Origin of the sequence: Neobacillus paridis (assembly GCF_016765675.1) — a bacterium.
Taxonomy (GTDB): domain Bacteria; phylum Bacillota; class Bacilli; order Bacillales; family Cytobacillaceae; genus Neobacillus; species Neobacillus paridis.
This window is the reverse complement of the sequence record NZ_JAESWB010000045.1, coordinates 115,343-173,013: the sequence shown is the minus strand read 5'-3', so window position 1 is coordinate 173,013 and position 57,671 is coordinate 115,343. Positions and strand designations below refer to the sequence as shown.

Here is a 57,671-nt window from a genome sequence, read left to right as displayed (position 1 = left end):
CCTATGACGCCGTCGTCAAACAGATGCTTATGATCGTCGCTGTGTTTATTTCGATTTCCACAGCACTTGTCGGCCCGATTACTTTCTTTGGCTTAATCGTCGCCAATCTGTCCTATCAATTTTTCAAAACTTATAAGCATCGGACGCTGATTAGCGGTGCGGTGGTGATGAGCATCATTGCGCTGGTTGGCGGGCAGTGGGTGGTTGAACGGGTATTTTCTTTTTCTACCACATTAAGTGTCATTATCAACTTTGTCGGCGGTGTGTATTTCATCTACCTACTATTGAAAGCGAGGAATGCTTAATGATTCAAGTCGTTTCACTGTCAAAGTTTTACGGGAAAAAGGCAGTTGTAGAGGATGTGTCGGTGACGATTCAGCCGGGAAAAATAACCTCTTTCATTGGACCGAACGGGGCAGGGAAGTCGACGTTACTTTCAATGGTGAGCCGGCTGCTCGATGCTGATACGGGAGAGGTGCTGATTGATAAGGCCGATGCCCGAAAGATGAAATCAAATGAGTTTGCTAAAAAGGTGTCGATTTTAAAACAGTCCAATTATATGAACGTTAGACTGACGATCCGTGAGCTTGTTTCCTTTGGCCGCTTTCCTTATTCCAAAGGGCGGCTGACGGATGAGGATGAACAGATTGTCGACCAGTCGCTTGAATATATGCACTTAACCGAGTTGCAGGAGCGCTATTTGGATGAATTGTCAGGAGGTCAGCGGCAGCGGGCGTTTATTGCGATGGTCATTGCCCAGGATACTGATTATATTTTGCTTGATGAACCGCTAAATAACTTGGATATGAAACATTCCGTTCAGATTATGAAGATTTTACGGAGGCTTGTTGATGAACTGGGAAAAACGGTGGTCATTGTCCTGCATGATATAAATTTTGCATCCGTTTATTCGGACTGGATTGTCGCAATGAAGGATGGCCGAGTGGTCAAAAATGGACCAACTGAGGAAATTATTCAATCTGAAGCATTGAAGGAAATTTACGATATGGACATTCCCATTCAAAAAATGGATGGCTGCCGTATCTGTGTTTATTTTAATTCATAATTTTTAGGGGAGATAATCGATGAAAAAGTGGAGTTTAGTAAGTATTATTTTTTCAATTGTCCTTGTGCTTGCGGCTTGTGGCGGTGCATCGAAGGAGGAAGGCAAGACGGAAAAGGCATCAGGAAATGGAGAATCTGCCGGGAAAATGACAGTGGAACATAAATACGGTGAGGCCGTTGTGGAAAAAAATCCAAAGAAGGTAGTTGTTTTTGATTTTGGAATTTTAGATACTCTTGATGAATTGGGAGTTGAAGTTACAGGTGTTCCTCAGACAACTGTTCCTAAGTATTTAGAAAAATATAGTGATAAGAAGTATACGAATGTTGGCAGCCTGAAGGAGCCTGATTTTGAGGCAATCCATTCATTGAAACCGGATGTTATATTTATTTCAAATCGGCAGGCAGAATTATATGACCAATTTGCCGAGATTGCTCCGACAGTATATATCGACTTTGATTACAGCCATTACATGGATTCTTTTGAAAAAAATATGAAACTGATTGGCAAAATCTTTGATAAAGAAGACCAGGTTGCAGCAAAATTGAAAGATATTGAGGGAACCGTTGATAAAGTGAATAAAGAAGCTTCTGAAGCTAATAAAAAGGCTTTAATTGTGATGGCGAATGAAGGAAAAGTCAGCGCTTATGGACCAAGTTCCCGCTTTGGGTTAATCCATGATGTATTTGGGTTTGGAGCAGCTGATAAAAATATTGAAGTTTCCACACATGGTCAGAGTATTACCTTTGAATACATTATGGAAAAAAATCCCGATGTCTTGTTTGTGATTGACCGTAACGTCGCAATCGGGGGCGATTCCAGCGCCAAACAAACGATTGAGAACGACCTGGTCAAGAAAACAAACGCCTATAAAAACGGCAAAATCATCTACCTAAACGCCGACACCTGGTACCTCAGCGGCGGCGGCCTAAAATCCGTCAAACTCATGGCAGACGAAATCGAAGCTGCTCTTTAAAAATATAATGGTGCCTGACACCCTAAAAATACAAAAAGGTCAAAATGTCCACCCCACGTGGACATTTTTCCGTTTTTTGGAGAATTTGCTGCACTTTTTGAATACCTGCTTTAGGTTATTTTGTGTAGCGGTTGGCGTAGCTTGAAGCGACAAAGGCGTCCGGTTTAATTTTCGGCGCAACACCCATGGATTCCATTCGGGTGACCATTTCTTTGACGAATTCGCTCGTTTTGTTTCTTTTCCCGGCACCAATGTCGATGTGTCCCTCTATCGTGAAGGTAGCCCCTTGGTAAATGTGAGGCAAGACGATTTCAATAAGCTCTTGTTTTCTCTCCTCGGTAAACAATGCCACGATTTCCTCGGTAAATGATAATTCAAGGGAAATCCGCTCGTGCAGCTGGGTCATTTTACGGGGGACAATCACCTTTTTAATGCATGCCCACACTCCATTACCTTCATTTTGAATGACAATTCCTGTAATGAATACCGTATGCAGTTTATGGACTTGGGAGTCGGTTCCCACCATAAGGCGGAAATTACCACACGGGTCTGCCTTCATAAACTCAGTAATCCGTGTAAACACTAGTTCAAATGGCATCCCGTTCTCTTGAAGATTTTTAAAAACATGACGGCGAGGCTCGGGATTTTTCATCATCAAAACACCACATCTTTCCCTTCACGCGGAAGACTTCTTCTAAATTTTATTCTATTTTATGGGAAATGATGAATTGGCGTGCAATCGGAAATGAGTGCATGAACTTGAAGCACTTGCTTATTGATTTTATAGGGTGATGGGGTGATAACAACCCACACTGAGTTGAAGTCTCAATTTATTTGTAACGTTTACCAGATAATCCCCCCGCGGGCCGGTTTTACCAAATCCATTTTGATCTTTTGTTTAAAGTTAACGGTACAGATATGAGTTGACAGGCAGGCTTTTAGGGGGTAAAATTTAAACATAAGTTTATAAAATAAACAATAGTTTAATTTTGAGGGAGGTGAAAGTTTGTCTGAACGAATGACTGAGAAAGAACAGTTGATTTATGATTTAATTCGTAAGAACCCCTATATTTCACAGCAGGAGCTCGCTGAAGCAGTCGGGTTATCCCGTCCATCCGTCGCCAATTTGATCTCAGGACTAACGAAAAAAGGTCATATTTTAGGCAGAGCCTATATTTTAAATGAATCGCAGCAAATTGTTTGTATCGGCGGCGCGAATTTGGACCGGAAATTCCAAGTGAAAAATAAGGCGAAACTGGGTACATCCAATCCAATCCGCTCAGTCAAAAGCGTGGGCGGCGTTGCCCGAAACATTGCTGAAAATCTGGGACGGCTCGGGCAGGAAGTATCATTAATAACTGCTTGTGGTGCAGACAGTGACTGGTTCTTCATTGAGGAATCATCGAAATTATATATGAATCTCGACCAAGTGGCGAAACTTCCAGGGATGGCGACAGGCTCCTATACCGCGGTTTTAGATACTGACGGGGAAATGATCATTGCCTTAGCAGATATGGAAGTGTACGAGTCATTGACCCCGGAACTGCTGTTAAAACAAGTCGCATTGTTAGACCGGGCAAAATGCATTGTTGCCGACTTGAACTGTCCAAAAGAAACGCTTCAATTTTTATCTTATTTTGCGAAAAAACATGAAAGACCACTTGTGTTAATCCCGGTTTCTTCCCCGAAAATGGAGCGGCTGCCTGATGATTTAAACGGCGTCACCTGGTTAATTACAAACCGGGATGAATCGGAAACCTATTTCAATAGGACTATTTCCAATCAAGCAGAGTGGCAGCAGGCAGTTGAAAAATGGCTTTCACAAGGGATTGACAATGTCGTGATTACGAATGGCAAAAACGGTGCCATGATTGGCAATATAAAGGAAGGGATTTTTCATGTTCCCGCTATTCAAACTGAAGTCGTGGATGTGACAGGTGCGGGTGATGCCTTCTCTGCGGCAGTGATCTTCTCATGGCTTGAGGGGAAAAATTTAATCGAGATTGCTAAAGCCGGGACGATAAATGCCACAAAAACACTTGAATCAACTTTTACCGTACGTCAAGATTTATCAGCAGCACAATTACAACTAGACATGGAGGAATTATCATGAAGGAATATATTGCATTATCCGAAGAAGTCAAAAAAGCAAAAGAGCAAGGGCAACCTATTGTAGCACTGGAGTCCACGATCATTTCGCATGGTATGCCATATCCGCAAAATGTCCAGACAGCCCGTGAAGTGGAACAAATTATTCGTGACAACGGAGCAGTTCCAGCAACCATCGCGATTGTTGATGGGAAGATTAAGATTGGTTTATCTGACGAGGAACTTGAAATGTTCGGTAAGAGCAGCGGTGTTGCGAAAGCATCCCGCCGTGATTTAGCCTATTTATTGGCAACGAAAAAATTAGGGGCAACAACGGTCGCGGCAACAATGATTTGTGCGGCACTGGCCGACATTCATATTTTTGTTACTGGCGGCATTGGTGGTGTCCATCGCGGAGCCGAAACAACCATGGATATCTCCGCCGATTTAGAAGAATTGGCCCAAACAAATGTAGCGGTTATTTGTGCCGGGGCAAAATCGATTTTAGATTTGGGCTTAACGCTGGAATACCTTGAAACAAAAGGCGTACCAGTGATTGGTTACCAAACGGATGTCCTACCGGCGTTCTATACCCGTTCAAGTAAATTTGCAGTTAACTTCCGGGCGGATGATGTTGAGACCATTTCCAACACGTTGAAAACGAAATGGGATTTACACCTTAAAGGCGGTGCAGTCATTGCCAATCCAATCCCGGAAGAACACGCAATGGATGAAAAAACGATCACGGACGTCATCGAAACAGCCCTTAAAGAAGCAGAAGAACAGCATATTTCCGGAAAAGAAGTAACGCCATTCCTCTTAGCTAAAGTAAAAGAACTAACCGGCGGCAAAAGCCTGGAATCGAACATTGCCCTCGTAAAAAATAACGCTGTTCTAGGAGCGAAAATCGCCGTAAACCTAGCATCATTAAAATGAAAAATGGATTAGAACTAAATGACAGAAGAATAAAAAAGTCTTAAAGAAAGGTCTGGCTCCGGTTTGAGGGCCGGATCTTTTTAGAGAAAAAGGTTGACCCTAGATGGACCAACCTTTTTTGCATGTTCATTTACTTAATCGAAATTTTAGATTTGAACTCTTGATCTTTTTTCAATAAAAGAAGAAACCTTTTCCAGCAAGCTGCATCCTCAGGGAAGTAAATTGCCTGGGATAAGTTTTTTTAAAATGGGAAGAAGGCCTCCTTTTAAATGGGATTGAACAAACAGCCTTCGTTCCAGCATGCCAAAAAACTGTCCATATTCTGAAAGATACATTTCAGAGGAAAACTTATTATTCAGGGGGATGTTCTTCAGTTTCGTTTGGAAAGTTTGCAGCATTTCGAATACAATAGAAATAGGATATTACTTCCATCCTTTACCCAATTAGGCTTTTCTGGATCAAAATAGAAAGGAGGACATATTCATGCGTGTTGTTCGGGAGACGGAGCTGAAGTTTTTAAAAAGGGAGCTGGATTACTTAGCTGCAGCTGAAATCATTACTCATGAAAAGGCTGAACAAATTGAATCGCTGTATGAAGTCAGAGGCAAACCATCTTTTACAAGAACATTGCTGTATGTTGGCTCGATTTTAATCGGTGCCGGAATTCTTAGCTTTATTGCCAGCAACTGGGCCGAGATTGCCAAGCCAATTAAATTTCTTCTGATTGTTGGTATCTTTATCGCATGTCAATTTGCCGGGTATAAGCTTGAAGGTAATTACCCGAAGACCTCGAAAAGCTTTTATTACCTTGGGGTGATCGTGTTCGGGGCCGGGATCTTCTTGGTGGAGCAAATGTTTCACATTGGTGGCAGTACTCAGGATGCATTTTTGTGGTGGGCGATTGGAATTATCCCCTTAGCCTGGGTGCTTCGAGATAAATGGATTTTGCTCGCGGCTGCTTTTTTCTCACTTTTTCATCTCATGGACGCTATCTATTTGCAAGGGAAGGTCATTCCGATCTGGATTGTGGTTCTGATTGTTGCATTGCATTTTTTAAATGGAAAAATTGCCTTCTCAAGAGGAACAGCATTTGTAAATGGTGTTGTGCAGCTTGTCTTTCTTGTTACAGTTATTAATTTTTTCCTCTTCAGGTATGGATCTTTCGATGAGCCCTTTATTCAAGGTCTCATACTTTTAGTAATTGGGATTGTTCTAGTTTTACGCAAAGGAAAAATTCATGACATTTACGTGAATTTAGGCTATATCACTCATGGATGTGCCGCACTGCTATTATCCTTTAATGAAACCTGGCCAGCGCAAGTGGAGTGGTTGTACATTCCTTTTTCACTGTTGTATCTTCTCTTCCTGCTGTACCTAATTAAACGCGGCAGCTTGTTTAGTATTATTATCTTATGTGTCATGATTTTCCGTTTTTACCTTGATATCTCCTTTGAGTTCCTGCCCAAATCATTCGTCTTTATCATAGGCGGTGTACTTTTACTCGGCTTTGGGTTTTATTTTGAAAAACAAAGACGGAAGGGAGAGGGCAAGCATGCATAAACGGACGAAACAGTTGATAGTAGCTTGTGCGGTACCGGTGCTCATTCTTCTTGGCATGTGCTTTCAGCCCCTTCTTACATTGCTTACCGGGCAGGAAATTACTTTACAAACCAAGCCGGTTGACCCAACAGATTTGTTCCGCGGGGATTATGTGATCCTTCGTTATGAGGCGGAGGAAGTTCCGAAAGAGTTGGTCGAAACGGAGGTGATCAAGCAGCTGGAAAGGAACGGGAGTTGGGGCGTTGGTGAACAGAATGTATATGTTGTTTTGAAAAAGAAAGACGGTATCGATCATCCTGTGAAAGTGACGCTGAACAAGCCGAAAAACGGTGTGTTTTTAAAAGGCAAGCTGGATTATATCGGTACCAATGGCGAAGGAATGGAAGTGGCCTTCATCCAATACAGCCTTGACAAATACTACGTCGAAGACAACACCGGAACCAAATGGGAAGAAGCCTCCACAAAAGGTCAAATCCTCGCCAAAGTCAAAGTTAACAACGGCTACGCAATCCTAACCAATATTGAAATTGGTGTCAGGCACCGTCCGTGGACAAAATAGGCGAATTGTCCATCTGGGGTGGACAGTTTGTGATAATTTTCCATCAAATAAGGTATTATTAACTAACTATAACACAAGCATCAGTTAACTAAAACAAAGGATTGTTGTTTTATAATTTGGTAAATCCCAAGAGTGATTTTTTTGTTAACCTAAATTAAAAATAGGTTGACAATGTTCTCTCTTACCCTTTATCTTAAAACTATGGAAATTTTTTAATAGGGTGGGAGAATAGATGAAATTAAAAGCACTGGATATTACCCTTGTTGGGATGTTTGTTGCTCTCATGGGGATTGGAGCTAACATTACTTCAATTGCTCCATTTTTGACAGTAGGTGGAGTGCCGATCACCTTACAAACTTTTTTTGCAATTCTGGCGGGGTTGGTATTGGGCAGCCGCTTAGGTTCTATTGCAATGGTTAGTTATATGCTTGTTGGTTTAGTAGGTGTTCCGGTATTTTCCAAATTTGGCGCCGGTCCTTCAACAATACTCAGCCCGACCTTTGGTTTCATTGTCTCGTTTATTTTCCTTGCATTTATTGCTGGGAAAATTGTCGAAAAGAAAAAGTCGCTGCCTGCTTTTATCCTTGCGGCTTTAATAGGGATGAGCGTAAATTACCTGTTCGGAACGAACTGGATGTACTATGCTTATAAGCTATGGTTTACAGCCCCAGAGGGATTTACCTACAAAATGGCCTGGTTGTGGATGATTCCACCGCTGCCAAAAGACATCATCCTCGCAGTATTCGCTGGAGTTTTGGCCCATCGGCTGGAAAAATCAGTATTATCAAAGGGACAATTCAAGAGATTAAAAAAAGCTTCCTAAGCCATGGATATGGATGTAAGCACTACGTGTTATCTTCACCTAGCGTTGATACCAAATAAAGAAGTGGTATAACCAGTTCTCGGTTATACCACTTCTTTTGGTTATCGGGGCAATTATCAAAGATGTAGTAATAGATTATTCTTTTTTTCTTTGATTCTTTTTCCTTATATTGGATAATACATTAGTAAAAAAGAAAGATGTTACCGATATTAGGGGGGAGTTATGCGGGAGTTTATGTTTATGAAGATTGCCGTGGATGTTGCGCTCGAAAATGTACTAACGAATGGTGGTGGTCCATTTGGGGCTATAGTCGTAAAAGAGGGACGGATTATTAGTGTAGGCCGAAATCAGGTGGCAGTGAAAAAAGACCCGACAGCACATGCAGAAATGGAGGCGATTCGAGAAGCTTGCAAGTATTTGAATAGCTTTCAGCTGACCGGCTGCGAACTCTATACAAGCTGTGAGCCGTGTCCGATGTGTTTAGGTGCAATTTATTGGGCAAGACTCAAATCAATATTCTACGCCTGTACCAATGAAGATGCAGCCCGAATTGGTTTTGATGATCATTTTATTTACCGACAAATTGCCTTGCCTCCGAATCAACGCAGCATCCCCATGGTTCGTATTCTTCCGGAAAACACCTATCTACCCTTTAATGCCTGGGTCAGCCTTCCACAAAAGCAGCAATATTAATGGTGTCAGGCACCACTCGTGGACATTTGTCCGTCACAGGAGGACAGAAAAAAGGCACGATCCAAAGTATGGAGGGTGCCTTTTGGTTGATTCGCTTAATGTCAGCCGTTGCTTAATCATTTAGATGGTTGGGTAGACATCATCAGGGTCGGATCCGGTTCGCTGGTTTCTATTTAATTTGTCAATTTTTTTCATGTCCTCAGCGGATAGTTCAAAATCATAGATATCGCTATTTTCTGCTATACGGCTAGGGGTGACGGATTTCGGGATAAAAATCAACTCATGCTGCAGGTGCCAGCGAAGAATGATCTGTGCCGTGGTTTTATGATAGTTCCGTGCCAATTCTTCAAGGACTGGATCATTAAGGATCCTCCCTCTTGCCAGCGGACTCCATGCTTCAACTGCAATATTTTGCTCCTTCAGATAGTTTCTTAATGCTTCTTGTGTCAAATAGGGATGAAGCTCAACTTGGTTTACCATCGGCATGACATTCGCTTTTGTTTTTAATTTTTCAAGATGGTGTTGATGAAAATTACAAACACCAATTGCCCGTACCATTTTTTCATCATATAAACGTTCAAACGCGCGCCAAGTATCGAAAAAATACTTTTCGCTTGGCCAGTGGACAAGCAGGAGATCCAACTGGCTAAGCTGTAAGTCGGCTAAAGACTCCTCAAACGTAAATAATGTTTGATCATACCCCTGGTTTCCGTTATTGATTTTGGTTGTAATAAACAGGTCCTTTCTCGGAACTGAACTATTATATAATAGCTCTCCAAGCATGGCTTCATTTTGATACATTTGCGCCGTATCAAAAGAACGATAGCCTACTTCCAGTGCCTTAGGGATTGCAATTTCCATTTCGGCCGGGTCAGTGATTTTATATACTCCAAAACCGTGCTGAGGGATGGTGACACCATTATGTAATGTAATTTGATCCTCAAAGGTTTCCTTCATGCGTGCTCCTCCTCTATCAGTATCTTCCTCTAGTATAGCGTTAGTCATAAGCTTATGAAAGTTACCCCGGGAGTCTTTATATAACAATTTTCGAAGTAAAAAGATTGAAGTTTTATCCAAAAATGGTTGCAGATTAATGCGGGTTATAATATACTACATTACAACAGTAATGTACTATGTCAGAGAGGAGGCGGGAGTGAAAATGGCTCTAAATCTCGACGGAACAAAGCCGATATATCTACAGATTTCGGAATGGCTTGAGAATGAAATTCTGAATGGAAATTTTGAAAGTGATCAGAAAATCTACTCCCAGTATCAGCTGGCGGACCTTTTTAATATTAACCCGGCAACGGCGGCAAAGGGGTTGAACCTATTGGCGGATGAACAAATTCTTTATAAAAAGCGCGGACTGGGCATGTTTGTTACGCACGATGCGAAAGCCATAATTGTCAACAAGCGGAAAAATCAAACCTTAAAACGACTAGTCCAGGAGATTGTCCAAGAAGCGGAACGATTGAATGTTAGCAAACAAGAGCTGATTGAAATGATCAAAACGGCAAATATGGAGGAGGAGCGGCAATGAGTATAATTGAATGTAACGGATTGACAAAGGTTTTTGGCAGCACGAAGGCGCTGAATCATTTTTCCTGCAAAATTGAAGAAAACACGATTACCGGGTTAATTGGCCGCAATGGAGCAGGGAAATCAACATTGCTGAAAATTATTGCCGGTTATATGAGACAGACGTCTGGAGAGATCCAAGTTTTTTCCGAAAATCCGTTTAATAATTTATTCGTTTCGGCAAACCTTATTTTTGTTCATGAACAATTGACCCTGCCGACAGCCTTGAATCTCCAAGAAATTCTTGAGGCAATGGGAAAGTTTTATAAAAATTGGGACCGGGAGCTAGCCCAGCGCCTGTTTGAATACTTTTCTTTCCATCCATCGCAATATTATAATGGGCTCTCGAAAGGGATGAGGAGCACCTTCAATTCAATCTTAGGTTTAGCGGCCCGTACGCCATTAACGTTGTTTGATGAGCCAACAACAGGGATGGATGCGGCGGTTCGCAAGGATTTTTACCGGGCTTTACTTAAGGACTACATGCGAATCCCCGGACAATTATTCTCTCGAGTCATCATTTAGAAGAAATTGAGGATTTATTAGAGGATATTTTACTGATGAAACAGGGCGGGAACCTGCTTCATATGTCAATGGCTGATTTTCGCGAATGGGCCATTGGGCTGGAAGGGAAGGCTGCTCTTGTGAACGAATGGACGAAGGACCGGGACGTTATTTTTTCGAAAAGCGGTGCCTTTGATCAATCTTATGTGGTGGTAAGAAATGATTTCTCGGAGGTAGAAGTGCAGAAGGCAAAGCAGGCCGGGATGAATGTTCTGCCTGTGAGCTCTACGGATCTCTGTGTCTATTTAACTGGTAAAACGAAGGGAGGCATTGATGATGTCTTTAACGAAGGTTAGTCTGTGGGAGATTGTCAAGCGCCAATATGCTTACAAGCTGAAGGCCTATATTCAGGTGTTTATGTCAATGGTTATCGTTCAACTAATCGCCATTTTGTTTTCGCAAGGCAGCTCTGGCATGATGGCGAGCAGCGGTGGCTTGATAGACTTGGAGCTCCGTTATTATTCGGCAGATACGGTGGTTGGATTTACAATCCTGTGGGGGTTCATCACCGCCATTCTGATTACCACGAAGGCGTACCGAAATGATGATTTCATATTGGTTACCAATCGTCTCAGTAGTAATTTATCCAATGCCTTGTTCCTGCTGACCGCGAGTATAGTCGGAGGGATCACCTCGATGTTGACTACCTTTTTGGTAAAAATCATTGTCTTCATTTTTAAAAGCAGTTTTTTAATCATCAGTCCTGTGAATTTAGCCGGAGTAATGGATTTGTTAATCGGTACTGGCGTGACGACTCTCTATATTCTTCTGTTTTGTGCAATAGGGTACATGGTGGGGACACTTGTTCAGTTAAGCCGGGCCTTCGCAGTTGTGCTGCCGGTTATCTTTGTTGGTGGGTTAATACTTGATGGGTTACGCGGGCAGGATGGGGTCATTGCTGCTTTGGTTAAGTTTTTCTCTATGGAAACATCGCTTGTTCTTTTTATCGTTAAAGTTTTGGTTGTGGCAGTCCTAATGTTTTGTGGTGCATTTATCCTGTCTAACAAAATGGAGGTGAAACCATAATGGTGGCGATCATTCCTATTTTCATTATGTTAATAGTCATAGGTTGTGTTGTTGGCTTGGCTTTCAAACTGGCGAAAACGGTAAATAGAAGCGGGTGGCTGCCTTATAGTATGCGGGTCCGCTGGGCTATTGGTGCATATTTAGCCATTCTTATCATTTCCATGGTAATAAGTAATGTATTACCGGTTAAGGGCTTGACTGAATTGAAAAAGGCAAACAGTAATGTGCTTGATCAGGAAAGCACGAGTTTGTATGATGCGGCAATAGCGGGGAATATCAACCAGTATGACCAGAAGTTTTTGTTGAAAAGTTGGGATTTCAAATTTAAGCAACAGCAGCTTGAAATTACCACTAATAATGATACTTCCTATAACATTACCTTTATAGTGGAAAGAAAGGGACAAAATGATGGTCACATTGAGATTGGTTTCTATATGACCAGATCTGAAGTGAATGGAATGGATATCTCAAAATTGGTTCATCCTCCTGGACTTGAAATAACAGGTAACCGTCTGCGTCTCGCCAATTCGTCAAAAAACCAACTAAGATTATCACAATTCTCAAACGTATTTACCGTCAAGCAATTTAACGGTGAAAACTTTTTCGGTCACGAATCCTATTCCAGCGAAGGACAGGCGATCTTATATCTCAAAGTCCCACAAAATCTAAAAATAATCAAAAACTCCGACCTCAACCTCGAATACGTAAAGTGAACAGTGGATGGTGCCCTTGTTGGTGCCTGACACCACTCGTGGACATTTGTACGCCTGGGGTGGACAGTTGTGTTTCAGACAATAATTTAAACCGGATAGTCCCTGTGGCGGTCCGGTTTTTTGAGGTTGTAAGGTTAGTAGGTTTTGATTAGATCATATCATTTACTATAATTCCTACTTGACTTATTGGAATTATAGTATTAAGATTTTCGTATAAGAAAATGTTCTATTAACTTACTATATGAAGGGGAGACATCATGAACACCATTCTTATCATCGTGAATATTGCTGTGTTATTTTTGCTCATGGCTGGTTTATTTTTTATGCAAAAGAAGCACGTGTCATTTTCAAAACGCGTGTTTACGGCGCTAGGTTTAGGGATCGTATTTGGGTTAGTACTTCATTTGATTTATGGGGTAACTTCAAAAGTAACCACTGGGTCAATCGACTGGTTTAGCATCGTTGCTGACGGGTATGTGAAACTGCTGCAAATGATTGTTATGCCACTCGTATTTATTTCAATTGTCGGTGCCTTTACAAAATTAAAGTTAACCAAAAACATCGGGAAAATCAGCTTCCTTGTCATTGGAATCCTGCTTGGGACGACTGCTATTTCAGCTGCCATTGGCATCGGCTCAGCGTTGGGATTTGGACTTGACGGGATTCACCTGACTGCAGGGGAAGCCGAAAATGCCCGCAATGCCCTGTTGCAGGAAAAAGTAGTCACGGTTAAAGACATGACAATTCCTCAACAAATTTTGGAATTATTGCCAAGCAATCCGTTTCAGGATTTAACCGGTGCACGGCCAACATCGACTATTGCTGTCGTCATTTTTGCCGCTTTTATCGGAATGGCCTATCTGGGAGTAAAGCGAAAAAATCCGGAATCGGCGGATTTCTTTGCGAAAATAATTGATACCTTGTACACGATTATTATGAGGGTTGTTACTTTGATTCTTCGTTTGACTCCGTATGGGATTTTGGCGATCATCACCAGGGTAACAGCGACAAGTGATTATGAAGCTATTGTCAAGTTAGGAAAATTCGTCGTTGCATCATATGTAGGACTTATTCTCATATTTATCGTCCATTTATTGCTATTAACATTTGCAAAATTAAATCCGCTAAATTATGTGAAAAAAGCATTACCAACATTGACTTTTGCATTTACCTCACGGACAAGTGCAGGGACATTACCATTAAATATTAAATCGCAGACGAAGGATTTTGGGGTTTCAGAAGGGATTGCCAACTTTGCTGCTTCATTTGGACTTTCAATCGGACAAAATGGTTGTGCCGGTATGTATCCAGCGATGTTAGCGATCATGGTAGCACCTGCTGCCGGGATTGACCCAACGAGTCTATCATTCATTTTAACCCTAATTTTGGTTGTCGCGATCAGTTCCTTCGGAGTTGCCGGAGTGGGCGGTGGAGCAACCTTTGCGGCCCTGATTGTATTATCCGTGATGAACCTGCCAATCGCCATAGTCGGTTTGCTCATTTCAGTAGAGCCACTGATTGACATGGGACGTACCGCTCTTAATGTCAGCGGCAGCATGACGGCAGGAATCTTAACCGCAAGAGCAACAGGTGAGTTGGAAAAAGATGTCTATCAACAAACAACTATAGCTGAAGCTTAATAAAAAAGCATAAATAAGGTGTCAAGCACCAAAACAGCGGGACAGTCCTATTGAAACTTCGACTGTCCACCTGGGGTGGACAAATGAAGTCATTTGTCCACGAATGGTGCCTGACACCTTTTTCTTTTACGCAATAAAATAAGCAATGACTGAAAGCAGTACGGATGTAATTAACATCGCAATCAGCGGACGCAGTGCTTTTGTGCGTAGGTCGTGGAGGCTGACGTTTAAGCCAAGGCCGACCATTGCAGAGGTTAAAATAAAGGTAGTGGCTGTGGAAATTTCGTCCATGGCCGCTTTTGAAACCGGAATGGATTTGCCAAGGACATAGCTTCCAAATACACTCATTAAAATAAAGCCAATCAGGAACCATGGAAATTCAATTTTTGTCCCCTCAGTCCCGGTCTTCCCGGCGCTTCGCATTTTCATCCAATACATGAGAATGAAACATAAGGGAATCAGCAAGAGCACTCGGCCAAGCTTGGCCAGCAGGGCAATTGCTAAGCCATCCGGCCCTGCTGGCGCGCCAGCCAAGGCAACATGGGCGATTTCGTGCAGGCTGATCCCGCTCCAAATGCCGTATTCAATCGCAGATAGCGGCAAGATAGGCCGTAATATCGTATAGGTAATCGAGAAAATTGTTCCCACCAATGCAATAATACCAACCCCAATTGCGGTATCTTCGTCCTTCGCTTTAATAATCGGGGAAACCGCGGCAATCGCGGCTGCTCCGCATACGCCAGTACCGATTCCAACGAGCATTGTAAGTGTCGACTCTGCCTTCAACCATTTACCAAGCCAAACGGTTAACAGAATGGCAAACGTAATCACACCAGCATCGCGGGCAAGCAGACCCAGCCCCTGATGTAGGACGATATCAATATTTAGCTTTAACCCATATAAAATAATGGCGAATCGCAGAAATCGTTTTGCTGAAAATTGAATCCCCGCACGAATTTTTTCAGGATAGCCAAAAACCTGCCGGTAAATGATGGCAATCACAATTGCACTGGCCAGCGGTCCGACTCGGTCAAATCCGGGCACTTTTGCTAAGGCAAAGCCACAAAAGGCAGTAATAAATGTAAAGGCAATACCCCCGAGCCAGAGACCAACAGATGGCTTCGGCGCAGGCTTTTTAGACTGCTTTTCGAATTCCTCATCTAAAGATAATGCTTGAGCTGTTTCGTTCCCCACCAAGATCACCTCAATTTAAAATCTAAACTTAGAGTACAACTATTTGATTGATAAGAAAAATAAATATATATAATAGGTATAATAAGTAAGCAGTTATAAACGTAGGAGGCTTCTAGGATAATGGATCAATATTTACAGATTTTTGTAAAGGTGGTTGAAAAGGGGAATTTTTCAAAGGCCGCAGAGGAATTACACATGACTCAGCCGGCCGTCAGCCAGTACATCAAATCGTTGGAGGAGCAGATTGGTGCCAGATTGTTGGAACGAACCAACAAGTTTGTCCGTCTCAATCAGGCCGGAGAAATCGTTTATTATCATGCTCAGGAAATTTTGGCGCTGATGACAAAAATGCAATCTTTGGTCGATGATCTCACCAATAACGCGAGTGGACCGATTACTATTGGAGCAAGTTACACATTTGGCGAATATTTATTGCCGCATATTATTGCAAGAATGCAACATAATTATCCGCATATTCAGCCATCAATTAAAATTCACAACTCAAAGGAAATCATTGAGCTGGTAAGTTCCCATCTATTAGATATTGGTATTATTGAAGGATTTTTACATAATGACCAGCTTAATTCAGAAGTCGTTTCTGAAGATAAGATGGTTATCGTCGCTTCCCCGGACCATTCCTTAACTAATAAACCAGGTACACTCAGTTTGGCCGAATTAGCAGAAGAAACGTGGATCTTAAGGGAGGAGGGCTCTGGAACAAGAGAGGCGGCGGAAAACCTTTTTAGCAGTCATCAGTTTACTCCGAAAAAAATAATGGAATTTGGCAGCACACAGCTGATTAAGGAATCGGTGCAAGCTGGCCTGGGAATTTCTTTATTATCCCACTGGGCAATTGAAAAAGAACTGCGAAACGGCTACCTCGGGGTGATTGATGTAGAGGGACTTCCTTTTATCCGAAATTTTTCGATTATCACGCATACCACGTTTCAGACTAAAGCGGTTAAAACGTTTATTGAAACCTTAAGGGAATACTTGTCTGACTTTGAGTAATCAGTGAATCATACAAACTATAAAACAAGTTAGCGTAAAGATGTTATGTTTTGTCTAATGACAACTTTTGGGAAGGATTTATAATTTATAATTGACGAAATATTTTAACATATCGTCTTTTTGAAAGGAAAACGATGCTCCATTTGTGGAAACAGACATTTTGACACACTTAAATTATGGGTAAAGGGGAGTGTTACAGAATGCAGCGACAAAAGGTTTTAATTAATGGCAAAAGATTGAAACAGGAGTTGGAAAAGTTTGCAGAGTTTGGCCGGACCGAAAATAATGGGGTTACCCGCTTGTCGTTATCAAAGGAAGATATTCAAGCTAGAGACTATTTTCGTACCTGCTGCGAGGAACTGGGAATGACCGTCAAGGTAGACGATATGGGCTGCATGTACGCAACGCTCGCGGGTCTTGAGGATAAACCGCCAATCGTGATCGGTTCCCATATCGACTCCGTCAAAAAAGGAGGCCGGTTTGACGGCATTTTAGGAGTACTAACCGGTTTAGAAGTTGTAAGGACACTGGTTGAAAATCAAATTGAACCCAGCATTCCGATTACGCTTGTCAATTTTACCAATGAAGAAGGGGCCAGATTTGAACCGTCAATGATGGCTTCAGGTGTCCTTTCGGGGAAATTTGATAAAAACGTCATGTTCGGGAGTCAGGATTCAGAAGGAATTACTTTTGGTGAAGCTTTGGCAGCCAGCGGCTATGCGGGTGACATTGAGAATCGGCTGAAGGAAGCGACGGCCTTTTTAGAGATGCATATTGAACAAGGGCCGGTTTTGGAAAAAGAAGCATTGACGATCGGGGTAGTGGAATGCGTTGTAGGCATGGCCTGCTATGAAATTGAAGTGACAGGCGAATCCAACCATGCCGGGACAACGCCAATGTCCATGCGAAGGGATGCCTTGTTTGCCGCGAATAACCTGATCAATGAAATACGCAAGCGTTTAAGTGTACTGGATCAGGAGTTGGTCTATACGATTGGCAGGGTAAATGTTTATCCAAGTATCCACACGGTTATTCCCAATAAAGTGGTCTTTACACTGGAAGCAAGGCATAAAAACATGGAGATCATCACGACAGTAAAAGATATCATTCAAGGCCTGCCGTCTCTAGGGGTAAATGAGGGCTGTGAAGTGAAGACAACGAAATTATGGGAGCGTGATACCGTTTGGTTTGCACCTGAACTGTGTCAACTATTAGAGCAATCCGCCGCTTCGCTGGGATATTCAAACCGAAGAATGGTCAGCGGCGCGGGACATGATGCCCAGTTTATTGCCAGTTATGTTCCGACAGCGATGTTATTTGTTCCAAGCATCAATGGAAAAAGCCACTGTGAGGAAGAATTGACCACATGGGAAGACTGTGAAAAAGGGGTCAATGTTATTTTGGATACTGTTCTCGCTTTATTATCTAAATAGGAAATTTGAACTACAAAACTAGAAGAGTGGTGCCTCTAAACATAAAGGCGGCCACTCTTTTTCATTTTCGAAAAGTAGGGCACAGGAATAGGAATTCCAAGTGTCATTCATTTTGAAATGACATACTTTATGTTAGAGTATTTTTTATTAAATTTGTAATACTGGGGATGAGTGGTTCGTATGCAGACAATTGTTTTTATTGGTAGTAATAAATCTGGAACAAGCAGAGAAGCCCTATTTGTATCCACTAATATGGGATACTATACTGTTTTATTAACTAATCGAAAAAGTTTTATCAGGCAAAGAAAAGAATTTTCGGAAGTGCAACAAATGATCTATGTAGAGGATTTATTGGATAAAAACATAGTTCTTTCGATTATTCAGGAGTTACAGCAGAAAAATAAACAGATTGAGGCAGTTATCAGTTTCATTGACCCCTTTGTTGCTTTAGCCGCAGAACTGTCACAACAATTAGGAATTGTGCAGTTATCAACCAAGGCCTTATCGTTGATTGAGAATAAATCACTTGTGCGTAAACATATAACAGAGCTCCCTGTTTCTCCAAAACATATCATTTATCATATCGATAAACCAATTGACGAAGCGCTTCAGCAACTAGAGAATTCCTTTCCTCTAGTGTTAAAGTCCCCCGTATCAAATGGCTCAAAGGATGTACTCCCTGTTAACTCAGTCGCGGAATTAATGAAAGGATTACAATACTTAAAAAAAAGAATCCCCAATGATGTGATTTTAATCGAAGAATATCTAGATGGACCACAATATTTAATCGAAGTGATGGTAGTTAATGGTGAAATTTCAATTATTGCCGTGATTGAACAGGAGATTTTAAACGGTGCGCGCTTTATTGTCACTGGTTACAATTATCCAGCCCTATTAAATATAGATGAAAGTGAAAAATTAGAAACAGCCGTTTTTAAGATTATAAGACACCTTCAATTAACCAATGGAACCTGTCATCTGGAAATGCGGAACGTAAGAGGAGAATGGAAGCTGATTGAGATCAATCCTAGAATGTCCGGTGGAGCAATGAATCGAATTATTGAAGAGGGTACAGGAATTAATTTGGTCAAGGAGACCATCAAATTATTCTTAGGATTGAAACCTAATTTGAAAAAAACAGTAATGAACTATGTTTATGCAAAATATATTACAATTCATTCACTAGGAAAATTAATCAAAATAACCGGTAAGAATCGAGCGTTAAAGCATGATGAAGTTAAAATGGTTTACGTGAAACCGCGAAAAGGAGCAATCTTAAGGAAACCGCAGTCGATGGGTGACCGCTATGCCTATGTGATTGCCGTCGCGGACAGCGCTGAAAAGGCAAAAAAGACAGCGAATAAAGCTGCTGCCGAGATAAAATTTTATTTAGAACCGCTTTAAAGAAGAAACATATGGTTCTTGATGGAATGCTACATCATCGGAAGCATCCTGCAGATTGCAGATGTTAAGAAAGCTTATTTATATGCAGCTGCCGCCAAAATGGAGGGACTAGGGTTATTTATTTTTCTTCAATGGTGTGGATTTTGGGAGAAAGATGGTGAAGGGTTGGGTTTATGAAGCGGGGAAAGGAGTTGAACAACAAAAGAAATTTCCCGATGTAATTATTAACAGCTATATTCCAAAAACTATAAGCAATTTTGATTCTAGAAAGATTGAAAACATACGCTATTTAGCAGCTTAATTTATTAAAAGTATATAGGATATTAAATTGAATATTAAGTACTAAAGACAAAAAAAGCTAATAGAATTTTAAGTAAAGAGTTTATAAAAAATTTTACTAAAATATGTTATATATTAATAATAAATTTTAGTAAAAGAAAGTAATTGACAAAAAGCGCCTTCAGGATTATTATTAATTTGTATAATTAATTAATTAAATTAATTTACTTTGAGGAAATGTAAGATTTAAGATTCAAAAAATGAAAACGTTTCCTCTATCTAAGTAAAGCTTTTAATTTTCACCTAAGGGGGAGAAAAAGTTGAAAAAAAAGAAATGGCTTGGGATTGCTTTGTCAGCTGCTCTTGTACTTGGTTCTTTGGCAGCCTGTTCAGGCAGTAAGGAAACAAGTAAATCTGATGGGGGAAAAACACAAAAGATTACTTACTGGGCCCCTTTCTCTGGTGCTGATGGCCCCAGAATGAAGAATATTGTAGAAAACTACAATAAGTCTCAATCAAAATACAACGTAGACTTTCAGATTATTCCACAAAATGATTATTATAAAACCGTTGACTTAGCTTTTTCTGGTCAAAAAAACAGCCCGGATGTACTAATAATGCATACAGATCAATTGAAAAACTATGCTGATAAAAATCTATTAAAAGATCTTGGCGATACTATTGCTAAAACAGGTGTAAAAGAGGGCGATTACTCAGAAACTGCTTGGAAAGCAGGTGACATTAACGGTAAGCACTATTCCATACCATTAGATATCCATCCTCTGATTTTGTATTATAATAAAGATTTATTTAAAGCAGCCGGTTTAGATCCGGAAAAGGCGCCTGCCAATCGGGAAGAATTTCTGTCATATGCACAAAAACTTACTGTTCCTTCTAAAAAGCAGTATGGCTTTGTTGTGCCGACTTTATGGCCAAACCAATTTATTTTCCCTACGATTCTATTTCAAAATGGCGGGGGGTTAATGAAGGACGGAAAGCCTAATTATAACAGTCCTGAAGCCGTAGAGGCGCTGACATTCTATCAGGATTTAATTCAAAAATATAAAGTTTCCCCGGCAAATGTACAACAAGATGGAGAAGTAACTTTATTCCTTCAAGGAAAAAATGCGATGCATTTAAATGGTCCCTGGATGATGGAACAATGGGATAAAGCAGGAATTAACTACGGTGTTGCTGCTGTTCCACAGCTTGGTACAAAGCAGCAGGCAGTTTATGCTAACGGACATAATTTCGTTATACCTGCTTCGGTAACAGATACGAAAAAGTTAGATGGTATTACTGACTTCTTAAAGTTTGTTGCTAAAAACACAATGGAATGGGCTAAATCAGGTCAGGCTCCTGCTTCAAAGGCGATTTATGAAAATAGTGAAGAATTCAAAAAGATGAAACAACAGCCAATCGTTGCAAGCGAATTTGAATATTCTAAGTTTGCTCCTGTAATTGCGAACTGGGGTCAGTTATCAGAACCGTTATGGTCTGAAATTAACCTTGCTTTATTAGGCAAGAAAGACCCACAAAAGGCCTTGGATGATGCTAATAAAAAGGCTGAACAATTATTAAATAAGTAATGATTAAAGGAGGCGAACAGAGGAAATATTACCTGTTCGCCTTTTATCTTTCTAAAAACGAAGTCAATCCTAGAAAAATGAAATTGAAAGGAGGAAGATTAATGAAAAAATCCAAATGGAAATCACAATTGACCTCGAGTCTGTTTGTTCTTCCATATTTGTTATTGTTCATTTTTTTTCTTTTAATCCCCATTGGATATGGTGCATGGATAAGCTTGAACAATTGGGACTTATTGAATCCCATTCATGAATTTGTAGGCTTCAAAAATTACTCGAAAATATTTGATTCTTCCTCTTACTTAAATGATTTATTTTTTGAAGGATTAAAAAATACCATTCAGTTCGTTGTTTATAGTGTTCCGCTGCTGATTGTAATTGGTCTGGGATTAGCATTACTAGTTAATGCACTTCCCAGAAGAATTAAAGGATTATTCCGTACTATTTATTTTATTCCATATGCAGTTTCTGTTTCAGTTGTTGCAATAATTTGGCTATGGATCCTCGATACAAACAGCGGCTTGATTAATCAATACTTACAAAATCTAAATTTGCCTATTATACCTTGGCTCACAGACATGCCTTGGGCCTGGATTTCACTTGTAATTGCCACCTTATGGTGGACCATTGGTTTTAATATGGTTATCTTTATTAATGCTTTAAATGATGTTCCGGAAGAGCTTTATGAAGCAGGTGCGCTTGATGGGGCCTCCCGCTGGCAAAGATTTATTTATATTACATTGCCAAGTATTAAACCTACGATGTTATTTGTCTTAATCACTTCGACAATAGCTTCCTTTAATATCTATGGTCAGCCATTCTTAATGACACGCGGCGGTCCAGGAACTTCGACAAAAGTTCTATTAATGAACATTGTTGATGAAGCATTTAAGCAAAGGCAATTAGGGAATGCAGCAGCGATGTCTTTATTGATGGCGTTCATTATGATTATTATTTCGGTTTTACAGTTCCGAATAACGAATCGAAAGGAGTAGAAAAGCATGCAAAATAAAACGTTTAAAGTTTTTGTCGTTTTGATTGCGATCATTATTGCCTTAATGTTTATTATTCCTATTTTGTGGATGCTGGCTACTTCGTTTAAAACTGACCAGGAAGCATTTACAGCGGGAATTAAATGGCTTCCTAAAGTGTTCACACTTGAAAATTATCAGTACAGTTTGTCAGATAATCCTGATACCCCTGTATTAAAATGGATTGGTAATTCCCTGTTTGTTGGAATTTCTGGAACTTTACTTGTTCTTATAGTTGATACACTTGCAGCATACGGACTTGCCCGCCTAGATGTACCATTTAAAAAATTGTTTATTAGTATTTTTATAGGATCGTTAACAATTCCATGGGTTATAACCTTTTTACCGCTTTACATGGAATTCAATAAGTTTGGTCTTTTAGATACTTATGCTGTATTAATACTTCCCTATACAGCTAATGCCTTCGGTGTTTTTCTTTTATATCAATATTTCCGAGGATTCCCCAAAGAGTTGGAAGAAGCAGCATTATTAGATGGTGCAAATAAGTGGCAAGTGTTCATGAAAGTTGTTCTGCCATCTGCTCGACCTGTTATATGGACATTAGCTATTTTTACTTTTATGAGCATATATAATGACTTCTTATGGCCGTTGGTTACAACAAATTCCCCTGAAATGAGGACGATTACGACCGGTATTGCCATTATGCAGCAAGGAAGTTTTGTTTCTTCCCCAGGTAGATTGATGGCATTGACATCCATTGCAACGATACCGGCAGTACTATTATTTATCATTGGGCAGCGATCCTTTATTAAAGGTGTTAATCAAACAGGAATTAAATAGGTTGAGCGTTAGAAAGGAATTGAGAGAATATGTCTATACCTCGTAATGAATATCCAAGACCACAGTTGGTAAGGACAAAGTGGGTGAATCTAAATGGTGAATGGGATTTCGCTTTTGATGATCAAAATATTGGATTAAGTGAAAAGTGGTTTCACAAGAATACTTCATTTGATAAGAAAATTATTGTACCATTTGCTTATCAAACAGAGCTGAGTGGGATTCATGATCCCTCTTTTCACGACATTGTTTGGTATGCAAGAGAATTTACAGTGCCGAAGGATTGGCAAGGGCAACGAATCATTCTTCATTTTGGCGCGGTAGACTATCGTGCTTGGGTTTATATAAATGGGCAGTATGCTGGATCACATGAAGGTGGTCATGTATCATTTTCGTTGGACATCACTAATCAATTAACTTGGGGTGTTGAGAAAGTTGTCGTAAGGGTCGAGGATCCATCAACTGATGAAACGATTCCACGAGGAAAGCAATCCTGGGTAGAAAAATCTGCTTCTATTTGGTATACAAGGACAACGGGGATTTGGCAAACAGTATGGCTGGAGCCGGTAAGTTCCACCAATATTTCGAAGCTGGGGCTAACACCAGACATAGATCACGGTGATATTATTGTTGAACTAGAGATCTCTGGTGAATTTGTGAACAAAAAAGCTGAAATAGAAATTAACTTCAAGGGAAAAAGGGTAGCAAGTGATACTATTGAGATTTTCGAGCCATATAATAAGAGGTCGATTCACTTATATAATCGTAAGATTTTTAGGACTTCTTTCCATCATATTGGCTGGAATTGGTCACCTGAGAATCCAAATTTATTTGATATTAAAATCTCATTGAAAGATAATGAGAATCAACAGATTTTAGATGTGGTAGACTCCTATTTTGGCATGAGAAAGGTTCATATTGAAAATGGAATGGTTTATTTAAATAATAAGCCATACTATCAAAAATTAGTATTGGACCAAGGATATTGGCCGCAGGGATTATTAACAGCACCTACCGATAATGATTTTAAGAGAGATATTGAATTGGCACTTGGAATGGGCTTTAACGGATGCCGAAAGCACCAAAAAGTAGAGGATCCGAGATTTCTTTATTGGGCAGATCATTTAGGCTTCTTAGTATGGGGAGAATGTCCCGCATTTCCATCCTATAGTGAGGATGCTGTCGCAAGATTAACCAAGGAGTGGATTGAAATCATCGAAAGGGACTACAATCATCCATCTATTATAGCGTGGGTTCCTGGTAATGAAAGTTGGGGAGTACCCTTTATAAAAGCCAACAAACAGCAGCAGCATCATTCATTAGCTTTGTATCATCTCATTCACTCACTTGATCAAACTCGTTTGGTAATTTCGAATGATGGCTGGGAACTTACAAAAACAGATATTTGTGCAATTCACAATTATAATCATGGCAGTAAGGATGAAACAGCAAAATATGAGGATTTTAAGGAATCCCTTTCAACGAAAGAAGATCTTTTGTGCTCTAAACCTTCCGGCCGCGGAATATATGCTGATGGATTTGACTATCAAGGTGAACCAATCATTTTAACAGAGTTTGGGGGTATTGGGTTCAAAGTTGGTGAGGATAATGGTTGGGGATATACATCAGTAAAGAATTCAGAGGAGTTTGTTGCAGATTACCGGAGAGTTATGGAAGCAGTATATGCTTCTAAAGCACTGCATGGCTTTTGCTATACGCAGTTAACAGATGTAGAACAGGAGATTAATGGTTTATTGACCTTCAATAGAGAGCCAAAATGTGATTTAACGAGAATAAAAGAAATTAACGATATTTGGCATACGAATATTGTTAAGTTATAAAGACTAATGGAGAGGCACTCCTCATTTTTGTGGAGATGCCTCCTCATTTTATTACCATTCGCCGGTTTTAAATATTTTCTGTAAAATTAATGCTACAGCTCCGAGAACCATTCCGGTTTTTCCTAAAGTTGAGCAAACGACAGTAATTTCCTCTTGGGAACTTTTAAATGTATATTTTTCAATCATCTTTTTTAGTGGTAATAAAACAAAATCCCCTTCATCAAAAAGATTCCCTTCTAAAATTATTTTAGACGGCTTCAGTATATTAATCATGTTGGCTGTGGCTAATCCAAGGGATTGACCTGCCTCTTCCAAAATTGTTTTCGCAAAACAATCTCCTTCTTTTGCAGCCTTAAATATCAAGTGAATCGAAAGTACATCATTTTGACTACCATTTAACCATTCCGCAAGAATTGATGTCTGATTAAATTTCAATTCGTCCTTGACCTTTTTAAGAATGGCGGATTCGGATGCATACGATTCCAAACAACCGTTGTTTCCACATTGGCATTTTGGGCCATTTACATTTAAAATTGTATGGCCTATTTCACCGGCAGTGTTAAAAGAGCTTTTATAAATCTCATTATTGATAAATATGCCAGACCCAATCCCTCTTCCAACACTGATGCAGATAAAATCTGGAATTCCTTGACCTTGTCCAAACCAGCTTTCTCCAATTGCCAATGCTCTGACATCATTCTCGACAGTAACCGGGATGTGAAATTCTTTTTCTAATCTTTCCCTAATTGGAACATTCTCAAGATGCAGATGTGGGGAGAAAATCGCTAAACCTTCGTCAGGATTCACTAATCCATGCATTGCAAAGCCAATTCCAAGAATCAATTCTCTGTTAATATATTTATCATCAAGTAAACGATGAATACTCTCAATAATCATATTGATAAATTCTTCTTTAGAGGGCAGTTCAATGATATCTTTTCGAAAATCAGATAATATTTTCCCATCCATTGTTGTCAGAATCACCCGGATGACTTCTGCCGCAGCATAAACACCAATTATGTAGTAGGCTGAATAGTTTATTCGCAGCATTATTGGCTTTCTGCCGCCGGTATTCGTGCTCTCTGCTTTTTCTTCGGTTATTAAATTTTTATCGATTAACTCATTAACCAATGAACTTACAGTTGGCGGGGTTAATTTTGTCAATTTTGCAATTTCTGCTCTTGAAATCGGCTCTCTTAAACGAATCATGTTTAATACTGTTGATTGATTGAGCGATTTCATTTTTTCGAAGCTTACAGTTTTTGCATGATAGCTCAATTTATCATCCCCTTGAATTGTAAAACCTTTTGCATGATTTGTTTGAGTAACATGTCAGGCTTATTACCCTTTTTATATTTCCCATAATAGCACAAACCTTGTTTATTTAATACAAAATAAGACTTATTTTCAAAATGTATTTTAGTAAAAATTAAGTAAAATGATTGTGTAAATTTTACTAATAGCATAAAATAATTTATAGAAGTAAAGATTAATATTTTTCTAAAATGAAAGGGATTGCAATAATAATAACTACTGATTGGGGGATTCCACCATGTACGTAATAACATTAAACAAAACATTCTTAGATGTCTTTGGCGTTTTACCAAAACAAGCATTCTTCGCTCCTGGTCGTATTAATTTAATCGGGGAACATACAGATTATAACGGCGGTCATGTTTTTCCGTGTGCCATCACCTATGGAACTTACGCTGTTGCCAGACAACGGGAAGATCAGCTGATCCGTTTATATTCCAAGAACTTTCCTAATAAAGGAGTAATTGAATTTAACTTAAATGAATTGGATTATGATCAACAGCATTCTTGGGCCAACTATCCAAAGGGAATGCTCCGCTATATCATTGAGGCGGGATTTGTAATTCCCACTGGTTTTGATTGTGCCATTGAAGGAAACATTCCCAATGGGGCAGGTCTATCCTCATCGGCTTCGATTGAGCTGTTAACAGGGGTGCTGGTTAACGGCTTATACCAATTAGAGATTCCCCGCCTCGAGTTAATCAAAATTGGCAAGCGGGTTGAAAATGAATTTATCGGTGTTAACAGCGGGATTATGGACCAGTTTGCTGTTGGCATGGGAAAAAAGGATGCAGGTATCTTATTAGATTGTCAGACTTTAAAGTATGAGTATGCTCCGATCCAGCTTGAAAATCACAAAATTATCATCATGAATACAAACAAGCGCCGGGAATTAGCGGATTCCAAATATAATGAGCGCAGGAGTGAATGTGAAGAGGCGCTCAAACAGCTGCAGCAGAAGCTCCCAATTGAAGCACTTGGACAGCTTTCGGAAAAAGAGTTTGATGAAAATCAACAGTTGATTACCAATGAAACCGTTCGGAAACGGGCAAAACATGCAGTTTACGAAAATGTAAGAACCATAAAGGCCTTGGATGAGTTGAAGGCAGGTAATCTAACAGCATTTGGCCAACTGATGAACCAGTCCCATATTTCTTTACGGGATGATTATGAAGTAACGGGAGTGGAATTAGACAGTTTAGTGGAAGCGGCCTGGAACCACCCCGGAGTCCTTGGTGCTCGCATGACCGGGGCCGGCTTTGGCGGCTGTGCGATTGCGATTGTTGAAAATGAAGAAGTCGACCATTTTATTGCAAATGTGGGATCGGCTTATAAAGAAACGATCGGTTACGCTGCAGATTTTTATGTTGCCAGTATCGGGGATGGGGCAAAAGAAATTGAATTGGAGGAAGTGAAATGAACATTCTCGTGTTAGGAGGTGCGGGCTATATTGGCTCGCATGCTGTACACCAGTTAATGGACAAAGGATACGAAGTAGTTGTGATCGATAATTTTCAGACAGGCCATCGTGATGCGCTTCATCCGAAAGCCAGGTTTTATGAAGGGGATATCCGCAGTCGCGAATTTATGCGATCTGTTTTTGAAAAAGAAAAGATTGATGGAATTCTTCACTTTGCTGCAAATTCTCTTGTCGGCGAATCGATGACAGAGCCGTTAAAGTACTTTGATAACAATGTGTATGGGACACAGATTGTCCTTGAAATGATGCGGGACTTCGGTGTGAAACATATCGTCTTTTCTTCCACTGCAGCTGTGTACGGCGGACAAGAGGTCATGCCGATTACGGAAGAGGCCATAGCAAAACCAACCAATACTTATGGTGAAACAAAGCTGACTATGGAAAAAATGATGGGGTGGTGTGAACATGCATTTGACCTTAAATACGTATCTCTACGCTATTTTAATGTCGCCGGTGCAAGACAGGATGGAAAGATTGGTGAAGATCATCATCCCGAGACGCATCTGATTCCCGTTATTATGGAAGCAGCTTTAGGAAAAAGGTCGGAAATTACCGTATTTGGTGATGACTATGATACCACAGATGGTACCTGTATCCGTGATTATATTCATGTAGAAGACTTAATTGAAGCACATATTTTAGCATTAGACTACTTACAACATGGTGGAGAAAGTAATATTTTTAATCTGGGTTCAAACCAGGGTTTTTCCGTAAAAGAAATCATTGAAACGGTGAAACAGGCAACTGGTATTGATATTCCGGTAAAAATCGGTGAACGTCGTGCTGGCGATCCGAGCAAACTCATTGCCTCGGCTACAAAGGCTAAGCATGTACTGGGCTGGAATCCGACAAAGACAACGATCGAGCAAATCATCAAGGATGCCTGGAACTGGCATCGGCACCATCCAAATGGTTTCCAAAGGTAAGGTGGGAAAAATGATTTACCAATTGATCCAGCAGCTTATTGACCGGGTGATTACAGCGGGATTAATCGAGAAGCAGGATGAAATTTATGCGCGTAATCAAGTCTTATCGCTGCTGCATTTAACTGAGTTCAGGGAAAAGGAAGCCGATTGCTGTGAAATTCCTGAGGATATTCCAAGTATCCTTGAGAGAATCGTTGCATATGCCTGCGAGCAGGGGATGATTGAGGATTATTTGGATGAAAAAGAAATTCTTGCAAGTAAAATCATGAATTGTTTTGTTGCCAGGCCTTCTGAAGTTAATCGGCTCTTTTTTGAAAAATATCAGCAGAGTCCGAAAGCAGCAACAGAGTATTTTTATGAGTTAAGTAAAAATAGCAATTACATTCAGATGAAACGGATCCAAAAGAATATTCAGTATAAAGTGCCAACCGAATATGGCGAACTTGATATTACCATTAATCTATCAAAGCCGGAAAAGGACCCGAAAAATATCGCCTGTGAACGAGAGGCGAAGCAAACAGCCTATCCGAAATGTCTCCTTTGTGTCGAGAATGAAGGCTATGCCGGTAGAATTGGTCATCCGGCACGCTCCAATCATCGGATGATTCGGCTCAACTTGTTAAATAAGACGTGGTTCTTACAGTACTCACCATATATGTATTATAACGAACATTGTATAGTGCTGTCAGAGCAGCATACCGAAATGAAAATCACCCCTGATTCGTTCAGAAGGATTTTGGAGTTTGTTGAACAATTTCCGCATTATTTTCTCGGCTCGAATGCCGATCTGCCAATCGTCGGCGGCTCGATATTATCGCATGATCATTACCAAGGCGGCAATTATGAATTTGCCATGGCAAAGGCTGAGGCCGATTGGACGTTTGAATTGACTGGATTTCCAGCTGTGCAATGCTCTGTTGTTAAATGGCCGATGTCAGTGATTCGGCTGCGTTCAAAGGATACCGGCTCGCTTGTGACTGCAGGAACTCATATTTTAGATAAATGGAGAAACTACCGTGATGTGTCACTAGGGATCTTGGCTTGGAGCGGTGGGACCCCGCATAATACAGTTACCCCGATTGCCCGGAAAAAAGGAGAATTTTTCGAACTGGATTTGGTACTAAGGAATAATCGGACGAGTGAGGAACATCCGCTCGGAATTTTCCACCCGCACGCTGATGTTCATCATATTAAAAAAGAAAACATCGGGTTAATTGAAGTCATGGGGCTTGCCGTCTTACCGGCACGTTTAAAAGAGGAACTTGTAGAAGTGGAAAATTACATTCTTGGCCGAGAAGCAAATGTGGCTGATTATCATTTAGAATGGGCGGAACAGTTGAAAGCCTGTTATGGCGCTGCCGCTGCGGAGGAGAATAGCAAAAAGATTGTTCGTGAAGAAGTAGGGAAGAAATTTTTACGGGTATTAGAGGATGCCGGTGTGTTTAAACGCGATGAAGCCGGAAGGGCAGGATTCAAGCGGTTCATTGATAAATTGTAAATTGAAACTTCAATCAGTGGGGTTTTGCTTGATCCCTGCTGATTGTTAGAAAAAGTTTTGGTTTTCGGAAATTGGGGTGAAGAAGATGAGGATTTCAGAAAAAGTTTTCGGGCAGTATGATGGGCAGACAGTGATGGAATATTGCTTAAGTAACGATTCAGGGATGTCGATTTCTTTCCTGAACTTTGGCGGTGTGATTACCAAAATTATCGTGCCCGACCGTAATGGGAACGTTGAAAATGTAGTTCTGGGTTTTGACCGCTTTGACGATTATGTAAAATGGTCACCGTATTTTGGAGCAGTTGTTGGCCGCGTCGCCGGAAGAATTCAAGGTGCCAAATTCCAACTGGATGGAAAGGACTATTTTCTTACGGCTAACGAAGGCCCAAATCATCTGCATGGCGGCAGGAAGGGTTTTAACTCAAGAGTTTGGCAAGCCGCAACGTTTGAAAAAGAACAATCGGTTGGTGTAAAGTTTTCCTATCACAGCCCGGATGGCGAAGAGGGTTACCCTGGAAACTTGGAAACGACCGTTACCTACCTTTTAAATCATGAAAATGAATTAAAAATTACCTATAAGGCCAAAACAGACCACAAAACGCTAGTGAACTTAACAAATCACTCATATTTTAACCTAAGTGGGAATCTTAAGCGAGACTGTTCTCAACATAAGCTGCAGCTTGATAATGACCGCTTTTTAGAGCTTGGTGCGGATCTGATCCCGACCGGAAAAATATTAGCCGCAGCTGGTACACCATTTGATTTCCGCAACGGTCGGGTGATGAATGAAGGGATTCAATCATGGCATTCGCAAAATGTACTTGTCGGTCATGGCTATGACCATGCGATTGTTTTTTCGAAAATGGAGGAGAAAAATACAATCCTTTTAAGTGAGGAGGAAAGCGGCCGGATGCTGACGATTACGACAAATCAACCATGTGTGGTCTTATATACAGCCAATCAATTAGAAGGGCCTTTTTCCATAGGCGGTGTTCAGGCAAGAAAATATTTGGGAGTTTGCCTTGAAACACAAGGGTACCCAGATGCGATACATCATCCACAATTTCCGTCTGTGATTTTAAATCCAGAGGAAGAATATTATCAAGAAACGAGCTATCGTTTTTCTGTTAAGTGATAAGGAGTAAATGCCAATGGCTACCATTAAAGAAATTGCCAAAAAAGCAGGGGTATCAATTGCTACTGTTTCGCGCGTATTGAATTATGACATGACTCTTTCTGTCAGTGATGAAACAAAAAAAAGAATTTTTGAAGCAGCAGAGGAGCTGGATTATAAGAAGAAGCCGACAGCCCGGAAACAAGAAACGGGAAAAATTGCCCTTGTACATTGGTACTCTGAAAAGGAAGAGCTGGAAGATTTGTATTATATGTCAATCCGGCTTGGGGTGGAAAACCGCTGCCAAGATCGCGGCCTTCAAATCATCAGATATTTTCATGATAATTTAGCGAATCTCAAGCAAGAAGATATTCAGGGACTGATTGCGATCGGAAAATTTAGCCAAAAACAAGTGATGGACCTGCAATCTGCAACTGAAAACATTGTCTTTGTCGACTCTTGCCCGGACGAAGAGAGCTTTGATTCCGTGGTGATTGACTTTGAAACAGCAACGGAGAAGGTGTTAAGCTATTTGCTCGAAAAAGGCCATAAACAAATTGGTTATATCGGGGGCAGGGAAGCTTTTAAAGATCAAACCTCGATGATAGAGGATCCAAGAGAGCGAGCGTTTAAACGTTACTTAACGGAAACAGGGATGTTGAATGAAGCATTTGTTTATACCGGTAGCTTCTCAGTGGAAGCTGGATACAATCTTATGAAGAAGGCAATTAATGAATGCGGTGTTGACCTTCCCACAGCATTCTTTTTAGGAAGTGATTCCTTGGCAATCGGTGCTCTTCGTGCACTTTTGGAAGCAGGTATCGCCGTGCCGGAACGAGTGAATATTATTGGTGTTAACGACATAAGTGTATCCAAATATGTCTTTCCGTCTCTAAGTACCGTAAAGGTGTATACCGAACTCATGGGGGAAACAGCTGTCGATACGCTCCTCGAAAGAATCGGCGGCAGAAAAATTGCTAAAACGATATCGATTGCCACAGAACTTATCATTCGCAACAGCAGCTTTTAACCTCCCAAAAGCATAGAAAAAAACTCACCAGAATCAATAACTGGTGAGTTTTTTACCATTTATAACAAGTGTATATCCAACTACTAGAAAACTGTCCGCCTGGGGTGGACAAAATGATGTATTTGTCTTTTTGTGGTGCCTGACACCCAAACTGTTATAGTTAATAATATTTTAAGAGTAATACAGTTTGAAGGGGTGTAAAAGACTAATTTTTATGATTTTATAGTATTTATAGCGAGTGTGACATTTAGGTGATATTTTTCATGTTTTAAAAAGGTTCAAAATAAATTAACAAAATATCCATTTACTATAAATTCAGAGAGTGTATCATTAGAATTATTGGAGTGTTTTATTTTCATGTTTAGAAGATTTAGAAAAGGAATGGGGAAACAAAAGATGTCTAAGATAATGGCGATTAATGCAGGTAGTTCATCATTGAAATTTCAGCTATTTGATATGCCTAGTGAAAATATAATTACTAAAGGAATTGTTGAAAGGATTGGTTTAAAGGATTCCATTTTTTCCATTACTGTCGCTGGAGAAAAAAAGAAGGAGACCCTCGATATTCCTAACCATGATACTGCTGTTCAGATTCTTTTGGAAAAATTAATTTCCAATAAAATTATTCATTCGTTTTCGGAAATTGATGGCGTTGGACACCGTGTGGCCCATGGTGGGGAAATATTTAAGGATTCAGTTCTTGTAACCGATGAGGTCTTAAACCAGCTGGAGAAGCTTTCTGAATTGGCACCGCTCCATAATCCGGCAAACGTTTCCGGAATTAGGGCATTTCAAAAAGTATTAACAGATATTCCATCCGTTGCTGTGTTTGATACAGCTTTCCACCAAACTATGCCGGAAAGTTCATATTTATACAGCCTGCCGATTAAATATTATCAGGAATATGGAATCCGCAAATATGGTTTCCATGGTACTTCACATAAATATGTTTCCCAGCGGGCAGCGGAAATGCTAGGAAGACCAATTGAGGAACTGCGGTTAATTTCCTGTCACTTAGGAAACGGTGCCAGCATTGCTGCCATTAAGGGTGGCAAATCGATCGATACTTCAATGGGGTTTACTCCGCTTGAAGGCGTGGTAATGGGAACAAGATCCGGTAGTGTTGACCCCTCCATCATCCCATTTATCATGAAAAAAACAGGCAAAACTGCTGACGAAGTATTAACAATTTTAAATAAAGAGAGCGGGCTGTTAGGAATCACCGGTTTTTCCAGTGACTTGCGCGATATTGAAACGAAGGCCAGCGAAGGCGATGCCCGGGCACTGCTCGCGCTCGATATTTTTTCCAGCCGCATTCATCAATACATCGGCTCCTATGCTGCCCGGATGAATGGCGTCGACGCCATCATTTTTACAGCAGGAATTGGTGAGAATAGCCCTACGATTCGCTCAAAAGTACTGACAGGACTAGAATTTATGGGCGTTTATTGGGATCAAAGCTTAAATTATATTCACGGTGAAGAAGCGGTAATTAGCTATCCGCACTCCCTTGTCAAGGTATTATTGATTCCAACGAATGAAGAAGTGATGATTGCCAGAGATGTACTTAGAATTTCCGACGAAATGTTTGTACTCAGCTGACTTTAAGGGGAGACTTTTCCCCTTAAAGTTTCACCGCCTCTAAAGAACCTTATCGCTTAACACACCATGATGATCCAATCGTTGTCCTTAAAAAATTACATTTGCCAATAGAAATGGATTATGTCTATTTTTCGAAAACACTAACCCAAATACCTTTAATAATATATCAATGTTGTATAATGAGATAAATAATATTCTCTATATAAGTGAGCTGATTCGATCATGAATTTGCAAGAAATTATTGATATTAATCTTTTACAAAAAATTCAAGACTCGTATGCAGAATCAACTGGGCTAGCAGCTATAACCGTTGATTTCAAGGGAAATCCAATTGCCGAGTATAGTAATTTCTCCGGCTTTTGTAACTGCCTACGGCAAGATCCACAACTCATTGAGAATTGCTTTAAGTGTGATGCATATGGCGGCTTGGAAGCTGCAAGAAGGGGTACCTTTTATGTGTATAAATGTCATGCCGGATTAGTGGATCTTTCTGTTCCCATCATTGTCAAAGGTCAATGGATCGGCTCGATGCAGGTGGGACAAGCCAGAATTAGTGATGAAGAAAAAGATAAACTTGACTTTATTGTTAAAGAGTCTTCCGGCTGGCAGGAGAATAAAGAAATAGTCGATGAGTATAACAAAATTCCGATTAGTTCTCTTAAAAAAATTGAAGCAGCGGCTGAAATGATGTTTTACGTGATTAATCACATGTTTGAACAGAATGTCATTAACCTTGCCCAAGAAGAGCTGCAAGCAAAGAATCAGCAGCTAATCCAACAAATGAAAGTTCAGGCGGATTTGGAGAAAGCTCTGTTGGACAAGCAAATTCGCGCCCTGCAGCTGGTCGTAAATCCACACTTTTTATTCAATGCACTGAATGCTGTTACATGTTTATCGATTGTTGAAAATGCGCCTAGAACTCAGGATGTCATTGTATCTTTGGCAGATATTATGAAGTACATTTTAACTAATTATAACCGGCTTGTTTCATTAAAAGAGGAACTGTCCTTTATTGACGATTATTTAAAACTGCAAAAACTTAGATTTAAAGATCGAATTCAAGTTTTTTTCAATATTGATGAAGAGATTAAATCTATTGAATTGCCTTCCTTGATCTTGCAATCCATTATTGATAATGCGATTGTCCATGGAATTGAGCCAAAGGATGGAAACGGTATCATTACAATTAAAGGGTATCCTATGGGTCACGATTCGATTATTGAAGTAACCGATAACGGAGTTGGAATCACTAAGGAAAAGATTGCCGATATTTTAGCTGATGGTGAAAATATGATTGAACAGACTGGGCAAATGAAGGGAATTAGTTTACGGAACGTTAATTCTATTTTAATTTCCCATTACGGCAATGATTACAGACTCTCCATAAGTCAAAACGTAAACGGCGGTACAACAGTTAAACTAAAGATCCCAAATAAGTACGATAGGGAGATCTGATATGTATAAACTTCTAATAGTGGATGATGAATCATTAATAAGAGATGCACTCAAACGGATTATTTCGGAAGTAAAAGGAATAACGGCAATCGGGGAGGCTGAAACGGCGGAATCAGCATTAGACCTCTATCGTTCGAATAAACCTGATATGATGTTCCTTGATAGTAATCTTCCCGGTATGAATATTTATGAATGCCTAAAACAAATGAAGGATTACAACAAAAATTGCTTTACTACTTTATTGTTGGACTTTGATTACGTAAACACCCTCCCAAAGACAGTAGAAAGAATGGCTGATGCCACTCTAATCAAGCCATATAGTACGAAAAGTATCATGAAGATCGTTGATCAATTTTTGCAGTGGGAAATGGTTAACAGGCATTCTTATGATAAAATCATTGATAAATTTGTTCACTCCATCATAGAAGAAGACTTTAAGAGTACCAAAGACCAGTTGAAAAGAATTGGCAAGCAGCTTTCTTTACTATATGGTGGTAATTTGAATGAAATACGGGCGTTTAGTGTATCCATGGTAGAACAGTTAGGTATTATCTGTCAGGAAAAAGGCTTGGACATCAAGAAAAAAATCCAATGGCAGGAGAAAGCACAAAATATTATCGATCTCTATACGTTTGAAAAAACGATATCCAATATCGTAGAAGAAATATTTGAGGAGATTATGTCAACTGCCTCGATTCAGGAAAAAAAGGTAATCCAATTTGCGCTTAATTATATCGAAAAAAATTATCAAAAAGGCGTTACATTAGAAGAAGTTTCAGAGTATGTTCACTTAAGTCCTTTTTATCTCAGCAAGCTGTTTAAGAAGGAATTAAAGATCAATTTCGTTAATTACGTTACAGAAAGGAAAATAGAAAGGGCAAAGGAACTTCTTGAAAAAACAGATATGCCGGTCATCAATATTGCCTTATCGCTTAATTATCAAGAGGCGAATTATTTTAGTAAAGTTTTTAAAAAGCTGGTGGGGGTTACCCCCTCTGAATATCGTAAGCAAAAGGAGAAAGTACCTAGTAAAGACATTTTGTTGAAGAAAAACGCCAAGATTCTTAATAATAATTGGTATATTTAGGAAGTAATCCACCCGCTATTGTCGCAGGTGGATTTTTTGTTGAAAAAGACGTTATAGCTAAAAGGCATCAGGACAAAAAAGTATCAGGACGGGACAAAAAAGTATCCTCCTGGCAAAAAATCATCATAGAGAAATAAATGAACACAAAAAAACACCATAACAAACAAGCAAATCTTTACCCTTAGATGCCAATATCCTATCACGAAAGTCCAAATCAATTATTATACGATTATTAATGTAAGCGATTTAGGAATAGCATGAGGTCTGACCGATTACTATTCCATCAGCCTAACATTTTAAGGAGGAACTCCAAAATGATGAAAGAAGCATTAGGAATGGTAGAAACGAAAGGTTTGGTTGGTGCTGTAGAAGCGGCCGATGCAATGGTTAAAGCAGCCAATGTTACGCTAATTGGCTACCAAAAAATCGGCTCAGGACTTGTAACAGTCATGGTTCGTGGTGATGTCGGAGCAGTGAAGGCTGCAACTGATGCCGGTGCAGCAGCTGCGGAAAAAGTGGGAGAAGTCGTTTCCATTCATGTTATTCCAAGACCACATTCAGAAGTTGAAGGAATCTTACCTAAATTAATACAAGAATAAACTAACGGAGGTGTAAAAAAATGAAAGAACAACTTATCGAACAAATTATGGAAGAAGTAATGAAAAAAGTAGATGTACCTGCACCTGCTGCTGGAGAAAAGAAACAGGAAAAAACTTTCTGCGGTTTAACTGAGTTTGTTGGTACCGGCCGCGGCGATACCATTGGACTTGTTATCGCAAACGTGGATCCAAGTGTCCATGAAGCAATGGGGTTGGACAAAAAATACCGCTCGATCGGTATTATCGGAGACCGTACTGGAGCTGGTCCGCAAATTATGGCTGCTGATGAAGCCGTCAAAGCAACGAATACAGAAATTTTAAAAGTAGAACTTGCCCGTGATACCAAAGGCGGCGCAGGTCACGGCTGCTTAATTATTTTCGGTGCAGAGGATGTAGCAGATGCTCGTCGCGCTGTCGAAGTTGCTCTTAAAGAATTAGACCGTACCTTCGGTGATGTATATGGAAATGAAGCAGGACATATCGAACTTCAATATACTGCTCGTGCAAGTTATGCATGTGAAAAAGCATTTAATGCCCCTATTGGCAAATCATTTGGCCTCGTAGTTGGAGCACCTGCTGCCATTGGTGTTGTTTTAGCTGATACGGTTGTAAAAGCTGCAAATGTTGATGTAATCGGTTATAGCTCTCCTGCTCAAGGAACTAGTTTTTCCAATGAAGTCATCTTAACCTTCAGTGGCGATTCTGGTGCTGTCCGCCAAGCCCTAATTGCAGCAAGAGAAGTTGGCATTAAACTTTTGGGAACCCTTGGAAGTCAGCCTGTTTCTGATACAGTTCCTTACATTTAATTAAATAGGAGGGTAACTCATGAAATCCAAACGTTTTCAAGTACTAGCAGAACGTCCCGTAAACCAAGATGGGTTTGTTGCGGAATGGCCGGAAGTAGGCTTAATTGCCATGAACGGTCCTAGCGACCCTAAACCAAGCATCAAAATTGAAAATGGCGTAGTTGTGGAATTAGATGGAAAAGCCCGTAAAGATTTTGACTTCATTGACCGTTTTATTGCTGATTACGGGATTAATATTGAAAAATCTGAAGAAGCAATGGCCATTGACTCAGTAGAGTTTGCCAAAATGTTAGTAGATATTAATGTTCCACGGGAAAAAATTGTCCCGCTGACTACGGCAATGACCCCGGCAAAGATTTGTGAAGTGCTGGGCAATATGAACGTGGTAGAAATGATGATGGCACTACAAAAAATGAGAGCAAGAAAAACGCCATCGAACCAATGTCACGTAACTAACGTAAAAGACAATCCGATTCAAATTGCCGCTGACGCAGCTGAAGCAGCACTACGTGGATTTGATGAACAGGAAACAACAGTAGGTATTGTTCGTTATTATCCATTTAATGCCCTGGGACTTTTAGTTGGTGCGCAAACTGGTCGCGGCGGAATCTTAACTCAATGTTCTGTTGAAGAAGCAACGGAATTGCAATTGGGGATGAGAGGATTAACTTGTTACGCTGAAACAGTTTCTGTATACGGTACTGAGCCAGTATTCGTTGATGGTGACGATACTCCATATTCGAAAGCATTCTTGGCATCCGCTTATGCCTCCCGCGGTCTAAAAATGCGTTTCACATCTGGTACAGGTTCAGAAGTACAAATGGGTTATGCCGAAGGAAAATCGATGCTTTACCTGGAAGCACGCTGTATCTTTATCACTAAAGGTGCCGGTGCACAAGGATTGCAAAACGGTTCGATTAGCTGTATTGGCGTTCCTGGAGGCGTTCCATCCGGTATTCGTGCCGTCCTTGCGGAAAACCTTATTACAACAATGTTGGATATGGAAGTGGCTTCTGGTAACGACCAAACATTCTCACACTCTGATATCAGAAGAACAGCCCGGACATTAATGCAAATGCTTCCTGGAACAGACTTTATTTTCTCTGGTTACAGTGCAACACCAAACTATGACAATATGTTTGCCGGCTCGAACTTCGATGCAGAAGACTTTGATGATTATAACGTATTACAACGTGACCTTAAAGTTGATGGCGGCTTACGTCCGGTTACTGAAGAGGAAGTAGTTGCCATTCGGAATAAAGCAGCGAAAGCAATCCAAGCTGTTTTTGAAGAATTAGGTCTTCCTACAATTACTGATGAAGAAGTAGAAGCAGCAACCTACGCACATGGCAGCAAAGATATGCCTGACCGGAACGTTGTTGAGGATTTAAGAGCTGCTGAAGATATGATGAAACGCGGCGTAACAGGTCTTGATGTCGTGAAAGCACTGTACAGACGCGGTTTTGAAGATGTCGCTCAAAATGTCTTAAATATGTTAAAACAACGTATTTCTGGTGACTATCTCCATACATCAGCAATTATCGATAAAGACTTCCATATTATTAGTGCCGTAAATGACGTGAACGACTATATGGGCCCTGGAACAGGCTACCGTATGAGTGAAGAAAGATGGGAAGAAATTAAAAATATCCCTCGCGCCATTAGACCGGAAGACATTAACTAACCGAAAGGGGTGTAAGTGAATGGCCATCAATGAAAAATTAATTCGTCAAATTATTGAAGAAGTATTAGCAGATTTTGGTGCTGAAAATAAACAAACTGAATCAGTAGTAACAGAAACTGTAAAAAAACCGGCAGCTGATGAGGCAAAAGGCTTAGAACTTGCTGTTAAAGGCGAAGCAAAAGTGGGTACAAGAAAAGATGAAGTTGTCATTGGGCTTGCGGCAGCTTTTGGTGAGCATCAAACAAAAACAATTGTCGGAATCCCACATAAGGACTTATTAAAAGAAGTTATCGCCGGTATTGAAGAAGAAGGACTTACAGCCAGAGTTGTTCGTGTTTACCGTACCTCAGACGTAGGCTTTGTTGCTCATGATGCGGCAAAACTGAGCGGATCTGGAATTGGTATTGGTATTCAATCAAAAGGAACTACCGTTATCCATCAAAAAGACTTGCAGCCATTAAATAACTTAGAGCTATTCCCGCAGGCGCCGCTATTAGATCTGGAAACCTTCCGTGCCATTGGGAAAAATGCTGCTAAATATGCAAAAGGTGAATCACCGAATCCAGTGCCAACTCGAAATGACCAAATGGCTCGTCCAAAATACCAGGCAATTGCGGCACTATTGCATATTAAAGAAACACAATATGTCGACCGTAATAAAAAACCAGTTGAATTGGACGTTAAGTTCTACTAATAAACGGAGGTGAACAGTATGAATGAACAACTAATTGAACAAATCGTAAAAGAAGTATTGTCCTCCATGAGTGGAGCAAAAGAAAATACACCAGAACCAGCAAAATGCGAAACAAAAACATGTGTAAAAGTTGAAGCAAAAACGGACTATCCATTATCAGAAAAAAGACCAGAGCTCATTAAATCACCAACAGGGAAATCTTTAGATGATATAACCTTAGCTGGAGTTATCGATGGCGCTGTTAGACCGGAGGATGTCAGGATTTCCCCGGAAACATTGGAATTGCAAGCACAAGTAGCTGAATCAATGGGGCGGAAACCATTTGCCCGCAACCTTCGCCGGGCGGCTGAACTCATCGCTGTTCCAGATGATCGGATTCTCGAAATCTATAATTCTTTACGGCCTTATCGTTCCACAAAAGAAGAGTTGTTAGCCATTGCTGATGAACTTGAACACCAATATGGAGCAAAGGTTAACGCTACTTTAGTTCGTGAAGCTGCTGAAATCTATGAACTAAGGGATCGTTTGAAAAAAGATTGATCTGCCTTATTTGATCCAGGAGGTACAGGCTAATGAAATTGGTTGCAGGAGTGGATATTGGAAACGCCACAACGGAAGTTGCCATTGCAAATGTATCAAATGACAACCAAGTCACTTTTTTAACAAGTGGTTTTGTCAATACAACAGGAATGAAAGGTACGCGGCAAAATATCCATGGTGTCCTGGCTGCCATTAAAGAAGCTCTCAACAAAATTAATCGAAAAATAGACGACTTGGATCTTATTCGAATTAATGAAGCAGCTCCTGTTATTGGGGATGTGGCCATGGAAACCATTACTGAGACGATTATTACGGAGTCCACAATGATTGGCCACAATCCCTCAACACCAGGGGGATTGGGCTTAGGCATTGGAAAAACCATTGATATTCACGATTTGAAAAAAGCAGACACAACCGAAGATTATATCGTTTTAATCGGAAAAGATGTGGGCTTTGAACAGGCTGCCGAAATGATCAATCAGGCCATTGAACAAGGTTTAAAAATTAACGGAGCGATTGTTCAAAAGGATGACGGTGTCCTCATTAATAACCGGATTCAGAAGAAAATGCCAATCATTGATGAAGTTCGTTTACTGGAAAAAGTACCGGTTGGTATGAAAGCAGCGATTGAGGTTGCCCCTCCCGGCGGCGTCGTTGAAGTATTATCTAATCCATACGGTATTGCAACAGTATTTAACTTGGGCTCCAATGAAACGAAAATGATTGTACCGATTGCGCGGGCACTCATTGGGAATCGCTCCGCCGTTGTGATCAAGACTCCAAAGGGTGATGTTCAGGCTAGGAGCATCCCGGCAGGCAAACTTCATATTATCGGTAAGAAAAAGGCTACAGTAGATGTCGATGAAGGTGCTGAAAGAATGATGGAAGTGTTAACAGCATCGGCACCGATTGAAGATATTAAGGGTGAAGCTGGAACGAATGCGGGCGGTATGTTGGAAAGAGTTAGACAGGTGATGTCTGAGCTGACAAACCAACATCCAAATGATATCAAAATCCAAGACCTCCTGGCTGTCAATACGTTTATCCCACAAAAGGTCAAGGGTGGGCTAGCTGAAGAATTCTCGATGGAGAATGCCGTCGGAATTGCAGCCATGGTAAAAGCGGATAAATTGCAAATGCAAATGATCGCTGACGAACTGCAAGCGGAAATCGATGTTCCTGTAGAGGTCGGTGGAGTAGAGGCTGATATGGCAATCCGCGGCGCACTATCTACTCCAGGAACAAAAACACCGATCGCGATTGTCGACATGGGGGCTGGATCTACCGATGCCTCGATTATGTCCAAAGATGGAAAAACAACATCGATTCACTTAGCTGGCGCAGGTGATATGGTCACAATGCTGATTAATTCAGAATTGGGTCTTGATGACATAGGCTTAGCCGAAGATATTAAAAAATATCCGCTGGCCAAAGTGGAAAGCTTGTTCCATATCCGCCATGAAGATGGAACCGTTCAATTCTTTGATCATCCGCTCGACCCTCATGTATTTGCCAGAGTTGTTATCTTAAAAGATGGAAACATGATTCCAATCCCTGGGGAGCAATCAGTGGAAAAAATTAAGCTTGTGAGACGGGGAGCGAAAGAAAAGGTATTTGTGACCAACGCAATTCGCGCATTAACGCTTGTTTCACCAACAAGAAATATACGAGATATGGAGTTTGTTGTTTTGGTAGGAGGCTCAGCATTAGACTTTGAAGTTCCACAATTAGTAACGGATGCATTATCTCAATATGGTGTTGTAGCTGGCAGAGGGAATATTCGCGGCAGTGAAGGTCCTCGAAACGCAGTAGCTACAGGACTTATATTGGTTCTTAGTGAAGGAGGAAGGGTTCAGTGAAAATAAACGATGGAAATGAAAAACCAGCGGTCCATGTTTATTATAGTTCATTACTGAACGATTCCTCTTTTTTTCATTCCTTGCTTTATGGAATCGAAGAGGAAGGAGTTCCCTACCTTTATCAGAGAAAAACGGGGAATTCAGCGATTGAATTAGGCTATCAGGCTGCCTTGGATTCTACCTTAGGGGTTGGTATTGGCATTGGTGATGACAGCCAAATGATTCTTCATTATACCAAGCTGCCTAAGAAACAGCCGCTTTTTCACCTAAGTGGAGCAAGTCAGGATCAACAGAATGTGCTTGGGGCGAATGCAGCCAGATTGGTAAAAGGGATTCCATTTAAAAGCTTTGAAGAGATTCATTCAGCGGAAGAAGAAACTCTTATCTCAGAGGAAATCTCCACTATTGTGAAAGAGGTTCTCAGGAGAATCAGAGAACGAATGTAAAGGAGGTGGAGTTTTAGGAATGAATGCATTAGGATTGATTGAAACCGTCGGATTGGCAGCAGCAATAGAGGCAGCCGATGCAGCCGTTAAGTCGGCAAATGTCACACTGCTTAGTTATGAGCTAACAAAAGGCGGCGGGATGGTCATGATTAAATTTGTCGGTGCTGTCGGTGCTGTAAAAGCCGCTTTAGAAGCTGGCAGTGCCGCGGCTGCAAGAGTCGGTAAAGTCGCCAGCAAACATATGATTGCCAGACCGCATGATGAAATTGAAAAAATCATTTATACCAAGGAAACGGTAGGACCTTTACAAAGAGCAACAGAAACAGATGAGACGAAAACGGATGTTCCATCCAGTCAACCCGAAATCCCCGAAAGTACTGAAACTCATACTAAGGTGGAAGGGACTGAGGGTGAATCAACGAGTGCTTCGGTTTCGGATAATCCGTCAGCTGCTGGTGAAAGTCTTGAAAACAAAGCAGTTTCCGAGGAAGAGGAAATCCAACAGAATCAGGCAGCTGGGAACGAATCTGAACAAAGTCTGCTGACGGAAGCAGCAGTTCACAACGATATAGAGGATGCAACCTCAGTTGAACAAGAGAATCCGGACTTCCCTGATGAAGAAGGAAATCCTTTCGAGGAAAGCGCTGAAGTAGATTCATTGCAATTAGAAAATGGAGCAACCTGCAATATTTGTAAGGACCCCAAATGTCCTAGGAAAAAGGGCGATTTACGCTCAACCTGTATTCATTACAAAGAAATAAGGAGGAACGGCAAATGAATGACGCATTAGGAATGATTGAAACAAAAGGATTGGTTGGGGCAATTGAAGGAGCCGATGCCATGACCAAAGCAGCCAATGTAACTTTAGTCGGCTTTGAAAAAATCGGTTCCGGACTTGTAACGGTAATGGTACGCGGAGATGTCGGTGCCGTGAAGGCAGCTGTTGATGCAGGTGCTGCTGCTGTTGAACGTGTCGGAAAGGTTATTTCTGTCCATGTCATCGCAAGACCACATACAGATGTTGAAAAAATGCTTCCTCAAGGCCTGTAAGCTAAAACGATTGGAGGTTCTTAAATGGCGTACAGCTCAGCTAGACAAGCAGAGATCGTGAAAGAAGTAGTTAAAAGGCTGCAAGAAATGGAAGCAGTGCCGTATGTACCAATTGGAATTTCCAATCGGCACGTACATCTGAGCCAAAAGGATTTGGAAGCACTGTTTGGGCCAGGCTACCAATTAACCAAAATGAAGGATTTAAAACAGCCTGGACAATTTGCTGCCAAGGAAACGGTCGTTCTTACAGGGCCTAAGGGTGAAATCCAGAATGTGCGGATTTTAGGACCTGTAAGAGGAAAAACACAAGTAGAAATTTCCTTTACTGACAGCTTTAAACTTGGTGTCCCGGCACCTGTACGGGAATCAGGGAAAATCGCAGGAACTCCTGGTTTGGTTTTAACAGGACCAGCAGGAAAGCTGGAACTCCAAGAAGGAGTGATTGCGGCACTGCGGCATATTCATGTTCCACCTGAATTTGCCGAGAAGTTTGACTTACATGATAAGGAAATGGTTGAAGTAGAAGTTGGCAGTGTACGGAAAACGATTTTTCAACATGTCCTTATTCGTGTATCTGATAAATATGTTTTAGAAATGCACCTTGATACGGATGAAGCTAATGCTGCAGGAGTGAAAAACGGAGAATTCGGGAAAATCAGGAAAGGCTAAGATGCACTATGTCTATTGATCTAACAAAAGTAAATAATTATATTAATAGCTTCGCTCAACTAATTGAACAACACCAAAGTAATCCCTATGAAGGAGAATTGCATGTCGGTGTGGACCTGGGAACGGCAAATATTGTTCTGTCGGTTTTGGACAACATGGGAAATCCTGTTGCCGGCGCTCTTTATCCGGCATCAGTTGTCAAGGATGGACTAGTGGTCGACTATGTCGGCGCTGTTAGAATTGTAAGGCAGCTAAAGAGTGAAGTGGAGGATCTTCTTGGCGTGTCATTGACCCATGCGGCAACGGCGATCCCCCCTGGCACCATTGGCGGCAACTTAAAGGCGATCGCCAACGTAGTTGAATCGGCAGAAATGGAAGTTGTCAAAGTCGTCGATGAACCTACGGCAGCAGCGGCAGTATTGGGAATAACCGACGGCGCTGTTGTGGATGTAGGCGGAGGAACGACAGGCATTAGCATCCTAAAAAATGGCGAAGTCATCTATACCGCGGATGAGGCTACAGGTGGAACACATATGAGCCTGGTGGTTGCCGGAAATTACAAAACTTCATTTGAGGAAGCAGAGAAGCTAAAAAAAGATCAAAGTAGACAACATGAAGTCTTTCCAGTTATCAAACCCGTGGTTGAAAAGATGGCTGCGATTGTGAAAAAACACATCGCAAGCTACGATGTTGAGGAAATTTACGTCGTCGGGGGAGCGAGCTGCTTTGATGAGTTTGAAAAAGTCTTTTATAAAGAAATTGGCGTAAAAACGATTAAACCGGCTCATCCCCTGCTGACCACTCCTTTAGGTATAGCGCTGTCCTGTTTGAAATGAGGTGAAAGGGTTTGAACACGGAAGCAATACTCAACAGCATCGTGGAAGAGGTACTCAAAAGGCTACAACAGAAAATGAAAAAAGCCACAGTCCTTTTTACCGGAGGAGCCGGCGGGTTTGAAGAATCGCTGAAGCAGCTGAAACTTCTGATGGAGGACGGCTGGGAATTCAACATTTTGTTATCTAACAGTGCCGAGTATGTTCTTTCCCCTCCATTAATCGAGAAACGGCTGGGCATATCGACAATCTATCTTGAAAAGGATTTGAAAGGACTAAGACCGTACTACGATGGAATCAGCGCCTTAATTATTCCGACGTTGACCTTAAATACTGCTGTAAAGATTGCATTAGGCATTGCGGATACGATGGCAACCAACCTGGCATCCCATGTGATTATGGAAGGGACTCCGATTATCGCTGCCAATGACGCCTGTGATTTACACAGCCCGATAAGAGAAAAGCTTGGTTTAAACAAAGCACCGAAAGCTTATACAGATCAGATGGACCAGCACCTGCGAACATTGGAAAGCTACGGCACGGTATTAGTGGAGGCCAAAAATCTATTTGAGGCCGTCAAGCAGAATGTCTTTACTTTCTCTACTCAGCAAAGGCCAAAACAAGCGCCTCGTGAAAAACTGACGGTTTTTCAAAAAAAGGTACTAACAAGGTTGGACATTATCGAAGCAAAACAACATCATGAAGCTCTTAAAATAGCACAATCAACGATTATTAGCCCTCTAGCGCTTGAGACTGCCAAGGAGATGGGGGTAACCATCATACGTGAAAGATTAGCAGGTGATTAGGATGTACTTAGGAATCGTAATTGGCAGTGTTGTGGCAACACGAAAAGACGAAGACTTAGTTGGGAAAAAACTATTATTAGTAGAAAAGGTAAAACCCAACGGGGAATTGCAGGACAGTGTGGAAGTAGCAGTAGACAGTGTTGGGGCAGGAAAAGGAGAATATGTGATTGTCACGAACGGAAGACCGGCAGGATTCGTATTCGACTCTTCGGATTCGATGATTGATGCTGCGATTGTGGCTATTGTTGATTCGGTAGAGGTAAGTGGATAAAGGAGGTTGGACTGAGTGGCCATTTATACCAAAAAGGGCGATAAAGGTGAAACAGGACTTCTTGGCGGTTCAAGAATCGCCAAAGACAGCCTTAAGGTTACCTGTTACGGAACACTTGATGAAGCGAATGCTGCCCTCGGTGTTGCCTATTCTTTAATAAAAAATCGCGAGTTAAAGGATATCATAAACCGCATCCAAAAACAGATCTTTGTTGTCGGTGCCGAATTGGCCAGTGACGATAAAGGAAAAGAGCTGTTGAAAAATAAAGTAGGTTCCGAGGATATTGCTTTTTTTGAAAGTGTTATTGACAAATATGAGGAAAAGCTGGGAAAAATCCATGAATTTATCATTCCTGGGGAAACAACGGCTTCGGCTGCGCTTCATTTATCGAGGTCGATCATCCGCAGGGCAGAACGATTAATCGTAGAACTGAGTAAGGAATCAAGTGTCCGTCGTGAAGTTATTCAGTATGTCAACCGATTATCCGATACGATCTTCATGTTAGCGAGGGCGGAAGTTTACTATAGCATGTTAGCTGAAATCAAAGGAAAGGTAATCGAGAAACTCGAGTGTTCGAAAGAAAAGCTGACAAATGTCACACTCGAATTGGCTGGGAAAATGGCCAAAGCAGTCGAGGAAGCAGCAGCAGCCTTAGGAGTTCCTGTTGTCTTTTCAGTTGTTGATCCCGGAGGAAACATCACCTTAATCCATCGTATGGAGGGATCACTATTAGCAAGTTTGGATATTTCGGCTAACAAAGCCTATACGGCGGTGGCGTTAAAAATGGCGACACATGAACTAGTTCCGTTGATCCAGCCGGGTGCTGAGTTATACGGCATTCAATTAACAAATCATCACAAAATCGTCACCTTTGGCGGAGGATATCCGCTTACAGTAGATAAACAGATAATTGGTGGTATTGGAGTAAGCGGCGGAACGGTGGAAGAAGATATGACAATCGCTGCCGCAGCTTTAAAGGTGTTTGACGAAGAAAGAAGGAAATTGAAATGACTGTAGATGTACAAAAGGTTGAAGAACTTGTTAAAAAAATCTTGGAGGAAATGAGCTCGAGTAATAACGAGGCAAAAGCACCGCATTTTGGCTTGTTTGAGGATATGGAAGAGGCCATTGAAGCGGCAGAAGCTGCTCAAAAAGAACTGGTCAAACTTTCACTTGAACAAAGAGGCAAACTGATTGATGCCATTCGTAAGACAGCCATTGAAAATGCTGAATTGTTTGCTCGCATGGCGGTTGATGAGTCAGGCATGGGAAACTATCAAGACAAGGTGCTCAAGAATCGCCTGGCGGCAGAAAAAACGCCGGGAATTGAGGATTTAAAAACGGAGGCCATTTCCGGTGATCATGGATTAACGGTTGTCGAACTTTCTCCTTACGGTGTGATTGGTTCGATTACACCAACGACTAATCCAACTGAAACAGTTATTTGTAATTCAATTGGGATGATCGCTGCAGGGAATGCGGTTGTCTTTAGTCCGCACCCGACAGCCAAGAATACCTCGTTAAAAGCAATTGAACTGCTGAACCAAGCGATCGTGGAAGCCGGCGGGCCGGATAACCTGCTTTCAACCACCGTCAATCCGTCGATTGAACAAGCCAACATCATGATGAAACATAAAAAGATTAGAATGCTTGTGGCAACCGGCGGTCCTGGAGTTGTCAAAGCCGTTCTATCGAGCGGAAAGAAAGCGATTGGGGCAGGAGCAGGAAACCCTCCGGCCGTTGTCGATGAAACAGCAGATCTGGAAAAGGCCGGTAAGGATATTATTGACGGCTGCAGTTTTGATAATAACTTGCCATGTGTAGCCGAAAAGGAAGTCATCGTGGTTGAATCAGTCGCTGATTACCTGATTTTTTACATGAAGAAAAATGGTGCCTTCCAAATTACCGATAAAGGACAAATTCAAAAGCTTACCGAGTTAGTAGTTGACAAGGGGCATGCCAATAAAAAGTTTGTTGGTAAAGATGTTGCCTATATTTTAGGCCAAATCGGAATTGATGTTCCTGCAGGTACCCGTGTAGCGATTATGGACGTACCTGGCGATCACCCGCTGGTAACGGCAGAACTAATGATGCCAATCCTTCCGGTTGTCCGGGTTGAAAATGTTGAGAAAGCAATTGAATTAGCAGTGGAAGTAGAGCATGGCTTCCGTCATACTGCGATTATGCACTCTAAGAATGTGGACAATCTAACGAATTTCGCCAAGGCCATTCAAACCACAATTTTTGTCAAGAATGGTCCATCCTACGCGGGAATTGGAGTTGGCGGAGAAGGTTATACCACTTTTACGATCGCGGGTCCTACCGGCGAAGGGTTAACTTCTGCTAAAAACTTTGCCAGAAGAAGAAAATGTGTTCTAGTAGATGGATTATCTGTAAGGTAATGAATAGAAAGATCTTGTTGTACGGCAATACCCTCTAATAAAAATAAACGATTTGCTCTTAAAAATAAGAGTTCAGAGTAAGGAGAGTATTTATGACTTGGGAATTAATTTTAGCTGCATTTGGTGGAGGAGTTTTTGGCGCAGTTCTGGGTGCATTACCAGCTTTTATTTTCACAGGATTTATCGGATTAATCGGCGTCGGCGTTATCGCAGCCGGCGGACCTGCAACCATTTTGAACGATATTACCTTTGGAACCTTGTTTGGCCCGCATATCGCGTTTGCCGGCGGTGTTGCCGCCGCAGCGTTCGCAGCTAACAAGAAACATGAATTTGAGAATGGTGCTGATATTTTGACGCCATTGAAAAAAACCAATGATTATTCAGTTTTATTGATTGGCGGAATGTTTGGCATCTTGGGTTATCTCATTAATTATCTCTATGCATATTTGAAAATTCCTGTCGATACAGTTGCGATGACCGTGTTTACATCAGGTCTGATTGCCCGCTTCGCATTTGGTCATTCAGGATTAACTGGGAAATTCACACCAAAAGCCGGTGAAAAACGACAATATGTTCCTACCGGCAAAACATTGGCTTTTGTTATCGTAAATTCACTAGGCATTGGTTTGGTTATTTCTTATTTGATAGATCTAACGCAAATTACTACACTTGGTTTTGTTATTAGTGCGGCAACATTAATCTTCCTAGAGTTTGGTTTTGATATTCCAATCACCCACCATATTACCCTTGTTGCCGGATATGCAACTATGGCAACCGGAAGTGTCCTGATTGGTGCCCTATTTGCTGTCATTGCCGGCGTCTTGGGCGAAGCCATCGGCTATACATTAAACACTTATGTTGACAGTCATATTGACCCGCCAGCAACAACGATCTTTCTTTGCAGCTTGTTTATTTTTACCCTCATGTAATTGGTGATGAGGTGTAGGTCGGAGGATAAAGTAAATGAATACCTTTTTAGTAAAACCAAAAGTTATCTTTGGAAACCAATCATTAGACTATTTATGTGACTTGCAAGTAAAAAAGGCGTTCATAGTCACGGATCAAATGATGGTGAAACTTGGTACAGCCGACAAAATAATCAGCAGATTATCGGGAGCTGAATATAAGGTTTTTTCAGAGGTTGAACCTAACCCCTCTTTAGAAACGGTTAAAGCGGGGTTTTCCTCCTTCCTTGAAGAGAAACCAGATTTACTTATTGCACTTGGCGGCGGCTCACCAATTGATACAGCAAAAGCGATCTTGTCATTTTTCGATAAGGCAGCTCAAAAGTTCGATGGAAAAATGGAATTTGCCAGACCTACTTTTGTTGCCATCCCAACTACGAGTGGAACGGGATCGGAAGTAACATCCTATTCGGTTATAACTGATACAGCCCGCCACATCAAAATTCCGATGAGTGATGACTGCATGTACCCTGATGTTGCCATATTAGACGAGCAGCTGACGAAAACAGTCCCGCCTTCTGTTACGGCTGATACCGGAATGGATGTGCTGACACATGCGCTGGAAGCGTATGTCTCACCAAACGCAGTGGAATTCACGGATATCTATGCGGAAAGAGCAATAAAAATTATCTTTACCTATTTACTGAGAGCCTATAGATTTGGTGAAGACCTTGATGCAAGAGGAAAACTGCATGTTGCCTCCTGCATGGCGGGGGTTGCTTTTACGAATGCCTCATTAGGGATTAATCACAGTTTAGCACACGCTGTTGGCGCCAAATTCCATTTATCACATGGAAAAAGCAATGCCATTTTGCTTCCTTATGTGATTCAATTTAACGGCGGATTATGTGATGGAACGGTTGATACTTCCAAGGCAGCCAAAAGATATACGGAGATTGCCAAGATGTTAGGCTTTGCCAGTTCTACATTAGAAGAAGGCGTTTTAAGTCTGGCAACGGCGGTTAAATATCTAAACAAACGGATGGGTATTCCTTCCACATTAAAAGAGTGTAACATTGATGAACAGTTGTTTGAAGAAAATGTTCCAGTCATTGCCGAGGAAGCCTGCCATGATATTTGTACGACCGGCAATCCCAAAAGTGTCAGCAAGGAAGACTTCAAAAATTTATTGAAGTGGGCGTATGAAGGTTAGTCTTTGGAATGTTAAGCAGTAATAAAATTGGAGGGGCGTAAGATGAAAATCAGGATTAGAAGATTTCTTCCAAGATTAATTTACCGATGGCTTACTGCCAAGAAAGCTTAATTATTTCATGTTAAAACATTCAATGGAGATGCCCCAGCAATGGTAATTAATGAAGGAAATAGGATGGGTTAGATATGGAACAAGGAAAAAAAGAAAGAATTATCCAAGAATATGTACCAGGGAAACAGGTCACTTTAGCACATATCATCGCCAATCCGGACGAGGACTTATACAAAAAGCTCGGTCTGGCGAATGATTATCATAATGCGATTGGAATATTAACGATCACACCTAGTGAAGCCTCGATAATTGCCGCCGATATTGCGACAAAATCGGGTAATATCAAAATTGGCTTTGTGGATCGCTTTAGTGGTTCAGTTGTGATTACTGGAGATGTCTCCTCCGTCGAATATGCGCTGAATGAAGTGCTAACCGGCTTATCCAAGATTTTGGATTTTACCATTGCTACCAAGGTAACAAGAACATAGGAGTTGATTATGAGAAAAATCATCTTGATTGGTAAAACAGGCAGCGGAAAAACAACCCTTTGTCAAAGGCTCCACGGGGAGCAAATGGAATATCAAAAGACGCAAGCCGTTCAAACATTTGAAAATGCCATCGATACTCCCGGTGAATACATTGAAAACAGATTCTATTATAATGCCATAACGATCACCGCGGCCGATGCCGATGTAATCGGTTTGATACAGGACTGTACAGAGCAAACAAGTTTGTTTCCTCCGCTATTTGCGGCGATGTTTCCAAAGCCGATCATTGGAATTGTAACAAAGGTAGACTTGGCAAAAGATCCAAAACAGATTGAAGCTGCCCGAGAATATCTGCGTATGGCCGGAGCAGAGAAGATCATTCATATCTCTGTCATGACCGGGCAAGGGATAGACGAAATACTACAGTATCTTGACCAAGAATAGAATTCTTCTTAACTGTCGATACTATTTCCTTCATTTTTGACCACATACGGTATATTTTTCAATAAAATGTTATAAGAAAAAGCCCCTTGAGGATAGCGAAGAAGCTATCCTCTTTGTTATTTTTTCGATGCCCGACACTAAAATTTTAAAATAAGCCTTCCATTTTTCCAATGGATAGCATATAATACAACTGTATTATGAATCATAGTACACTTAATACAGATTGGGGGTCCGTTATGTTTGAGCTGGACATGAGGAGCCGTAAGCCGATTTATGAGCAACTGGTTGATAAAATGAAGGAGCTAATCATGAATGAAGTATTGAAACCTGATGAACAAGTGCCATCCGTCCGGACATTAGCAACGGAACTGACCATTAATCCAAATACGATTCAAAAAGCTTACCGCGAACTCGAAACCCAAGGCTTCATTTACTCGATTAAAGGAAAAGGGAGTTTTGTTAACCCTAACCATAAAATAAGGGATTCAGAAAAAATCAAAACCATTAAGCAGGAGCTGGAAAAACTAATCTTGGAGGCCCTCTTCATTGGCATTTCAGTGAATGAATTGATTCAAACGATCCAAGAGTTAGATAGTGCAAAAGGAGGAGGGGACGAGAATGATTGAGATGAGTAATGTAAGCAAGCAATTTGACCGGTTTCAAGCATTGGAAAACGTCAACCTTTCGATTCAAAAAGGCTCGATATATGGGTTGATCGGCTCAAATGGTGCCGGAAAAACGACCTTGATCAAACTGCTTGCAGGGATTTACCGCCAGGACAAAGGGAAGATTAGCATTGACGGCAAACCGGTTTATGAAAATACCAGCCTGAAACAAAACATCTTTTACATACCCGATCAACCCTTTGTTTTTTCACACTATACAACGAAGCAAATGGCCCGTTTTTATAAAAGCTGTTATCCAAGCTGGAGCGAGGAACGTTTTGAAAAACTTGCCAAGCTGTTTGAAGTGAATTTACAGAAAAAAATTCAAACCTTTTCAAAGGGCTGGCAGCGGCAAATTTCCTTTATTTTGGCCCTGGCCTGCAATCCGGAAATTCTGATTTTGGACGAACCATTGGACGGCCTTGACCCCGTCGTTAGAAAAAAGGTAAAAAACCTGCTGATACATGATGTCGCCGAACGGGAAATGACGATTCTCATTTCATCACACAATCTGCGGGAAGTGGAGGATCTTTGCGACCATATCGGCATCATCCATAAGGGATCAATTATTATCGAAAAGGAACTGGATGAACTCAAAAGTGACACCCACAAGGTACAGCTTGCTTACCGTGATACTGTCCCGAACAAATTGTTACGAAGCCTGAAAATCCTTCATAGTGAAAAACGGGGAAGCGTCAGCATCTTCATTGTAAAGGGCGAAGAAGATTCGATTGCTAAACAAATTCGTGAGACAAATCCAGTCATTTTTGACATACTCCCGCTTACACTCGAGGAAATTTTTATTTATGAAATGGGGGATATCGGTTATGCCATCAAAAGTGTCGTGGTTTAATATCGAAATCATGAAGCAAATCGCCAGAAGCACCGGCTGGATTTCGATTGTGTATTTCCTCGGTTTGCTGTTAATCCTGCCCATTCGTCTGTTGACGCTAAACCTGGACGACTGGCGGCTGAACGATCATAACCGTCATGTTCTGTTTCAACAATTTACCTTTGAGTTTCAACTTGCCATGCTTGTGAGCGTGCCAGTGATTTTGGCGGTGTTTTTATTTCGTTTCCTGCATGTGAAGCAGAGCGCCGATCTGATGCACAGTCTGCCATTAAAGAGGGAAAAGATATTTCACCATTATGCGCTTACGGGAATGGTGTTTTTACTCGCACCCGTTGCCGCCATCACATTGATTACAATAGTGATACACGCTGCCTTGGACTTTGATCAGGTATTTAGCCTTACGGATTTATTTTACTGGGCAGGCACAACCAGCACCATTGCGGTGTTATTATATACGGCGACTGTATTGATTGCGATGATGACCGGGATATCGGTTGTCCATGCGGTGTTATCATATATTTTTTTATTTTTTCCCTTTGGGTTTATTCAATTGCTGTTTTATAACCTAAAAATATTGCTGTATGGTTTCCCGAGCACAACATATTTAGAGAGTCAACTCGAAAAAATATCACCGCTGACCTATGCCACCACTTTGAATGGCAGGGTATTTCAGTGGGGGGATGCTGTGGGTTACCTTGTGGCCGCCATCATTTTCTATGTGTTGGCTCTCTTGTTTTATCAAAAGAGAAATGTTGAGCAGGCCTCGGAGGCAATTGCCATCCCAAAACTGCGGGCGATTTTTAAATATGGTGTCACTTTTTGTACCATGCTTGTAGGCGCTGCCTACTTCAACGAGGTATCCAATTACAGCTTGGCCTGGCTCATTTTTGGTTATGTTATGGGGGCAGTTTTTGGTTACTTTATTGCTGAGATGGTGCTGCAAAAGACATGGCGGGTTTTTGCCCGGGTAAAAGGCTTAGCGGTCTATGCGGCAGTGGTTGCTATCTTGGTCATGGGCGTTAAAACACTTGGGATCTATGAAAATAAAGTACCTTCTATCGCCGATATTCAAAGTGTTCAGCTAACCAATGGGCCTCTTTATACATCAGCTGATGGCGTGAATTATTACTATAGGATGAAACCTTTGACGGAACAAGCCAATATTGCCACGGTGCGCAAGCTGCATCAACAAATCTTGGATGATCGGAATCTAAACCGTCCTAACAACGAAATAGAGAGCGATTATTTTATTCGCTATACATTAAAAAATGGCCGTCATGTTACCCGCGAGTACAGAATCAATGAACGGCTTTACGAGGACTTTTTCAAGCCGATTTTGGAATCGAAAGAATATAAGCTGGCGGCAAATCCGCTATTTAAGGTAAAGGATAGCCGAATTAAGACGATGAATATCAGGGCAAATGGGCCGAGCAACAAAGAGTTGGTATTATCCGACCCACAAGAAATCAAAGAAGCCATTCACGCATTACGAGAAGATGTATTAGCAGAATCGTATGCAGACAGTCTTTATTTCCAAGGCCGCGGCTCAAGTATTGAATTGGCGTTAGAGGGTGAAGGGACAGTTTATGCTGGCGAAGTTAAACCGGTGTATCTCCATTTCATTCGCTGGCTAGAGGAGAAGCAGCTTTTGGAGCGGACAGTGATTACTGCCGAGGATATTTCTCATGTGCTTGTAGTGAAAGGTGAAACTACCAACACGGATTCAGTGGATGAACTTAAGCGAGAATTGGAAGGTAAAAACAATTCTTTGAATATTAAGAAGAACGGGCAAATTAAAGAACTACTGGATCAAGCTTCTTCCAGTTCCGATAAAGAATTTAAGGCGATCTTTTACTATAAATTTGGTGGCTACTACGAGATCATGTCTTTTGATGAGGAACATGCGCCGGATTTTGTATTAAAGCATTTTTAATTAGAAGAAATTAGAAGAGTTTCACAGGGGGGTGACGACCTGAGTAAGATTGATTTTAATCAGTTGTATCAAACATATTCGCAGCGAATGTTTTATCTTGCTTATCAATATACAAGAGATTTTTTCCATGCGGAAGATATCGTTCAGGAAGCTTTTTTAAAGGCTTATAAAAAAATTGATTCGGTTGACGATTACGCAAAAATCGGTGCCTGGTTGTCCGCGATTACTGTCAGAACGGCAATTGATTTTCTAAGATCGGAAAAACGAAAAGGCTGCTATTTACTCGATTCTGACATGTTAGAACCAGTGGCAGGAACTGTGGAAAACAGAGACAATATTGAGGAAGAGGTTTGCGCCCGTCTTTTTCAAGAGGAAGTGGACCGAACGATGGAAAGGCTGTCCGTTGAATCACAGCAAGTCCTCATCCTAAAAATCCAATACGGTCTCAAGGAAACCGAAATCGCCAGCCTTCTCAAGCTGAAATCGGGAACCGTCAAAACCAGACTCTACCGTGCCCGAAAACAACTAAAACGGTGCCTAACACCAACTGGCTAGGTGCCTGACACCACTCGTGGATATTTGTCCGTCTCCAGTGGACAATATGGAAAATTAAGTTAGTTTCTGCTGCGTTTTAAGTGCCAATCCCTTTATGCTTCGGCGTTATGATGGGGTTGGCACTTTGTGCTTCTGCTATAATTATTTTCCAAATACCCGTGATTTTTTCCAATAAGTATAGTAAATAAGGCAGCCAACAATTAAAAGGAATACGAAATAGATACTATATCTTGATAAAAAGAATCCAACTTGAGTCCAATTTTCCCCCAGAATCCTTCCTAGTGTAATAAAAGTAAAACACCAGATCATAGCCCCCAAATAGGCAAAAGTGGCAAACTTTTTATACGTATAGCCGTTCATTCCCGAAAGATAGGCGACAACATGACGAATTCCAGGGATAAAGTAGCCAATTAAGAGCAGAAAAGGACCAAACTTTACAAATAATTTTCTCGTTCGTTCTACTCGTTCTTCGGTTATATGAAATTTAGGGCCAAATTTTTTTAAAAACGGCAAGCCTAATTTAATTCCAATCAAATAGCTCAGTGTGATACCGCCCAATCCTCCAACAAACGCGCTAAGGAGGGCAGGAACAAACAACATCCTTCCTTGATACACATTAAATCCAACATAGGTCAGGAGCACCTCATCCGGAATCGGCAGACCGATAATACCGCCAATTAGTGCGAGGATAATGCCTATGTATCCATAATGCTCAATGAGACCACTCAAATATTGCATCCATTTACACTTCCCAAATAAAAAACTATCAACTCTTCAGTTTAGTATTTACAACATCATCAAAAACATGTTAAGGGTAGTGCCTGACACCCTCGGAAACAGCTAAACAACTCGTTCACTATCGGAATAGCAAATTAACCAGACCTTTTGATAATTGACCAGGGACAGTGTCAGACACTTTAGTATATCGCTTTTGGTTAATAAATATTATTCTTTGCCTTTTTTAAGGATAAGTTAAGGTTTGCCCGTAATAATGGGTTCATGAACTAATAAAACCTGATGGAATAGGTCCGGGCTATTCCATCGGATAAGGAGATAGGTATATGAAAAAGTGGATTTGGATCATAATCGGTGTTCTGGTTATTGGGTTTGTTGGATTCCAGTGGTATAACTCGAAAACGAGCAGCGCGGAAACTGTTCAGCAGGTCCGAACGGCTGTGGTTCAAAAAGGAAAGCTGGAGGTGAAAGTCAGCGGCTCCGGTTCAGTTGCAGCCGTGACCAGCGAGGATATCACAGCCAACGAGGATAATAATGAAATTGATGAAGTATTAGTTTCTGCCGGTGAAAAAGTAAATGAAGGAGACGAATTAATCACCTTCACAGATGGCAGCGATCCAATTACGGCACCTGCTGACGGAACCATCACTACTGTATCCGTTAAAGACGGTGACCGGATAACAAAAGGAGAGGCTGTGGCCCATCTTACCGATTATAGTGATTTAGAGACCGTAGTACAAATTGATGAGCTCGACATTCCAAAAGTGAAAAAGAATCAGACAGCTACGGTAACCGTCAATGCTTTTCCTGATCAAACCTTTGCAGGAAAAGTGACGAGTGTCGCTAGAGAAGGCTCTTCCGAGAACGG

60 protein-coding genes (2 of these 60 running past the window's edge) are annotated in these 57,671 nt (G+C 41.0%); 55 read left to right on the top strand and 5 right to left on the bottom strand.

Features of this window, described 5'->3' with window-relative positions; translation table 11 throughout:
• The 3 genes in view from JK635_RS05210 to JK635_RS05200 are tightly spaced (at most 19 nt apart) and all read left to right on the top strand, a layout consistent with a single transcriptional unit that may run on beyond the window.
• A protein-coding gene (locus JK635_RS05210; RefSeq protein WP_202652923.1) for an iron chelate uptake ABC transporter family permease subunit crosses the window boundary here: on the top strand, nt 1-305 show its 3' portion. It extends 643 nt beyond the left edge of the window; 305 of the gene's 948 nt are visible here — the last part of the coding sequence; its start codon lies off the left edge, out of view; its stop codon occupies nt 303-305.
• Complete coding sequence (locus JK635_RS05205) at nt 305-1,066, top strand: iron ABC transporter ATP-binding protein (RefSeq protein ID WP_202652922.1); 762 nt, start codon at nt 305-307, stop codon at nt 1,064-1,066. Before JK635_RS05210 ends, JK635_RS05205 begins: the two co-directional genes overlap by 1 nt.
• Nucleotides 1,067-1,085: 19 nt before the next feature.
• On the top strand, nt 1,086-2,039 hold the full coding sequence (locus tag JK635_RS05200; RefSeq protein WP_202652921.1) for a siderophore ABC transporter substrate-binding protein: 954 nt from the start codon (nt 1,086-1,088) through the stop codon (nt 2,037-2,039).
• 115 nt (nt 2,040-2,154) lie between these two features.
• Here JK635_RS05200 and JK635_RS05195 read toward each other — a convergent pair whose 3' ends face one another.
• Complete coding sequence (locus JK635_RS05195; RefSeq protein WP_202652978.1) at nt 2,155-2,691, bottom strand: ribonuclease H-like YkuK family protein; 537 nt, start codon at nt 2,689-2,691, stop codon at nt 2,155-2,157.
• Nucleotides 2,692-3,057: 366 nt separating this feature from the next.
• Between JK635_RS05195 and JK635_RS05190 the strand changes: the two genes are divergently transcribed.
• The 6 genes from JK635_RS05190 to JK635_RS05165 all read left to right on the top strand — a co-directional run bounded on the left by JK635_RS05190 (nt 3,058) and on the right by JK635_RS05165 (nt 8,698).
• A complete protein-coding gene (locus JK635_RS05190; RefSeq protein WP_202652977.1) occupies nt 3,058-4,152 on the top strand; it encodes a carbohydrate kinase in 1,095 nt (364 codons plus the stop codon).
• Entirely contained in the window at nt 4,149-5,063 is a 915-nt protein-coding gene (locus JK635_RS05185; RefSeq protein WP_202652920.1) for a pseudouridine-5'-phosphate glycosidase, read from the top strand. Before JK635_RS05190 ends, JK635_RS05185 begins: the two co-directional genes overlap by 4 nt.
• A gap of 483 nt (nt 5,064-5,546) precedes the next feature.
• The gene (locus tag JK635_RS05180; protein WP_202652919.1) at nt 5,547-6,623 is read left to right on the top strand and encodes a DUF2157 domain-containing protein; all 1,077 of its coding nucleotides are present in this window, start codon (nt 5,547-5,549) and stop codon (nt 6,621-6,623) included.
• Entirely contained in the window at nt 6,616-7,182 is a 567-nt protein-coding gene (locus tag JK635_RS05175) for a GDYXXLXY domain-containing protein (protein WP_202652918.1), read from the top strand. Before JK635_RS05180 ends, JK635_RS05175 begins: the two co-directional genes overlap by 8 nt.
• 232 nt (nt 7,183-7,414) lie before the next feature.
• Nucleotides 7,415-8,005, top strand: a complete 591-nt coding sequence (locus JK635_RS05170) for a biotin transporter BioY (protein WP_202652917.1) — start codon at nt 7,415-7,417, stop codon at nt 8,003-8,005.
• A gap of 222 nt (nt 8,006-8,227) precedes the next feature.
• Nucleotides 8,228-8,698 (top strand): nucleoside deaminase, encoded by a 471-nt coding sequence (locus JK635_RS05165; protein WP_202652916.1) that lies wholly within the window; start codon nt 8,228-8,230, stop codon nt 8,696-8,698.
• A 120-nt stretch (nt 8,699-8,818) separates the two neighbouring features.
• Here the strand turns inward: JK635_RS05165 and JK635_RS05160 are convergent, their stop codons facing one another.
• A complete protein-coding gene (locus tag JK635_RS05160) occupies nt 8,819-9,655 on the bottom strand; it encodes an aldo/keto reductase (protein ID WP_202652915.1) in 837 nt (278 codons plus the stop codon).
• 202 nt (nt 9,656-9,857) lie between these two features.
• Between JK635_RS05160 and JK635_RS05155 the strand changes: the two genes are divergently transcribed.
• The 6 genes from JK635_RS05155 (at nt 9,858) to JK635_RS05135 (ending at nt 14,219) form a co-directional block, all read left to right on the top strand.
• On the top strand, nt 9,858-10,238 hold the full coding sequence (locus tag JK635_RS05155; protein WP_202652914.1) for a GntR family transcriptional regulator: 381 nt from the start codon (nt 9,858-9,860) through the stop codon (nt 10,236-10,238).
• Complete coding sequence (locus JK635_RS24635) at nt 10,235-10,801, top strand: ATP-binding cassette domain-containing protein (RefSeq protein ID WP_306792908.1); 567 nt, start codon at nt 10,235-10,237, stop codon at nt 10,799-10,801. Before JK635_RS05155 ends, JK635_RS24635 begins: the two co-directional genes overlap by 4 nt.
• 35 nt (nt 10,802-10,836) lie before the next feature.
• Complete coding sequence (locus JK635_RS24630; protein ID WP_306792907.1) at nt 10,837-11,136, top strand: hypothetical protein; 300 nt, start codon at nt 10,837-10,839, stop codon at nt 11,134-11,136.
• Nucleotides 11,114-11,866, top strand: a complete 753-nt coding sequence (locus JK635_RS05145; RefSeq protein WP_202652913.1) for a hypothetical protein — start codon at nt 11,114-11,116, stop codon at nt 11,864-11,866. The genes JK635_RS24630 and JK635_RS05145 overlap by 23 nt, the downstream gene beginning before the upstream one ends.
• A complete protein-coding gene (locus tag JK635_RS05140; protein WP_202652912.1) occupies nt 11,866-12,579 on the top strand; it encodes a hypothetical protein in 714 nt (237 codons plus the stop codon). The genes JK635_RS05145 and JK635_RS05140 overlap by 1 nt, the downstream gene beginning before the upstream one ends.
• 257 nt (nt 12,580-12,836) lie before the next feature.
• Entirely contained in the window at nt 12,837-14,219 is a 1,383-nt protein-coding gene (locus JK635_RS05135) for an L-cystine transporter (protein ID WP_202652911.1), read from the top strand.
• 126 nt (nt 14,220-14,345) lie between these two features.
• On the opposite strand, the gene JK635_RS05130 is transcribed toward JK635_RS05135, so the two are convergent.
• Entirely contained in the window at nt 14,346-15,413 is a 1,068-nt protein-coding gene (locus JK635_RS05130) for a YeiH family protein (RefSeq protein WP_202652910.1), read from the bottom strand.
• A gap of 120 nt (nt 15,414-15,533) precedes the next feature.
• Between JK635_RS05130 and JK635_RS05125 the strand changes: the two genes are divergently transcribed.
• The 8 genes from JK635_RS05125 to JK635_RS05090 all read left to right on the top strand — a co-directional run bounded on the left by JK635_RS05125 (nt 15,534) and on the right by JK635_RS05090 (nt 24,796).
• The gene (locus JK635_RS05125) at nt 15,534-16,424 is read left to right on the top strand and encodes a LysR family transcriptional regulator (RefSeq protein ID WP_202652909.1); all 891 of its coding nucleotides are present in this window, start codon (nt 15,534-15,536) and stop codon (nt 16,422-16,424) included.
• Nucleotides 16,425-16,624: 200 nt separating this feature from the next.
• Nucleotides 16,625-17,857 (top strand): Zn-dependent hydrolase, encoded by a 1,233-nt coding sequence (locus JK635_RS05120; protein WP_202652908.1) that lies wholly within the window; start codon nt 16,625-16,627, stop codon nt 17,855-17,857.
• Nucleotides 17,858-18,037: 180 nt separating this feature from the next.
• Nucleotides 18,038-19,261 (top strand): ATP-grasp domain-containing protein, encoded by a 1,224-nt coding sequence (locus tag JK635_RS05115; RefSeq protein WP_202652907.1) that lies wholly within the window; start codon nt 18,038-18,040, stop codon nt 19,259-19,261.
• 18 nt (nt 19,262-19,279) lie between these two features.
• On the top strand, nt 19,280-19,438 hold the full coding sequence (locus JK635_RS05110) for a hypothetical protein (RefSeq protein WP_202652906.1): 159 nt from the start codon (nt 19,280-19,282) through the stop codon (nt 19,436-19,438).
• A 422-nt stretch (nt 19,439-19,860) separates the two neighbouring features.
• Complete coding sequence (locus tag JK635_RS05105) at nt 19,861-21,129, top strand: ABC transporter substrate-binding protein (protein WP_202652905.1); 1,269 nt, start codon at nt 19,861-19,863, stop codon at nt 21,127-21,129.
• 101 nt (nt 21,130-21,230) lie between these two features.
• On the top strand, nt 21,231-22,121 hold the full coding sequence (locus JK635_RS05100) for a carbohydrate ABC transporter permease (protein WP_202652904.1): 891 nt from the start codon (nt 21,231-21,233) through the stop codon (nt 22,119-22,121).
• 6 nt (nt 22,122-22,127) lie between these two features.
• Nucleotides 22,128-22,958 (top strand): carbohydrate ABC transporter permease, encoded by an 831-nt coding sequence (locus JK635_RS05095; RefSeq protein ID WP_202652903.1) that lies wholly within the window; start codon nt 22,128-22,130, stop codon nt 22,956-22,958.
• Between the two features lie 29 nt (nt 22,959-22,987).
• The gene (locus JK635_RS05090) at nt 22,988-24,796 is read left to right on the top strand and encodes a glycoside hydrolase family 2 protein (RefSeq protein WP_202652902.1); all 1,809 of its coding nucleotides are present in this window, start codon (nt 22,988-22,990) and stop codon (nt 24,794-24,796) included.
• A 51-nt stretch (nt 24,797-24,847) separates the two neighbouring features.
• Here JK635_RS05090 and JK635_RS05085 read toward each other — a convergent pair whose 3' ends face one another.
• Entirely contained in the window at nt 24,848-26,074 is a 1,227-nt protein-coding gene (locus JK635_RS05085) for an ROK family transcriptional regulator (RefSeq protein ID WP_202652901.1), read from the bottom strand.
• A gap of 274 nt (nt 26,075-26,348) precedes the next feature.
• Here JK635_RS05085 and JK635_RS05080 point away from each other — a divergent pair, with 274 nt between their 5' ends.
• The 31 genes from JK635_RS05080 to JK635_RS04930 all read left to right on the top strand — a co-directional run bounded on the left by JK635_RS05080 (nt 26,349) and on the right by JK635_RS04930 (nt 56,068).
• Nucleotides 26,349-27,530, top strand: a complete 1,182-nt coding sequence (locus JK635_RS05080) for a galactokinase (RefSeq protein ID WP_202652900.1) — start codon at nt 26,349-26,351, stop codon at nt 27,528-27,530.
• Nucleotides 27,527-28,516 carry a UDP-glucose 4-epimerase GalE gene (gene galE, locus JK635_RS05075; protein WP_202652899.1) on the top strand — a complete coding sequence of 330 codons (990 nt, stop codon included), beginning with the start codon at nt 27,527-27,529 and terminating at the stop codon, nt 28,514-28,516. Before JK635_RS05080 ends, galE begins: the two co-directional genes overlap by 4 nt.
• A gap of 10 nt (nt 28,517-28,526) precedes the next feature.
• Nucleotides 28,527-30,014, top strand: a complete 1,488-nt coding sequence (galT, locus tag JK635_RS05070; protein ID WP_202652898.1) for a UDP-glucose--hexose-1-phosphate uridylyltransferase — start codon at nt 28,527-28,529, stop codon at nt 30,012-30,014.
• A gap of 85 nt (nt 30,015-30,099) precedes the next feature.
• Nucleotides 30,100-31,149 carry an aldose epimerase family protein gene (locus JK635_RS05065; protein ID WP_202652897.1) on the top strand — a complete coding sequence of 350 codons (1,050 nt, stop codon included), beginning with the start codon at nt 30,100-30,102 and terminating at the stop codon, nt 31,147-31,149.
• Nucleotides 31,150-31,165: 16 nt separating this feature from the next.
• Complete coding sequence (locus JK635_RS05060) at nt 31,166-32,158, top strand: LacI family DNA-binding transcriptional regulator (protein ID WP_202652896.1); 993 nt, start codon at nt 31,166-31,168, stop codon at nt 32,156-32,158.
• A 396-nt stretch (nt 32,159-32,554) separates the two neighbouring features.
• A complete protein-coding gene (locus tag JK635_RS05055) occupies nt 32,555-33,760 on the top strand; it encodes an acetate kinase (protein ID WP_202652895.1) in 1,206 nt (401 codons plus the stop codon).
• Nucleotides 33,761-33,982: 222 nt separating this feature from the next.
• On the top strand, nt 33,983-35,215 hold the full coding sequence (locus JK635_RS05050) for a sensor histidine kinase (RefSeq protein WP_202652894.1): 1,233 nt from the start codon (nt 33,983-33,985) through the stop codon (nt 35,213-35,215).
• Nucleotide 35,216: 1 nt separating this feature from the next.
• On the top strand, nt 35,217-36,302 hold the full coding sequence (locus JK635_RS05045; protein WP_202652893.1) for a helix-turn-helix domain-containing protein: 1,086 nt from the start codon (nt 35,217-35,219) through the stop codon (nt 36,300-36,302).
• A gap of 317 nt (nt 36,303-36,619) precedes the next feature.
• Nucleotides 36,620-36,901, top strand: a complete 282-nt coding sequence (locus JK635_RS05040) for a BMC domain-containing protein (RefSeq protein ID WP_202652976.1) — start codon at nt 36,620-36,622, stop codon at nt 36,899-36,901.
• 20 nt (nt 36,902-36,921) lie between these two features.
• Entirely contained in the window at nt 36,922-37,707 is a 786-nt protein-coding gene (gene pduB / locus JK635_RS05035) for a propanediol utilization microcompartment protein PduB (RefSeq protein WP_202652892.1), read from the top strand.
• A 19-nt stretch (nt 37,708-37,726) separates the two neighbouring features.
• Nucleotides 37,727-39,391 carry a propanediol/glycerol family dehydratase large subunit gene (locus JK635_RS05030; protein ID WP_202652891.1) on the top strand — a complete coding sequence of 555 codons (1,665 nt, stop codon included), beginning with the start codon at nt 37,727-37,729 and terminating at the stop codon, nt 39,389-39,391.
• A gap of 19 nt (nt 39,392-39,410) precedes the next feature.
• Nucleotides 39,411-40,085, top strand: coding sequence for a propanediol/glycerol family dehydratase medium subunit (locus JK635_RS05025; protein ID WP_202652890.1), 675 nt, complete (start codon nt 39,411-39,413; stop codon nt 40,083-40,085).
• A gap of 18 nt (nt 40,086-40,103) precedes the next feature.
• Nucleotides 40,104-40,625: a diol dehydratase small subunit gene (locus tag JK635_RS05020; RefSeq protein WP_202652889.1), complete on the top strand. Its 522-nt coding sequence runs from the start codon at nt 40,104-40,106 to the stop codon at nt 40,623-40,625.
• Between the two features lie 32 nt (nt 40,626-40,657).
• Nucleotides 40,658-42,484: a diol dehydratase reactivase subunit alpha gene (locus JK635_RS05015; protein ID WP_202652888.1), complete on the top strand. Its 1,827-nt coding sequence runs from the start codon at nt 40,658-40,660 to the stop codon at nt 42,482-42,484.
• Complete coding sequence (locus tag JK635_RS05010) at nt 42,481-42,930, top strand: glycerol dehydratase reactivase beta/small subunit family protein (RefSeq protein ID WP_202652887.1); 450 nt, start codon at nt 42,481-42,483, stop codon at nt 42,928-42,930. The genes JK635_RS05015 and JK635_RS05010 overlap by 4 nt, the downstream gene beginning before the upstream one ends.
• A gap of 19 nt (nt 42,931-42,949) precedes the next feature.
• A complete protein-coding gene (locus JK635_RS25015) occupies nt 42,950-43,708 on the top strand; it encodes a BMC domain-containing protein (RefSeq protein WP_202652886.1) in 759 nt (252 codons plus the stop codon).
• The gene (locus JK635_RS05000; RefSeq protein WP_202652885.1) at nt 43,705-43,980 is read left to right on the top strand and encodes a BMC domain-containing protein; all 276 of its coding nucleotides are present in this window, start codon (nt 43,705-43,707) and stop codon (nt 43,978-43,980) included. The genes JK635_RS25015 and JK635_RS05000 overlap by 4 nt, the downstream gene beginning before the upstream one ends.
• Nucleotides 43,981-44,067: 87 nt before the next feature.
• Nucleotides 44,068-44,649 carry a phosphate propanoyltransferase gene (gene pduL / locus JK635_RS04995; RefSeq protein WP_235887905.1) on the top strand — a complete coding sequence of 194 codons (582 nt, stop codon included), beginning with the start codon at nt 44,068-44,070 and terminating at the stop codon, nt 44,647-44,649.
• 8 nt (nt 44,650-44,657) lie between these two features.
• Nucleotides 44,658-45,485 (top strand): ethanolamine utilization protein EutJ, encoded by an 828-nt coding sequence (gene eutJ, locus JK635_RS04990; RefSeq protein ID WP_202652883.1) that lies wholly within the window; start codon nt 44,658-44,660, stop codon nt 45,483-45,485.
• 11 nt (nt 45,486-45,496) lie between these two features.
• Nucleotides 45,497-46,288 carry a flavoprotein gene (locus JK635_RS04985; RefSeq protein WP_202652882.1) on the top strand — a complete coding sequence of 264 codons (792 nt, stop codon included), beginning with the start codon at nt 45,497-45,499 and terminating at the stop codon, nt 46,286-46,288.
• A gap of 1 nt (nt 46,289) precedes the next feature.
• Nucleotides 46,290-46,559 (top strand): EutN/CcmL family microcompartment protein, encoded by a 270-nt coding sequence (locus JK635_RS04980; RefSeq protein ID WP_202652881.1) that lies wholly within the window; start codon nt 46,290-46,292, stop codon nt 46,557-46,559.
• Nucleotides 46,560-46,574: 15 nt separating this feature from the next.
• The gene (locus JK635_RS25010; protein ID WP_202652880.1) at nt 46,575-47,570 is read left to right on the top strand and encodes a cob(I)yrinic acid a,c-diamide adenosyltransferase; all 996 of its coding nucleotides are present in this window, start codon (nt 46,575-46,577) and stop codon (nt 47,568-47,570) included.
• The gene (locus JK635_RS04970; RefSeq protein WP_202652879.1) at nt 47,567-48,961 is read left to right on the top strand and encodes an aldehyde dehydrogenase family protein; all 1,395 of its coding nucleotides are present in this window, start codon (nt 47,567-47,569) and stop codon (nt 48,959-48,961) included. Before JK635_RS25010 ends, JK635_RS04970 begins: the two co-directional genes overlap by 4 nt.
• 92 nt (nt 48,962-49,053) lie before the next feature.
• On the top strand, nt 49,054-49,890 hold the full coding sequence (locus JK635_RS04965) for a DUF7973 family transport facilitator (RefSeq protein ID WP_202652878.1): 837 nt from the start codon (nt 49,054-49,056) through the stop codon (nt 49,888-49,890).
• Between the two features lie 34 nt (nt 49,891-49,924).
• The gene (locus JK635_RS04960; RefSeq protein ID WP_202652877.1) at nt 49,925-51,079 is read left to right on the top strand and encodes a 1-propanol dehydrogenase PduQ; all 1,155 of its coding nucleotides are present in this window, start codon (nt 49,925-49,927) and stop codon (nt 51,077-51,079) included.
• Nucleotides 51,080-51,264: 185 nt separating this feature from the next.
• Entirely contained in the window at nt 51,265-51,618 is a 354-nt protein-coding gene (eutS, locus tag JK635_RS04955; protein ID WP_202652876.1) for an ethanolamine utilization microcompartment protein EutS, read from the top strand.
• Between the two features lie 9 nt (nt 51,619-51,627).
• Nucleotides 51,628-52,062, top strand: coding sequence for a EutP/PduV family microcompartment system protein (locus JK635_RS04950; RefSeq protein ID WP_202652875.1), 435 nt, complete (start codon nt 51,628-51,630; stop codon nt 52,060-52,062).
• A 236-nt stretch (nt 52,063-52,298) separates the two neighbouring features.
• Nucleotides 52,299-52,688 (top strand): GntR family transcriptional regulator, encoded by a 390-nt coding sequence (locus JK635_RS04945; protein ID WP_202652874.1) that lies wholly within the window; start codon nt 52,299-52,301, stop codon nt 52,686-52,688.
• Nucleotides 52,681-53,580 (top strand): ABC transporter ATP-binding protein, encoded by a 900-nt coding sequence (locus JK635_RS04940; RefSeq protein WP_202652873.1) that lies wholly within the window; start codon nt 52,681-52,683, stop codon nt 53,578-53,580. The genes JK635_RS04945 and JK635_RS04940 overlap by 8 nt, the downstream gene beginning before the upstream one ends.
• Nucleotides 53,555-55,513 (top strand): DUF6449 domain-containing protein, encoded by a 1,959-nt coding sequence (locus JK635_RS04935; RefSeq protein WP_202652872.1) that lies wholly within the window; start codon nt 53,555-53,557, stop codon nt 55,511-55,513. Before JK635_RS04940 ends, JK635_RS04935 begins: the two co-directional genes overlap by 26 nt.
• A gap of 63 nt (nt 55,514-55,576) precedes the next feature.
• Nucleotides 55,577-56,068 carry an RNA polymerase sigma factor gene (locus tag JK635_RS04930; protein ID WP_202652871.1) on the top strand — a complete coding sequence of 164 codons (492 nt, stop codon included), beginning with the start codon at nt 55,577-55,579 and terminating at the stop codon, nt 56,066-56,068.
• A gap of 141 nt (nt 56,069-56,209) precedes the next feature.
• Here the strand turns inward: JK635_RS04930 and JK635_RS04925 are convergent, their stop codons facing one another.
• Entirely contained in the window at nt 56,210-56,806 is a 597-nt protein-coding gene (locus tag JK635_RS04925) for a DedA family protein (protein WP_202652870.1), read from the bottom strand.
• Nucleotides 56,807-57,129: 323 nt separating this feature from the next.
• On the opposite strand from JK635_RS04925, the gene JK635_RS04920 reads away from it, so the two are divergent.
• Nucleotides 57,130-57,671 carry the 5' portion of an efflux RND transporter periplasmic adaptor subunit gene (locus tag JK635_RS04920; RefSeq protein WP_202652869.1) on the top strand. The gene runs 451 nt beyond the window's last position, so only the first 542 of its 993 coding nucleotides appear in the window; its start codon is at nt 57,130-57,132; its stop codon lies beyond the right edge, outside the window.

Excerpts from the sequence above, each read along its gene's own strand:
- JK635_RS05080 (WP_202652900.1), top strand. The coding sequence starts at position 26,349 with ATGTACGTAATAACATTAAACAAAACATTCTTAGATGTCTTTGGCGTT.
- JK635_RS04950 (WP_202652875.1), top strand. The coding sequence starts at position 51,628 with ATGAGAAAAATCATCTTGATTGGTAAAACAGGCAGCGGAAAAACAACC.
- JK635_RS04960 (WP_202652877.1), top strand. The coding sequence starts at position 49,925 with ATGAATACCTTTTTAGTAAAACCAAAAGTTATCTTTGGAAACCAATCA.
- JK635_RS05015 (WP_202652888.1), top strand. The coding sequence starts at position 40,658 with ATGAAATTGGTTGCAGGAGTGGATATTGGAAACGCCACAACGGAAGTT.
- JK635_RS04965 (WP_202652878.1), top strand. The coding sequence starts at position 49,054 with ATGACTTGGGAATTAATTTTAGCTGCATTTGGTGGAGGAGTTTTTGGC.
- eutS (WP_202652876.1), top strand. The coding sequence starts at position 51,265 with ATGGAACAAGGAAAAAAAGAAAGAATTATCCAAGAATATGTACCAGGG.
- JK635_RS04980 (WP_202652881.1), top strand. The coding sequence starts at position 46,290 with ATGTACTTAGGAATCGTAATTGGCAGTGTTGTGGCAACACGAAAAGAC.
- galE (WP_202652899.1), top strand. The coding sequence starts at position 27,527 with ATGAACATTCTCGTGTTAGGAGGTGCGGGCTATATTGGCTCGCATGCT.
- JK635_RS05160 (WP_202652915.1), bottom strand. The coding sequence starts at position 9,655 with ATGAAGGAAACCTTTGAGGATCAAATTACATTACATAATGGTGTCACC.
- JK635_RS25015 (WP_202652886.1), top strand. The coding sequence starts at position 42,950 with ATGAATGCATTAGGATTGATTGAAACCGTCGGATTGGCAGCAGCAATA.
- JK635_RS05195 (WP_202652978.1), bottom strand. The coding sequence starts at position 2,691 with ATGAAAAATCCCGAGCCTCGCCGTCATGTTTTTAAAAATCTTCAAGAG.
- JK635_RS05190 (WP_202652977.1), top strand. The coding sequence starts at position 3,058 with ATGACTGAGAAAGAACAGTTGATTTATGATTTAATTCGTAAGAACCCC.
- JK635_RS05060 (WP_202652896.1), top strand. The coding sequence starts at position 31,166 with ATGGCTACCATTAAAGAAATTGCCAAAAAAGCAGGGGTATCAATTGCT.
- JK635_RS05200 (WP_202652921.1), top strand. The coding sequence starts at position 1,086 with ATGAAAAAGTGGAGTTTAGTAAGTATTATTTTTTCAATTGTCCTTGTG.
- JK635_RS05090 (WP_202652902.1), top strand. The coding sequence starts at position 22,988 with ATGTCTATACCTCGTAATGAATATCCAAGACCACAGTTGGTAAGGACA.
- JK635_RS04925 (WP_202652870.1), bottom strand. The coding sequence starts at position 56,806 with ATGCAATATTTGAGTGGTCTCATTGAGCATTATGGATACATAGGCATT.
- galT (WP_202652898.1), top strand. The coding sequence starts at position 28,527 with ATGATTTACCAATTGATCCAGCAGCTTATTGACCGGGTGATTACAGCG.
- JK635_RS05065 (WP_202652897.1), top strand. The coding sequence starts at position 30,100 with ATGAGGATTTCAGAAAAAGTTTTCGGGCAGTATGATGGGCAGACAGTG.
- JK635_RS05050 (WP_202652894.1), top strand. The coding sequence starts at position 33,983 with ATGAATTTGCAAGAAATTATTGATATTAATCTTTTACAAAAAATTCAA.
- JK635_RS05115 (WP_202652907.1), top strand. The coding sequence starts at position 18,038 with ATGCAGACAATTGTTTTTATTGGTAGTAATAAATCTGGAACAAGCAGA.
- JK635_RS24635 (WP_306792908.1), top strand. The coding sequence starts at position 10,235 with ATGAGTATAATTGAATGTAACGGATTGACAAAGGTTTTTGGCAGCACG.
- JK635_RS05135 (WP_202652911.1), top strand. The coding sequence starts at position 12,837 with ATGAACACCATTCTTATCATCGTGAATATTGCTGTGTTATTTTTGCTC.
- JK635_RS05040 (WP_202652976.1), top strand. The coding sequence starts at position 36,620 with ATGAAAGAAGCATTAGGAATGGTAGAAACGAAAGGTTTGGTTGGTGCT.
- JK635_RS05100 (WP_202652904.1), top strand. The coding sequence starts at position 21,231 with ATGAAAAAATCCAAATGGAAATCACAATTGACCTCGAGTCTGTTTGTT.
- JK635_RS04970 (WP_202652879.1), top strand. The coding sequence starts at position 47,567 with ATGACTGTAGATGTACAAAAGGTTGAAGAACTTGTTAAAAAAATCTTG.
- JK635_RS05145 (WP_202652913.1), top strand. The coding sequence starts at position 11,114 with ATGATGTCTTTAACGAAGGTTAGTCTGTGGGAGATTGTCAAGCGCCAA.
- JK635_RS05180 (WP_202652919.1), top strand. The coding sequence starts at position 5,547 with ATGCGTGTTGTTCGGGAGACGGAGCTGAAGTTTTTAAAAAGGGAGCTG.
- JK635_RS05155 (WP_202652914.1), top strand. The coding sequence starts at position 9,858 with ATGGCTCTAAATCTCGACGGAACAAAGCCGATATATCTACAGATTTCG.
- JK635_RS05025 (WP_202652890.1), top strand. The coding sequence starts at position 39,411 with ATGGCCATCAATGAAAAATTAATTCGTCAAATTATTGAAGAAGTATTA.
- JK635_RS05165 (WP_202652916.1), top strand. The coding sequence starts at position 8,228 with ATGCGGGAGTTTATGTTTATGAAGATTGCCGTGGATGTTGCGCTCGAA.
- JK635_RS05185 (WP_202652920.1), top strand. The coding sequence starts at position 4,149 with ATGAAGGAATATATTGCATTATCCGAAGAAGTCAAAAAAGCAAAAGAG.
- eutJ (WP_202652883.1), top strand. The coding sequence starts at position 44,658 with ATGTCTATTGATCTAACAAAAGTAAATAATTATATTAATAGCTTCGCT.
- JK635_RS05140 (WP_202652912.1), top strand. The coding sequence starts at position 11,866 with ATGGTGGCGATCATTCCTATTTTCATTATGTTAATAGTCATAGGTTGT.
- JK635_RS05095 (WP_202652903.1), top strand. The coding sequence starts at position 22,128 with ATGCAAAATAAAACGTTTAAAGTTTTTGTCGTTTTGATTGCGATCATT.
- JK635_RS24630 (WP_306792907.1), top strand. The coding sequence starts at position 10,837 with ATGAAACAGGGCGGGAACCTGCTTCATATGTCAATGGCTGATTTTCGC.
- JK635_RS05125 (WP_202652909.1), top strand. The coding sequence starts at position 15,534 with ATGGATCAATATTTACAGATTTTTGTAAAGGTGGTTGAAAAGGGGAAT.
- JK635_RS04945 (WP_202652874.1), top strand. The coding sequence starts at position 52,299 with ATGTTTGAGCTGGACATGAGGAGCCGTAAGCCGATTTATGAGCAACTG.
- JK635_RS05020 (WP_202652889.1), top strand. The coding sequence starts at position 40,104 with ATGAATGAACAACTAATTGAACAAATCGTAAAAGAAGTATTGTCCTCC.
- JK635_RS05055 (WP_202652895.1), top strand. The coding sequence starts at position 32,555 with ATGTCTAAGATAATGGCGATTAATGCAGGTAGTTCATCATTGAAATTT.
- pduL (WP_235887905.1), top strand. The coding sequence starts at position 44,068 with ATGGAAGCAGTGCCGTATGTACCAATTGGAATTTCCAATCGGCACGTA.
- JK635_RS05045 (WP_202652893.1), top strand. The coding sequence starts at position 35,217 with ATGTATAAACTTCTAATAGTGGATGATGAATCATTAATAAGAGATGCA.
- JK635_RS05000 (WP_202652885.1), top strand. The coding sequence starts at position 43,705 with ATGAATGACGCATTAGGAATGATTGAAACAAAAGGATTGGTTGGGGCA.
- pduB (WP_202652892.1), top strand. The coding sequence starts at position 36,922 with ATGAAAGAACAACTTATCGAACAAATTATGGAAGAAGTAATGAAAAAA.
- JK635_RS05170 (WP_202652917.1), top strand. The coding sequence starts at position 7,415 with ATGAAATTAAAAGCACTGGATATTACCCTTGTTGGGATGTTTGTTGCT.
- JK635_RS04940 (WP_202652873.1), top strand. The coding sequence starts at position 52,681 with ATGATTGAGATGAGTAATGTAAGCAAGCAATTTGACCGGTTTCAAGCA.
- JK635_RS05175 (WP_202652918.1), top strand. The coding sequence starts at position 6,616 with ATGCATAAACGGACGAAACAGTTGATAGTAGCTTGTGCGGTACCGGTG.
- JK635_RS04935 (WP_202652872.1), top strand. The coding sequence starts at position 53,555 with ATGCCATCAAAAGTGTCGTGGTTTAATATCGAAATCATGAAGCAAATC.
- JK635_RS05205 (WP_202652922.1), top strand. The coding sequence starts at position 305 with ATGATTCAAGTCGTTTCACTGTCAAAGTTTTACGGGAAAAAGGCAGTT.
- JK635_RS05030 (WP_202652891.1), top strand. The coding sequence starts at position 37,727 with ATGAAATCCAAACGTTTTCAAGTACTAGCAGAACGTCCCGTAAACCAA.
- JK635_RS05120 (WP_202652908.1), top strand. The coding sequence starts at position 16,625 with ATGCAGCGACAAAAGGTTTTAATTAATGGCAAAAGATTGAAACAGGAG.